We start from the raw sequence: 57671 nt of genomic DNA, 5'->3' as shown, positions 1-57671 counted from the left end.
CAATATCAATAGCAGATACCGGACAAGCATCTCTTGCTTCTACTGCATCATCTTCTAATTCTTTAGGAATATCTCCTGATATAGCAACTGACTTTCCATCATCATCCATACTATATACATCTGGACAGACTGATACACAAACTCCACATCCTATACAAGTTTCCTTATCTACAACTGATTTCATAAATATCACTTTCCTTTCTATAAAAACATACTTTTACCTTTATAGATTACCCAAATATAAAAAATTTAATCAAAAAATTAGTTATATAATTGAACTGCCTTAAAACTATATCTTAATTATATTTCTTTTCTAATTCTTCTAAAAGTAATATATATTTATTTCTTATTTCTTCATTATTAACTTCATAATTTTCACATTCTAAATTTACAAATTGCATTGTTTCTTCTTTTAAATTTCTTTCAGCAAATTTATAAATAACTCTATCTTCTTTATCTATATGTCTTGTTAATAAATGACTATATGATATTGCATTTGCTATTACATCTAATTTAGCTTCTTCTTCACCAGCTTTTAATTTATCTAGTGCTTCTACTAATTCTCTAATATGTAATCTTCCTAAATCATGTTCTACAAGCATTCCTTGCTTAACAGCTTTTTCTGCTGGTTCACCTAATTCTTCTACCATTTTAATAAAAAGAATTTTTTCTTCTTTCTTATGGTGATGGTTATCTGCATAATTTCTTACAAAATCTATTATTTTATCAAAATCTTCATATATAACTTCTTCACCGTTTAATATTTTAAAACAGCACTTTCTTATTACATGTAACATTCTAATAATATATTTATGTTCTTCATTCATTATTTCTATAGCTTTCATCAATTGTGTTCCCCTTATATATTTCTCAATATTGTTTTAATTTATGTTTTTATTATACATTAAACCTTAATTATTTTTCGTATCATATGTTACATATAACTTTATAAATTTTTATATAATACATTTAATATATGGAAATAAAAAAAAGTTAACTTCTGCTAAATGCAGAAATCAACTTTTTAATCATAGTTTATATAAATAACAATAAAAAATGCATATTAATGATTATTTTTCATTTAATTTTGCCATTACTTCTTCTAATTTTAATCCATGAACATAACAAGCTTGCTCTAATGTTTCCATTGTAGCTGATGGACACCCTAAACATCCCATTCCAAATCCACTTAATATTTCAGCTGCATTTGGGTTAAGTTCTAATATTTCTCCAATTGTATGATCTTTGTTTATCATAATTTTATCTCTCCTTTTATCTATTTGATATAAGTAATTATAAACTTAATTAATTTATTTAATCAATATATTTAAATTATATAATAAATAAAAATTTTTTATTGTAACAAGTGATACATTTAAAAATTTTTATACTTTTTCTTTTATAGTTTTATGTGAATATGCCTTTTTTAATATAATTGGTGTTGTTATTGCACATATAACTACCATTATAATAATTGCAGGTAAAAAATACATATTCATAACTCCCATTTTAAGTCCTTTATTTGCTATTATAAGAGCTACTTCACCTCTTGCCATCATACCTGTTCCAATTTGAATAACTTCATTTTTATTATACCCACAGATTTTAGCTCCTAATCCACACCCAATAACTTTGCTTAGCATTGCTACTAAAACTAAGACTATTGTCATTAATATAATTTCACTATTTATGCTAGGTATTTTCATTTCAATTCCTATACTTGCAAAAAATATTGGTGATAATAACATATATGAAATAATATCAAATCTTCTAGATATATATGATGTTTCTTTATTTTGAGATAAAACTAATCCTGCTACAAAGGCTCCTGTAATATCTGCAACTCCAAAAAATTGCTCTGCTGAAAATGACATTAATAAACAAATTACAAAAGCTCCTATAACAAATCTTCTTTTATCAACATTATGCATTGATATCCATTTTCCAAAAATTAAATAAATCAAATATCCAACTATTGCTGCAAATATTAAGAATCCTACAATTTTTAATAACACTAATCCAACTTTCACACTACTATCTGCCATACTTGTTATTACTGTTAAAACTAAAATTCCTAAAATATCATCTATTATTGCTGCTCCTAATATTACATTAGCTGATCTTTCACTCATCTTTCCTAGCTCTCTTAATGTTTCTACAGTAATGCTAACTGATGTTGCAGTTAATACAGCTCCTACAAATACATTTTGTAAAAATGCACTTACATTTGGTAAACTTCCATCATTAAATATATAAGCAACTACAGTTCCACCAATTAGTGGTATAATAACTCCCATTGTTGCAACTACAAATGCAGATTTTCCTACACTTTTAAGTTCTTTAATATCACTTTCAAGACCTGCAGTAAACATTAAAACAATAACTCCTAGTTCTGCAAGCATACTCAAAAAATCAGTTTCTTTTAAAATATTTAATACCGATGGTCCTAAAATTACCCCTGCAAGCAATGCTCCAACAACTTGTGGTAAATTAAATCTTCTTGTTAATAATCCTAAAAGCTTTGTACTTAATAATATTAATGCAATATCTAATAAATATTTATATGACATAATCACTACTCCTTCGGTATGGGAATTTATTAAATCTATTATGTATATAGCATATTTATATATATTTATTCAGTTTAAAATTTATACTTCTTTTATTAATAGAAAAAAAGAGTTATTTGTCAGATTGAATTTATTAAATTCATCTGTATATAACTCTTTTAATTTACAAAATATCCCTGCACCTCAGAGGTCCTTACTTTATTTTACAAATACTATTTTTACTTTAAATAAATCTCCATCTACGCTGATGTTAAAGGTCCCACCTTGAAGTTCAACAAAGCTCTTGGCAATTGCAAGTCCTAATCCTGAACCCTCAGTATTTCTTGATTCATCTCCCCTTACAAATCTTTCTGCTATTGTATCTACATTAAATGTTATTTCTTCTGCTGCCATGTTTTTCATTATTATCGCAACATCATCTTCATTTTCAATAATATCAATAAATACTCTTGTATTAGGCATTGCATATTTAGTTATATTAATTATTAAGTTTTCAAATACTCTAAATGTACGTTGACTATCTAAAGGTAATATCACCCTTTCCTTTGGCATATTCTTTCTAACTAATAAACTTGCTTCTTCAAGTTTATCTTCTAATTCAAACAAAGTTTGTTTCATTAAAGATACAACATCAATATTTTCTATATTTAATGTTATATTTCCACTTGTAGCCTTGCTTACTTCAAATAAATTTTCTATTAAAACTTGAAGCCTTTGAGCCTTCCTATCTAAGGTTTCAATATATTGTTTGCGTTTTTCATCTGATAGATTTTCATCTTTTAAAAGATCTGCATAAGTAATTATTGCTGTTAAAGGAGTTTTTAAATCATGTGACACATTTGATATTAAATCAGTTTTCATTCTTTGACTCTTAACCTCTTCATCAACAGCCTTTTTAAATCCACATTGAATCTTTTCTAAATCACCCTTAAATGGTTCAAATAACCCTAAATCTTCTTCTATTTTTACATCTAAATTACCTTCTGCAATCTTACTTGTTACTTCTCTAAGTTTACTATACTTTTCGCTTATTTTATCCACATACTTTCTTATTATAAAAAATAAAATAACTGAATAAAGTATAACTACAGGAATTCCAAAGAACCAAATAGAAGTTATTATTAATAATATTACTGCATTTATTGCTAATAGCTTTATTATTAATTTATTATTCTTTTCTCTTAAATCTACTTTTGTTATTTCATCTAATGTTCTTTTTATAATCCTAACACAGAGCATTATTACCATTCCAAAAATAGTTCTTTCCTTTATATAGTCTATAACTCCAACATTAAATACATATTTAATAACTAATACAAAGAAAAATACTGCTGAATAACTTAATAGCCATATTATAAAGTTAAATATCCATATTATTCTTTCTGGAATAATTAAACTTGGTATTATTTCTACAAATATTACTTGTAAATCTCCATTTAATGTAGCTTTAATAAGCTGACCTGCTAATGGTCCTAATGCTGCAATTGCAAGTCCAATAATAATTATCCAAACTTCAAATGGAATCTTACTTATCTTTCTAAATAATATTGTAGATTTAGCTTTCTTAATAGGAAATATCAATGCTATTAATGCTACGATTCCCGCTATTATAAATGCACCACCTGCTCCCATAGATTCATAAATACTAATATCAGCATTTTCTATCCCCCATCTTATATTATCATAAGAAGTTATAGTTTTAGGTACTGCATAAACAAATGTCATATTCTTAATTGGTTTAATATCTATATTATAATATCCTTCTTCATAATCACTATTAGAAATATCATATTCATTTCTAATATCAATTAAAGAACATTCTATATTTGATTTTAAAACTTCCTTGTCTCCCCCATTAATTTCAGAAACGTCCACATTGCCATTATTATCAAAATTAACTACAGCATAAAATTGATATTTATCTTTATTTACTTCTGATAAATCAATATTATTATTTTCAAATTTTACATTTTCATTTAAAGTTGTATTAGTTTTATTATTTATAGTATTATAATAGTAATATTTTAAGTTTGCATCATTATTCCATCCTAAAGTTTCTCTATTAAATTGATCTATATTGTTATTTAAAGCTTCTTGTATATAACTAGAATATTCATCTGCTTCTTCTGTTATATTCTTTTTTATATCTAATAAAAAATCACTTGCACTTTGATTTTCATTTTCCTTCATAGAATCATAATATAATGCATAGCTTGACTCAGCTATAAGATTGGCAAATCCATATTCATTAAAATAGTTTACTTTTTTACTTTTAGCTGATTTATCTATTATCTTATACGAACTACACATTCCTAAAGCAGAAGTAACTATTATAGCTATCATTACTAATATAGCTATAATACCTTTACTTTTATATATTTCTTTATTGCTTTTCAATTTTATATCCAACTCCCCACACCACCTTCAAATATTTCGGATTTTTAGGATTAATCTCAATCTTTTCTCTTATTTTTCTTATATGAACCATTATAGTATCAGTATTTATCGCTTGTTCATTCCATACTCTTTCGTATATTTCATCAGCAGCAAATACCCTTCCTGGATTTTTTATAAGCAATGCTAATATTTTAAACTCAATGGGTGTTAGTTTAACTGGTTTTTCATCAACTGTAACTTCTTTAGTATCAAAGTTTAACTCTAATCCACCAACACTATAGATATTTTCTTTAACCTCAGGTTTTTTTACCATATTTAAAAATTTTGAATATCTTCTAAGTTGTGAATTAACCCTTGCTAATAATTCAAGTGGTCTAAATGGCTTAGTTACATAATCATCTGCCCCTATATTAAGTCCCATTATCTTATCAACTTCTTCTGATTTTGCAGATAACATTATTACAGGGAAATCATAATTTTCTCTAAGCTTCATAACAAAAGTTATACCATCCATTTTAGGCATCATTACATCAACTATTGCTAGATGAATAGCTTCTTTTTTTAATACTTCTAAACCTTCAATTCCATTATTCGCTATAAAAACATTGTACCCTTGATTTGTTAGATATGCTTCTATAGCAATTGCTATATCATTTTCATCTTCAACAACTAAAACATTATATGAGCTCATTTTATCCATCTTTATTTCCCCCTCTTTTTTTTATTTTACAAACATGTTTGCTTAATATATTATCAATAATAATTCTAAAAACTAAACAATAACTATATATAATTCTAAAGATTTTCTAAAAAAATTCCTCAGAAGAAAAAAACAAATTTTCTTTCCACTGAGGATACATATCTCTAACTAAGCTATATATTTTAAAATACCTTCACCTAAAATATATCCTGCTGAAATAAATACACCATTCCATATTAATATTCCAAAGGCTGAATATACTGTATATTTAAAAAAATTCATTTTAAGTACTCCTGCAGGTATTGCAATTATAGTTCTTGCAACTGGAATAAGCCTACTTACAAATACACCAATATGCCCCTTGCTTCTTAAATACTCTAACTTTTCATGTATATACTTCTTTTGCTTTGGAAACTTCTTAGTATACTTATCTAATAAAAAGTTTCCTCCATAATACCCCAGAAAATATAAAACCCCACTTCCAATTACTCCAGCAATAACTGATAATATTAATACAAAAGGAAAGTTCATTTCTCCTCTTGATACCCATAGTCCTGCTAATGGCATTATTATCCCCGCTGGAAGACCTGGTAAATTTAAATACTCTAAAAATACAATTATAAATATAAACAACACACCATACTGTGACAAATAATTTAAAATACTATTAGCATTCATATTCCTTCCTCCAAATTTATCCTTTTTATTACTCACTATAATTTTATAATATCTCTAATAAATAAAGAAGATATTATATTAAATATAAAGAAATTCTTAAGATTTAATATGATATAAGACTATTACAATTCAATTTGTAATAGTCTTCCTAATAATACCATTTATTAAATTACCTTTTAGCTAAAACTTATACTATTATTAATGGTAGCTCCACAATAAATGATGTTTCATTATTTATTATACTTTCAGCATATATTTTACCCTTATGATCATCAACTATAGTCTTTGCTATAGAAAGTCCAAGTCCATATCCACCTGTTCCTCTATCCCTTGAATCATCAACTCTATAAAATCTCTCAAATATTTTCTCTAAATGTTCCTTTCTTATGTCTTCACCTGTATTTTTAACTACTAAGTAAAAAATGATGCTACAGCTTTTTATACCTTTGATGAATATAAGGATGCTGTTAGTAACTTATTAACATTTGGATATGATAGATCAACTAGTATTGCAGCTCAACTTGATGGTACTCAACCTTCAACAAGTACTGGAACTATTGAAACTACTGTTAATTTAACTGCTATGGGCCAACAAGGCGGTGGAAATGGCAAAGGTGGTATGAATAACATGGTAAATAGACCAGATAATAATACTACAATTGATAATAGTACTGCTGCTAATACACAATACTTGGAGTATCATTATTTAAGAAGAGAAAATACATTAGCTAAAAAACTCAAGCATCACATGGAAGCGAAAAATGAAATATTCATTTTCCGGTAATGGTGAAATTTTCACCTAGAATTTAATTATTTTTGGAGGAAAAGAGGCGTTAAAAAGCTGAGGGAATAAAGTGACTTTCCAAGCTTTAGCCCCTTTTCCGGAAAAAATAATATAAATTCTTAACGCAAATTACACCATTCCTGGATATAATATCATTAATTTTCGTCATTACGACATTCAAGCTTTAACGAACAATTTAGCTATTTTACGCTTTTCACTTCGAATTCTTGGAACCTGTATTTTTGACCAGTTGGATTAGTCTTTCCCTCTGGTACTTCTTCAACAAACATATCATAAGGTCTTACAAAAAGCCCACAATCTCCATATAAGGCTCTATAAAGAACCATGGTTTCTTGAGTTTCTGAATGCTTAACAAAGTCTTCAACTAAGTATAAATCTCCCTTGAAATGTCTAAAAATCTTTCCTTTTAAATTAGATATATCTCTCATAATTTTGCTCCTTTAATAATTATATAATTAAAATAAAAGAAACAGTTTGCTATTAACAAACTGCTTCATCTATTATATCATTCTTTTCTATTTCAGTATTTACTTTTTCTTCATAAATTAAATACTTTCCATGAATCTTTATAAAATAATCTCCACAAAGATATAAAGGATATATTAACCATATAATGGTTATATTTACATCAAAATTATAATTATTCCAAATCATTAATATAGCAACAAATGAACAAAGTATTGAAATTCCATTATTAATTATTAATGTTTTAATATCATTTATTTTTATAATTCTTAAGTTAATCACAAATAATATTACTGTAAGTATTGAGTATAATGCTGACTTTAATAAATTTTCTATATTATAAATATCAACTCCGTACTTTTTCATGTAAAGTACATATTCAAATTTTTCTTTATATTCCTTTGCCATCTTACTCCAAAAATCAAAATCAGACCACTTATTTGGAATCATATCTAATGGAATAGAAATTTTAATATTTGTAATCTTAAAAAATATAAATAAAGAAGCAATAGCCATTAAAATATATATACTTACTAAAACTGGTTTATTTTTTGATTTAAATAAACTAGCTATTATTTTAATTAAAATTAAAACTAAAGTTATAACTGGGAATATTAGTGATATAAACTTTGATATTATATAATAGACATTTCCGTTAATAGCCATTTCGTTAATACCAAATTTCATTTTAAAATCTTCAATTTTATTTAGTGTTAAACCCGTACCATCTATTATTAAACCATTCAAAACCTGGGATGAACCTTCAATAGCTTGAATCATAATATTTGCTTTAGAACCTTTTAAAATTCCTCTTACAATTAAATGTCTATCATTATAAATAATCTCTTTTCCCACACAATTACTACTTCCAAATAACTTATAAGATGTATCACTATCTATTAAACACCCATCTAAATCATCAACAAATAGGTTTGATCCCTTAACTAATAAATTAGATGAACCCTTTATAGTTAAAATATCTAAGTCACTTGCTATTTTTCCCAAATCAGGATTCTCAGCAGTTTGTAGTGTTTCTTCAATCCAACCTACTACAGATAATTCTGGCTGAGATTTTTTTATATCCTTAATTAAATCTACATTATAATTTTCATTTTCAAAATAGAAATTTAAAGTCTTATTTTTACTTCCTATATTATTTGCATACCCTAAGGATATTCCCCAGCACATAATTAAAGCAAATACAATAATTATTCTAACTATGTGCTTTAAATACCTTATCATTCAGTCTCCAGGCGAACTCTATCGCCATCTTCTATTGTTTTATTGCTATCAATTATTATTTTATCATTTCTTCCTAATGCACCTTCAGTTACACCTGCATATTCACCATCTCTTTTTTCAATTTTTACATCAACTTTTTTAGCTATTAATTCTTTACCTAATACAGTTTCCTTTTCAGTAACAACTAATACATAATAACTATTACCATCACCTTGTCTTAATGCTGCTAACGGAACACATGTACCATATTTTCTTGATTTACTTGAAACCACAATTTCTCCACTATCATCAATTTCTCCTATTCCTACAGGTAAAACAACTGTTACATTTAAAGTTTCATTATTATCTTGATTTTTAGAAATAGAAGCTATAGTTAAGTTTTCAATAATACCATAAGTACCTAAATTTAAGGCAACTACTTGTCCTTGTTTTATTGAAGTTCTATTTTCTTTATCAATTTCTCCAATAAACTTATACCCTTCATTCTTATCTGCAATTGACGCTATAGTATCAGTTGTAACTCCACCATTTTCTGCAAAGACACTAGTAATTATTCCCTCCTTTTCTGAAGTGATTTTTCCACCAGCCTCTAGCAGAGGTTGAAGTTTTGCAAGTTCTTTATTATATTCATCAATTTTAAGAGAATCCTTTGTGTCCTGAAGCGCTCTATCTAAATCAACAGTATCATTTGATTCAGAAACAGCTGCATCATACATAGATTTCTTTGATTTATAATCAGAATATAAACTTTCTTCTATTCCTGGATCCTTCTCTTCATCACTTAATTTTGAATAATTATCTAATGCTTGCTTTGCTGTATTCATTTCATTTAAGGCACCTTGTACTGCTTGTTTTTTAGCATTTATAGCCTTATTATAATCCTCTGTAGCACGTGTTAAAGTCTTTTGCTCTTGTGCTATACTTTCCTTAATTTCATTAACCTTTTTTTCTAAATCTTCAGTATCAAGCTCAACTAATGTATCACCAACTTTAATATTTGAACCTTCACTTATATTTACATAATTAATTTTAAGACCTTCTACTACAGAAATTTTTTCTTCTCTATTTTTAACAACTACCCCTTTAGCCGTAACCTCATCTACTATTGTTTTAGTCTTTGGCTTATCAACTTTAACTCTTGGTATAGTCATAGAATCTGCAGCCCTGGATAACATGGTGCATCCTATCATTAATATTAAAAAGGCAAATAGGGCTTTTACTGCTTTTTTCTGCAATGTATCTTTACCCTTTTTTTCATATTTAAAATTTATAACTTTTTTTATTTTTTCTTTTTTATTCATAAATTATCATTCCTTTACTGCTGATGCTGCAATACCTTGCTCTAAATAGCTTTGACCTGCAAAAAATACTATTATAGCAGCTATTAATGTTACAGCAGATGCTGTAAATGCTATATCTGCATTTTCTAATGTAATATTAGGTAAATAAATCGATAATGGCCATAAAGCTTTATCCTTTAAAAATGTTAGTGGCTGCTCTATTAAATTCCAATATTCTAAAAACTGCAATACAACAGCTGACATTATACCTGGCATTCCTAAAGGTATTCCTATCTTAACAAAAATAATAAATTCACTAGCTCCATCTATTCTTGCTGATTCAATAATTGACTCTGGTATATTACAAAAGAATCTATACATTATAAACACTGAAAATGTTGAAAATATAGCAGGTAATATTATGCTTCCATGAGTATTAAGAAGGTGTAATTTATCTAACACTAAATAACTGGATAACATAGTAACTTGGAAAGGCATTAACATTACTACTATATAAATAGTAAATAACACTTTCTTAAAAGGAAACTTATATCTTGCAAATCCCCAAGCTGCTGGAATACCGACTATAAGTTGTCCACCAACTGATAAAAATACTATTTTTACAGAGTTCCAAAACATTACAAAAAATTCTGGAGTATCAAATAATAATTCTACATATGCACGCAAGGTAGGATAACTAGGTAATAATCCCCAACTTACATATCCTTTACTTTTTTCAGCTAATACTGGAGCAAGATAAGTGTTTAATTCATCTGCACCCATGAATGATCCTGCTAATAGAAATATAACTGGAAAACACATAAATATAGAAATAGCAACTAATATAATAAATAATATCTTTTTCTTCATTTTATAAATCACCTCATTCTAATCTTGCTTTTCCCATGCTCTTTGTAGCAACATAATTAAAATAAATATTACAATTGCCATTAAAATAGATGCTGCTGCCATTTTATCAAATGATAATTCTCTAAACCAGTTATTAAACAAATGCTGTAATAAATACATACTCTTATCTGGATAATTACCTGCAACTAAATATGCTTCTCTAAATACTTTAAATGAATTTAAAAGCGATAAAACTGAAATTGTATATAATGTAGGTTTTAAACAAGGCAAAGTAATTTTTGTGAAACATTGCATATTAGTAGCTCCATCAACCTTAGCTGATTCGTATATTTCCTTTGATATAGAATTTAATCCTGCTAACCATAAAATTATATTATAGCCAAGATTTTTCCATATATAACTAAATACTAAAATCCAAAAAGCCCATCCTGTACTCATCCAATCTTGGCCTGTAATATTAAATTTATCTAAAAATCCACTTAAAAATCCATGTTCATTAAAAACAATATTCCATATTAATACTACTGATGCAATTGGTACTGCCATTGGTATTAAAAAAGCAGTTCTAAGCACCTTTGATGCTTCTGTAAATTTATTTAATATAACTGCTAATATAAGTGATAAAGTTAATAATAATGGTATACATATAAATACAAACTTTATTGTATTTGTTGCAGCTAATTTAAATGCTGCATTGTTAAATACTTCAACATAATTTTGAAATCCTATAAATTCTCTAGAAATTGCACTTTGAAAAGATCTAATAAATACATCTAAGAAGGGAAGCAATGTGAAGATTGCTACCCCTATTAAACTTGGTAATACAAAGTATAACCCTGTATATCTTTTCCTTTTCTTAATATCTTCTTGTTCAGCCTTATTTATCTTTTCTTTTTCTGCTCTTTTAAGTTGTTTTATTTTATTACTTTTCTTTAACTCTTCCATATTACTCCGATAAGTATAAATCTAAGTTATCTACAACTTTATTTATAGAATCCTCCAAAGATATATCTCCATTTACATATGATTCAAATTGCTTTGCAACTTCTATTAATAATACTGAATTTACTGTTGTTCCAACATTTAAATTTTCTATTTCAAATTTTAATTTATTTACATCCTCATCATTAGGCAATAGCATAGTTACTTCTTTTGAATTTCCAAATTCATCTGAATATCCCCATGTTCCTTGAATATAATGATTTTTTGATTCATCATATTCTAACTCATATCCATCTTCTTTCATTTTTTCAACAGAAAATGCATCATTAAGCTTATTTAAATTTATACTAAATCCATTATTTGAGTAATTATCTCTAGAATAACCTTTTAATAATGACGTTACTAATTCTTTTGCTTGTTCTTTATTTTTCCCCTTTGCATTAATTCCAACTATATTAGATGGTATAAAGATATTTTCTTCACCTCTAGTTAAAATCTTATATCCTATATCAGAATTATTATTTAATAATGTAATTAAATTAATATAATCATTAATTCCAGACATTCCACCCATAGATAATGATGATGATTGATCAAATAAGAATGAATCCGCACTAACTGATGGATTTAAATAATATTGTAAATCATACACTTCATAATCAACTTCACTATCTTCTTCATCACCAACACCATAATCTTCATCTATTTCACTGTTATCTACACTAAACCCATTATCAAAACCTTCTAATTGTGAATACTTATCTTCCATAAACTTATTATAAGCCTCTTGATTTGTTTTGATATATCCATACATTTCATTAAGCTTTATAAAGAAATCAGTTAGTGCATCTTCATTTATAGTATTATCATGTTTTAACCAATCATTTCCGTATAAATTATATAATGAATAAACTAAAGTTCTTGCACTAAAGTAGTTATTAAATATCATCTTATCTGTTTGTGTTGATAATTTTTTAGTTAATTCAACTAATGAGCTTAAATCTGAAACTGAATTTATATCTTCTTTATTTCCTAATAATATTGGATATTTAAAATATGTTGGTATTTGATATATCTTTCCATCCTTTGTATATGCCTGAGCAATATTTTTAAATATTGTTTCATTTTCTATTAAAGGATTTATTATATCACTCATATCTTCTAATAATCCTTTGCTAATATATGATTCAGCAGTTAAACCATCTAAAATAATAACATCTGGTCCATTTCCACCCATTATTTCTGTATTTAAAGTTTTAAGTGCATCTGATTGAGTAACTCCATCATTATAATTTAATCCAATTTCATATTTTACATAAACATCAGGATTTTCTTTTGAATATGCAGAAATAGCTTGTCTTATCATATAATTTTCTAATAATGAATAAATAACTATTTGATTATCTGGTGTTGAAGGAATATCTGGATTATAAGTATAATTAATAACTGATACTCCATCACTTGACCAATCATTAAATGCTGCTAAGAAATTCTTTTCTCCCTTTTCAATAAATCCAATCAAATTACTTTCTTCATCTCCAAAAGTAGAAATTGCAGAATCTATAATCATATTTGTTTTTCCACTTTTCATATCATAAGCATATACACCTAAAGTTGTATAATAATAAAGTGTATTTTTACTCCCTGAATTAATAAATGTTGGATAATAGTTAACCTTCTCCCCTATTGCCTCCTTTTCTAATTCTTTTAAATTTCCCTTTTCTTTTCCATTTGTAATATCATATTCAACTATTTCATCGTATGAAGTAGTAATTAATGAATCTCCTACAAACACAAAATTATCTATATAATCATTTCCTTCATAAATATTCTTTTCTTCAAATGTTTTTCCATCAAATTGTACAATTAACTCTTGATTACTTCCTACTGAAAAAAATACATCCCCATTAGGTGCACATTTGAAATTATTATATCCACTTGAATCACTATCAGTATTATATGATGTAAGATCTAAATCAATATCACTAATGCTTCCATCAGTTTCAATAATTGAATATTTATATTCTGGCTCTTCATATACATAGTTTTCTTCACTTTGTGTTTCTCCCTCTGTTGGTTCCACATAAGGTTCCTCAAAATAATAAGAAACTAATATTCTTCCATCACTTAAATAACCAATATTATTTGTATATGTTTCTTTTCCATCTTGTTTAGGTAGTTCTAAATCTTGTGTTGTCCAATTTTGTCCACCATCATCAGATATAAAAGAAATTGGAGTATTTGTTTCATTAGAAAAACCTAACATTGCTATTCTTCCATCTTCTAATATACTCAATTCATTTACATAACTATTTGTTGGTGCCTCGTATCTTTCTTCAACATATCTTCCCATTGAAGATTTCTCATTTCCCTTAGAACATCCTGTAATTGCAGCAATCATAGTTAATGCAGTTGTAATTGCTACTATTTTCTTTGAATTTTTCCCCATATTTTCCTCCAATTATTTTATACTTTATTATATAATATCATTTTTAATGAAATTTTAACATATTTACCCAATAAATATTTTCTAAAATAACCTTTTTATAATTAAACATACATAATTGTAAAAATATTCTATTTAATATTGCATTATATTAATTAATATTAAATTAATTAATAATTAATTTTTTCTTACATTTAAACACTAAAATAATTTAATATATTTATAATAAAAAAATAAGCAGTATAAAAGTCAGCTTTCACCAACTCTTATACTGCCCATTTCTTATTACCAGTAAATGAAACATTTAACCACTTATTGTAATCAATATGCTTTATTGCATCATTTATTTCTTCTCTCACATTATCCATTTGGTCTAATGTCTTAAGTTTACTATCCTTATTATAAACAAAATCTATTTCTATTCTAAGTTCACGTCCAACTTTAGAAACCCTTGTTATTGATTCCTCAAAATTATATTCTTCTTCAATTCCTTTAACTAAAACATATATATCATCATTTATTTCATCATTAGCTTTTACACATATTACTTCCTTAAAACTTTCTATAAAAGTTTTTATAGGAATTCTAATACAAACTAAAGATACTACTATTGTCATAAATGGATCTATATATGGATTTAAAGACTTTAATTTAGTTCTTGCTAATACCATTGCAATTATAAATCCAACTAATACCGCTGTACTTAATGCTGTATCCATAAACCATTGAGTACATTCTGCTTTAATTAATTCTGAATTAATCTTCTTTTCTTGTTCTTTCATATAAAATGAAATTATTCCACACCCTAAAACTGATACAATTGAATATATAAGTGCTAATCCAAATTCTAAGCTATTTCCTCCATTCATTAATGTTTTTATTGCTTCAATTAATGAATATGAACACATTATTGCAATTATTAATGATTTTATTGAAATAACTATTGGTTCTAAAATATGTTTACCAAAAGGGAATTTTTCAAAATCTCTTTTAGCCATATAATTATTAATGTATAAAGATAACATTGATAAAACTACGCTGATAAATGAATATAATCCATCGAATATAATCATATCAGATTTTATCGCTCATCCCCATGCAATACCAAATAGTGCAAAGAATAACGCACCTATTACCGATAGTTTTAATATTTTATTTTCTAGTTTCATTATTCTCACCTCTATTCAAACTTTAAATTTTTTTAATAAACTAGATACTATTATAATATATAAATTAACTTTATTTTGTAATGACTAAAATGCTCAAAAATTACAACTAATATATTCATTTTTATAACAAAAAAAAATTATAAATAACTTAAATGTACCTATTTTTAATTAAAAAGTACTTATTTTAATTTATTTTTAGCACTTTACTTAGAATTTTAATCTATTTTAAATTTTATTATTTTATAATTTGGTATTTTATTAATTTTTAATATAAATAAATTTTAAAAATTATATTATACATTATAATTAATATTAAGTTGTTTCATTATATAAATTAAGTATATAATATCAATTGGAACTTATATTTAATGTAATTTATTATTAAAGTTTTAAAAAATAACCAAAATTAATAAAGGAGATTGTACTTTAATGAAAGAACTATTTGATTTATTTTGGACTTTCTGTAAAATCGGAGCTTTAACATTTGGTGGAGGATATGCAATGCTTCCATTAATCCAAAGAGAAATTGTTGAAAACAAAAAATGGTCTACCGAAAAAGAAATTCTTGATTATTACGCTGTTGGGCAATGTACACCAGGTGTAATTGCAGTTAATACTGCTACATTTATAGGCTATAAGTTAAAAGGAATTATTGGTGGTATTGTTGCAACCCTTGGAGTTATTTTCCCATCAATAGTAATAATACTTATAATAGCAACTTTTCTTCAAAACTTTGCTGATTTAGCTATAGTTCAAAGTGCATTTGCTGGTATAAGAGTTGCTGTTGTTGCTTTAATTATAACTACAGTAGTAAAGCTTATTAAATCCTCAATTAAAGATTACTTAGGAGTAATAATAGCTATTATTGCTTTTGTTATATCTGCATTTATTGGATTATCACCTGTTTATGTAGTTATCGCAGCTGCACTAACTGGATTTATTTCTAAAGGCTTAAGAGGTGATAAAAAATGATACTTATAATTTTATTTTTAGAATTTTTTAAAGTTGGTTTATTTTCAGTTGGAGGTGGACTTGCAACTATTCCATTCTTGTATGAACTTGCTGCTAAATATAACTGGTTTGATGAAAAAATGTTAATGGATATGATTGCTGTATCTCAATCAACTCCTGGTGCAATAGGTGTTAATATGGCTACCTTTGCAGGATTTAGAGCTTCTGGAATATTAGGTGGAATAATAGCAACTCTAGGACTTGTTACTCCATCAATAATAGTAATTATTATAGTTGCTCATTTCTTAAATAAATTTAAAGAAAGTAGAACTGTTGAATCTATATTTTATGGCTTAAGACCTGCTGTTGCTTCATTAATTGCAGCTGCTGGATACCAAGTATTTAAAGTATCTATCTTAGCTTTAGATAAATTTAATTTAACTCATAAATTAGTAGATATAATAAACATTAAATCTACAATTTTATTATTTGTTCTTTTATTTGCCATTACAAAATTTAAGAAGCATCCTATAGTATATATAGGTAGTGCAGCTCTTATTGGAATAATATTTAAATTTTAATAAATCAATTTTGTCCCTAATAAAACATATACTATATTAAATTTATATAATATGGTGGTGGAATTTATGAAAGCCGATATCGTATGTGAAGGTGGAGGTGTAAAAGGAATTGCTTTATTAGGGGCAATTTATTATTTAGAAGAAAAAGGCTACACTTTCCAAAACTTTGCTGGTACATCTGCTGGTGCTATAGTTTCTTCCTTATTAGCTGTTGGTTATACTGGAAAAGAATTAAAAGAACTGCTTTTAAATATAAAATTTACTGATTTTTATGAAAAAAACAAATTATCATTGCTTCCTTTCATTGGCCCTACCATAAGTCTATTTAAAAACAAAGGTTTATTTTCCGGAAATAATATTGAAGAATATTTAAATAAACTTTATAAAGCAAAAGGAAAACATAAATTTAAAGATATTGCTGTAAATGGGCAAAGTCCACTTAAGGTAATTGCTTCAGATGTTACAAATAAAAAACTCTTAGTATTACCAGATGATTTAAAAAACTATAATATTGATCCATTAGAATTTGAAATTGCAAAAGCTGTTAGAATGAGTATTAGTATTCCATTTTACTTTAATCCAGTAATATTGAAATATGGTAAAGAATCAAGCTACATTGTTGATGGTGGGATATTTAGCAACTTTCCTATTTGGCTTTTTGATGTTGATGGAATTCCTAAATGGCCTACCTTTGGATTAAAGCTACTTAGTGATAATGACTTAAAAAAAACATCCCCTAATAAAAGTAATTTAATAACATATTCTTGTGATATTGTAGATACCTTATTTGCTAATAGTGATGAAGGATTTCTAAAAAATAAGGATTCTGTAAGAACAATAAAAATAAGAACCTATAATATTGGTACTGTGGATTTTGCAATATCTAAAGAACAATACCTAACACTTTTTAATTCGGGCTATGTAAGTGCAAAAAAATTCCTTTCAACATGGAATTTTAACTCTTATATTTCTAGATATAGAAAACTTGGTTAGTGGCAAGTGGTAAGTTGCAAGTTAGTAGTTAAGGTATAAATTCAGCTAATGCTAAATTTCTTTAAATATATTCTCAGAAACTCCCTAATGAGTTTCATCCTTAACTTATCACTTGTAACTTGTCATTTTTAACTAAATACCTCTCGTTTGCAACTTCCTTTATTTTTATCATATTATATAATGAAAAAACCTTAATTGGAGATTATCATGACTTCACTTATATTATATTGTTTATCAATTTTATTATTAATAATTTCATTTATTAAAGATAAAAACAAAACAAAAAGTGCAATAATTTCTGCAGTTAAATCCTTTGAAAATATCTTACCTCAATTTCTCTTTATAATTGTTACTATTGGAATAATACTTGCTTTTATTAATCCAAATACAATTTCTAAAATTATAGGTTCAAATTCTGGATTTATAGGAGTAATTCTTTCTGCAATTTTAGGTTCAATAACAATGATGCCTACCTTTGTTGCCTTTTCCCTTGGAAATACACTTTTATTAAATGGAGCTGGTTATTCACAAGTAGGTGCCTTAGTGTCAACATTAGTTCTAGTTGGAATAATGACTTATACACTTGAATCTCAATATATTGGCAAACGTGCAGCCTTTCTTAGAAATTTTATAGGTTTCCTATTTTCTATATTAGCTGGAATATTATTAGGTAGGATTATGGTGATTTTATGAATTTATTAATTAAAATATTAAAAAGATATAAATATTTCTTATTTTCTGTAAGCATTCTTATAATAATAGGATTATTTAGTTTAAATTTATTTTTAAATGTACTTAATAGTGTAAAATCTAATATTCTTCAAATGCTATCAGTTTTACCACCTATAATGATACTACTTGGATTAATAGATATATGGATTCCAAGAGAAACATTAATGAAATATATGGGTAAAAAATCAGGCATAATTGGAATTATCTTAGCAATGCTAATTGGATCAATTGCAGCTGGACCCATGTATGCTGCTTTTCCTTTTACTGCAGTTTTAATAAAAAAAGGTGCTAAATTTTCTAATATAATAATTTTTATGAATTCATGGTGTTTAACTAAAATTTCTACACTTTTATTTGAAATTTCAGCATTAGGATTAAAATTTACCTTAGTAAGATTAGTGATAGATATTCCTGGAGTCTTAATTATGAGTTACTTTGTAAGTGCTTTAATGCCAGAAAATGAATTTAAAAAAATATATAATAAAAATAAGGGGGTGTCGCACTAAAAATTTTATACACAATATATTGTTTTAAAAAATAAAAATCAACACAATATATTGTAGTCTTTATTCTTAATGCGACATCCACTTTATTCATTTAATTATATATATCTGAAAATTCTATATTACATTTTTCAACCCTTGATTTAGTTAAATTTGTATTTTTAATATGTTCATTATTAATTCTTTTTTTAGGAAGTGTAATAGTAAACTTACTTCCTTCATTTTCCTTGCTTTCTACAGTAATTTTTCCTTTATGCATTTCTACAAGAGATTTAACTAAAGATAATCCTATACCACTTCCATTAAAACTTTTAGTTAGCTTATTATCTATTTGTTCATATCTATTGAAAATTTTATTAAGTTTTTGCTTTGGCATACCTATTCCAGTATCCTTAACTGATATATATACATTTTCTTTATCAGAGTTAATATTTACAATTATCTTCCCATCTGGCCTTGTATATTTTATAGCATTAGAAAGCAAATTTAATATTATTCTCTCTATTTTATCTGGATCACAAGCTATTATTTCCTCTTCTGTATCAGTATCAAAAATAAGTTCAATCCCCTTATTTTTTATATATTCTAAAACAGACATAGTTATATCTTCTACAACACTTACTATATTATAATTTCCAAGCTCAATATCATAATATCCATAATCAATTTTATTCATATCTATAATATTATTTACTAACCTTAAAAGCCTATAACAATTTTGCTTAATTGAAGTCATATACTTTTTTAAATCAATTTCTTCATTTGAAATTATATTTTTATTTTCTATATTTTTATTTATTAATTGCATTGTTGCTAAAATAATATTTAAAGGAGTTTTAAATTCATGTGATATATTTGAAAAAAATTCATTTTTTATTCCTTCTAATTCAATTGCTCGCTCATAAGCTAACTTTTCATCAAGAATTTTTTGCTTTTCACTTATATCCTTAGCTATTACTATATACACTTTATCTTCTTCTACATATTTGAAATTACCCTTAAGTAATTTATAATTTTCGTCCTTGCATTTAACTTTAAATTCTAATCCTTTAATTTCATCTTTTATATTTGAAGTTTTTTTATACCCTAATATCCTAAGTAAATCATCTTGATGAATAAAATTGCTCCACTCAACAGAAATTACTTCTTTTTCATTCCATCCTAATATTTCATTACAAGATTTACTCACTCTCTTAATCTTGCTGTCAGTACCTATGATTACTATAATATCAATTGTTATTTCAAATAAATATTCAAGATTATTATTCTTATCTAATCTTAAAAGATTTTGCATACCCTTTTGATACCCCCATACCGCTTCTACTTCTATTGACCTTACATCATTTTACCATCTTAAATATATTATACATATATCTACCTTTTCCCTCAACCTTTTTTTACCATTTTATTTTTTATTTTCCGTAACTTCCAATATATCAACCAATTTTTTATTCTATTATTAAATTATACCTTTGGGCAATATTTTTATAATTAGTTAAATCATTCTCACTTTTATAAAATATAGGAAATTTATTATTATAATTTCCCCATATAGTACATGGTATCTTTGTAAAATATATTGTAGAAAATAATATTTCCTTACAATTCATTTTATTTATAAACTCAATACTATCTATTGGTAATTTGTAATAAACTCCTTTTGTACTATTTTTAGCTTTAAAATCCATTAAAAACTTTTTCCCATTTTCACTTAGCATATTTTCTAATTTATTTTTATCTTCTTGCTTTAAAAAATTATAATAAAAATCAACAAATGAATTATCAATATTGTTTAACAATGCTGCTTCTTTTAAAAAACCTAACATTTTATTTTCAAAATCTTTATTATCAATTGCTTTAATAGTTTTATTTTTATAATTATTAAATCCTTGTATAATATTATCAAATTTAATTTTAACCTTTTCTTTAAAATAAATTTCATCTATTGGAATTAACACTTAAATCTCTACTCCTTCTTCTATTATGTTAATATAATTTTTTAATTTTCATAAGTTCTTAATATTCCCTCTGCTATAGTTTTTCTAGTTGTTCTCATATCCATAGCTTGTTTTTCAATATATCTATGTGCCTCTGATTCTGTCATATTTAAATATTGTATTAAAATACACTTAGCCCTATCTATCATTTTAATATCTTCAATTTTTTGTAAAAGTTTGTTATTTTCTTTTTTTAACTTATATATTTTATTATATGTAGCATTGGCTATTTTTAAAACGCTCCAAAATATTGTCCTATTCATTGGCTTAGCAATTGTAATTATCCCATATTCTTCAACCTTTTCGCTAATTTCATCATAAATATCATTTCTAACTACAATAATAACTTGTCCTATACTACTTGAAACTATATCTTTTGCAAATTCATCTCCAAATTCATCTATTAAAGGTGAATTAATAATACATAAATCAAAAATTCTTTCAACTAATAACCTTCTTGCTTCTCCACCATTTGTTACGGTGACGACTTCCCCATAAGAGTTTTGTGAAAGCACTTCAATAAAAAATTCCCTTGCTTTGTTACTGCTGGATACTATTAGTACACTATCCAAAGAACCGCCCCCTTGTATACTTAAATAAAGCATTTATTTTCTTACTTTTAAATATATTCAAAGTACATTCTTTTAATCTTTTCTTTTTCTATTGCTTTATTATATCTGTCTACTTCAATTTGCTTTAATTCTACATATTTATTTAAAACTTCACTACCTATTACACTTTTAATAAATTCACTTTCTTTTGCAATATCCAATGCTTCTTGAAGACTTTCTGGTAACACTTCTATATCTTTTAACTTTTCTTCACCTAAAATATATAAATTCTCATTTATTTCCTTTGGCAAAGTTAATGAATTTTCAATTCCATAAATACCTGCTGCAAGAATTAATGAAAATGCCAAATATGGATTTATAGCTGAATCTGGAGATCTTAATTCCATTCTTGTTTTTTCTCCAGTTGCAGCAGGAATTCTAATTAACTGTGAACGATTTTGATGCGACCAAGAAATATATTTTGGTGCTTCAAATTTTCCAAACCTCTCATATGAATTAACAATAGGATTTAAAAAAGCTGTAATTTCTCTAGTCTTACTTAAAACTCCAGCTATAAAACTTTCAGCCTCTGAATCCTTCTCCCCCTCATTTTTAAATATATTAGAACCATTTTTATTTAATGATATATTTATATGCAATCCATTTCCACTTTTATTACTTAAAGGCTTTGGCATAAATGATGCATACAATCCTGCTCTTCCTGCAATTGCCTTAACCATTGACTTAAATGTTAAAAAGTTATCTGCCGCATTAAGAGAATCACTATATTTAAAATCTATTTCATTTTGCCCTGGTCCTTGTTCATGGTGGGAGGTTTCAGGTTTGATATACATTTCTTCTAAGCAAAGACAAATTTCTCTTCTTATATTTTCACCTTTATCAATTGGTGCTATATCAAAATATCCACCTTTGTCATGTGTAATATAAGTTGCCTCACCATTTTCATCAGTTTTAAATAAATAAAACTCACATTCTGTTCCTATGTATGGAACATACCCCTTATGATTACATCTTTTTATAATATTTTTTAAAATATTTCTACTATCATATATAAACTCTTTTTTTTCAGGAGTTTTTATATCACAAAAAAATCTAATAACTCTTCCTTGTTGAGGTCTCCATGGTAATATATTTAAAGTACTTGGATCTGGAAATAACAATAAATCAGAATTTACAACATCACCAAATCCCTTTATTGCTGATGCATCAAAAGAAACACCTTCTTTAAATGCCCTTTCTAACTCATCTGGCATTATTGAAATATTTTTTTGTGTTCCAAAAATATCACAAAAAGCTAATCTAATGAATTTAACATCATTTTGTTTAACAAATTCTAAAACTTCTCTAATAGCATATGACATATCTCTTCCCCCAGTTAATATACCTTTTTATTATATTATTTTCTATAAAAAAAGCATTCATCAAATATTTTTATGACCTACAACTTAACAATAAATAATAATTAATCTTTAGTATGATTTAAATTAAATTTAACTAAATCTTATGTTTTATACTGTACATCTAAAAATATTTAATGAATACCTCACTTTTTCTAATATTATACAATATTGTATTTTTATTAGCAATATATCTATTATTAAAATTTAATTTCACTTTTTTTAAATCAACTGTTTACTTTTAGGTAATTTAGGGATATAATACATATATAAACAGCAACGGCGCTGTGGACACTTATTTGTCCACAGTGCCTTTTTTATTTAAAGGGGGCTATAATTATGAAAGATATACCAAATTTATTTGGTAGTTTAGTTTTTAACGATAATGTTATGAAAGCAAGATTACCAAAGGAAAATTATAAAGCATTAAAAAATTGTATTAAAGCAGGAAAATCACTTGATTTAGATGTTGCTAATGTAGTTGCTAATGCAATGAAGGATTGGGCTATAGAAAAAGGAGCAACACATTTCACTCATTGGTTTCAACCAATGACTGGTGTTACAGCTGAAAAGCATGATAGTTTCATTTATCCTGATAAAGATGGAAATATTATAATGGAGTTTTCAGGTAAAGAACTTATTAAAGGGGAACCTGATGCATCTAGTTTTCCATCAGGAGGACTTAGAGCTACATTTGAAGCTAGAGGATATACTGCATGGGATCCAACATCATATGCATTTATAAAAGATGGTACTTTATGCATACCTACAGCTTTTTGTTCTTATAGTGGTGAAGCCTTAGATAAAAAAACTCCTGTATTAAGATCAATGCAAGCCTTAAACAAACAAGCTTTACGTATATTAAAACTTTTTGGAAAAACTAATATAAAAAAGGTTATTACAACTGTAGGTCCTGAGCAAGAATATTTCTTAGTTGATAAGGAAATGTATGAAAAGAGACCTGATTTAGTTTTTTGTGGTAGAACATTATTTGGTGCAAGACCTCCTAAGGGCCAAGAGTTAGAAGATCATTATTTTGGTACTATTACACCAAGAGTATCTGCTTACATGAAAGAACTTGATGAAGAACTTTGGAAATTAGGTGTATTAGCTAAAACTAAACACAATGAAGTTGCACCTGCTCAACATGAATTAGCTCCTATATTTGCTACAACAAATATAGCAACTGATCATAACCAACTAACTATGGAACTTATGAAATCTATAGCAAATAAACATGGACTAGCATGTTTACTTCATGAAAAACCTTTTGCTGGTGTAAATGGCAGTGGTAAGCATAATAACTGGTCAATTTCTACTGATACCGGAGTTAACTTATTAGAACCTGGTGATACTCCATCAGAAAATGCACAATTTTTATTATTTCTTACATCTATAATTAAAGCTGTTGATGATTATCAAGATTTATTACGTGTTTCTGTTGCAAGTGCTGGAAATGATCATAGATTAGGTGCAAACGAAGCTCCTCCAGCTATTGTATCAATATTCCTTGGAGATGAATTAACTGAAATATTAAAATCTATTGAAAATGACACCTCTTATATTTGTAAGGAAAAAAGCCCAATGGAAATTGGAGTTCGTGTATTACCTAAATTTTTTAAAGATACTACAGATAGAAATAGAACTTCTCCATTTGCATTTACCGGTAATAAATTTGAATTTAGGATGCTTGGATCAGCTTTTTCAATTGCAGGCGCTAACATTGTATTAAATACAATTGTGGCAGAAGAACTAAGTCAATTTGCAGATATTCTTGAAAATAGTTCTAACTTTGATGAAGATTTAAATACACTTATTAAAAACACAATAAAATCTCATAACAAAATTATTTTTAATGGAAATAACTACTCTAATGATTGGGTTAAGGAAGCTGAAAAAAGAGGTCTTTTAAATTTAAAAACTACACCTGATGCTCTTCCTAGCTTTGTAAATAGTAAAAATGTTGAATTATTTACTAAACATCATGTTTTATCAGAAACTGAATTATATTCAAGATATGAAATCTTATTGGACAATTATAGTAAAACCATTCATATAGAAGCATTAACTATGATTGATTTAGCTAAAAAAGAAATAATTCCAGCTATTCTTGGATATCAAGGAGAAATTGCAGAAATTGCAAATAATAAAAAGAAATTATCTTCTTCTATCCAATGTTGTTTAGAAGAAAATATTCTTAATAAGATTTCTGCTTTAGGAAATTCATTATATAGCAAACTTGAAGATTTAGAAAAGTCAGTATTAGATGCTAAACTTCATACAGAAGCTCTTGATTTAGCTAAATATTATAGAGAACCAGTATTTATGAATATGCAACAATTACGAGCTGTAGTTGATGAACTTGAAACTCTTGTAAGTAAAAAATATTGGACACTTCCTAGTTACGGTGAATTATTATTTAGCGTTAATTAAATATCTTAGTTACACAAAGGCGTGTATTTTAAACTAGATTATTATAAATTCTAGATAAAATACATGCCTAATTTATTTTATAAAAAAAAATTAAAATAGTTAGTGTTTAAACTTAATGATGTTTAAAAAATTGTTATTATTTATATACTTTAAAAGCTTATAAAAAAAATATCATCCAAGCAATTTAAACTGTTAACTTTAAGTATAAGGAGGAATTTTATATGTATTCAGCATTAGACACGATTTGGACTTTATTAGGAGCAGCTTTAGTATTTTTCATGCAAGCAGGTTTTGCCATGGTAGAAACCGGTTTTACAAGAGCTAAAAATGCCGGTAATATTATCATGAAAAACTTAATTGATTTTGCTATAGGTACTGTTGTATTTTGGTTTATTGGCTTTGGTCTTATGTTTGGAGGGGATAGTCCATTAGTTGGTGGACTTGATTTATTTATAAGAGGTGATTATAGTTCATCTATTCCTACATTTGCCTTTGTTATCTTCCAAACAGTTTTCTGTGCAACTGCAGCTACTATAGTTTCAGGTGCCATGGCAGAAAGAACTAAATTTTCATCTTATTGCTTATATAGCTTAATAATAAGTGCAGTTATTTATCCTATTTCTGGACACTGGATTTGGGGCGGAGGCTTCTTATCTAAATTAGGATTCCATGATTTTGCTGGTTCTACAGCTGTTCATATGGTTGGTGGTATTGCAGCATTGATTGGTGCTTCAATACTTGGTCCTCGTATTGGAAAATATTCTAAAGATGGTAAGGCACATGCAATTCCTGGACACAGCCTAACACTAGGTGCCTTAGGTGTATTTATTCTTTGGTTTGCTTGGTTTGGATTTAATGGTTGTTCTACAGTTTCAATGACTGGAGATGAATCAATATTAGCTGCAAGTAAAATATTTGTTACAACTAATATTGCTGCTGCTACTGCTACATGCGCTGTTTTAATAATAACTTGGATAAGATATAAGAAACCTGATGTTTCTATGACATTAAATGGTTCATTAGCTGGACTTGTTGCAATAACTGCTGGATGTGATTTAGTTACTCCTGCTGGTGCATTTTTTATAGGACTTTTTGCAGGATTTACTGTTGTATTTGCTGTTGAATTTATAGAAAAGAAATTAAAAGTTGATGATCCTGTTGGTGCTATTTCTGTTCATGGTGTTTGTGGAGCCCTTGGTACTATTTTAACTGGATTTTTTGCAGTCGATGGCGGGTTATTTTATGGTGATGGTTTCAAATTCTTAGGAATTCAACTTTTAGGTGTTATTTGCGTCATGGCTTGGGTTACTATAACTATGATTATTGTATTTAATGTAATTAAGAAAACTGTTGGTCTTCGTGTTTCTGCTGAAGAAGAAATTGAAGGACTTGATAAAAAGGAACATGGACTTGAAAGTAGTTACGCTGATTTTATGCCTATGAATCCTTCACTTGCTGGAATTTCATATTCTCAAAGTTCTGCTACTATCACACCACCATCTTCACATATTGATGATAGCACAGATACAATTCCAGTTATTTATAATACCTCTAAAACAGATGCCAAATTTACTAAAGTCGTTATATTAACTAAACAAGATAGATTTGAAAGATTAAAATCATCACTAGACAAGTTAGGAATTACGGGTATGACTGTTACAAATGTTTTAGGTTATGGAATGCAAAAGGGAGCTACTGAATATTATAGAGGTGTTGCCTTAGATGAAGTTACCTTATTACCTCAATTAAAAGTAGAAATTGTAGTATGTAAAATCCCTGTTGATACATTAATTAAAGTTGTTAAGAAATCTTTATATACAGGTAAAATTGGTGATGGCAAGATATTTATAGAAGATATTGAAAATGTTATTAAAATTAGAACTAACGAAGAAGGTTATGATGCATTACAAGATGAAGATGATAAAAAATAAATCAATTAAAGGGGCTGTCACACTAAAACTTTTATACACAATATCTTGTAATATTTATTCTTAATGCGACATCCCCATTTTTACATCAATTTTATTTAATGGAACTTATTGATTTTTAATCAAATATTCACACAATATTTATTCTTATCCACAGATTTTACTAAATTAATTATCACTTATACACAATAATTAATTTAAATAAAAAAGAAACTCAATAGAGTTTCTTTTGGTGGCTTACCGGGGAATCGAACCCCGGACACCTTGATTAAAAGTCAAGTGCTCTACCGACTGAGCTAGTAAACCAAAATTGGTGCGTGTTAAGAGATTCGAACTCCTGACCCACGCCTTAGAAGGGCGTTGCTCTATCCAGCTGAGCTAAACACGCATTTGATGGAGCGGGTAGTGGGAATCGAACCCACCTTTCCAGCTTGGAAGGCTGGAGTATTACCGATATACGATACCCGCATATGGTGACCCCTAGGGGAATCGAACCCCTGTTACCACCGTGAAAGGGTGGTGTCTTGACCGCTTGACCAAGGGGCCATATCAGCATATCCTACTGACTACTTTTTGTATATTACATTGTTTTCAGACAAAAGTCAACACTATTTTAAAAACTTTTTAAAAAAATTTTTAATGTATTCGATTTCCCTTCTTCTTTTTTCATATTATCCCAGATTATAAATATCTATTAGTTCAATTTCATTGTTAATATTTGTGATTTTAAAATCATCTAAATGTTTTTTATTATTTTTTTATCAAAAATATCACCTTTTAATTATAATAATTCATTAATATACTTTTTAGAAAATATAATTGTATTACCACTTTTATTTTTATTTTCTACACTAACTATCCCTTTATTACCTAAGGCTATACGCTAAACTATTCACTATTAAATAAAATCAATCATAAAGTATATTGTAACTAATTATATAAATTATCTTTATGGAGGTTTATTATGCGACAATTATCATTGTCATATGCAAATCCTAACTCAGGAAAAAATTCTGCTATTATAGCTTGGATTAATTTTGGTAATATTTCATTATCTCCTGGTGAAACTTTAACAGGCTTATATGTTAAATTTAATGATGGCTCAACCCTTTCATTTGATTTAACAAATACTTCTTCTAGTAATATTTTATTAAACTCTACATCTGTTCCTGTTACTTCAACAAGTTCATTTGGATACTCAAATTATACAAATATTTCTGGAACTCCTGCATTGATAGCAGACGTTTCTAATGAAAGTCATTCTGCTTTATTTGAAATTTCTAATATCTCTTACTTAAATTCTTCTGGATTTCATATAAATGACTATACTTTATATATTGCAGATTTATACGCTTCAAATTCATCTGAAAATCTTAGTGGTAATTTACAACAATATATAACTAATGGTTCACCTTGGCTTGTTGAAGAATTAATAGGAATTGGATCTACTCCAAGTATTGAAATTACTGATGAAAGTTCTACTCCTATAACTACCTTTGATCTTAATGATATTACAAATGAAGCTATTACTAATTCAATAAGTGTAGCTGATATAACTTATTATAATTCTAATACTAAAACACCTATTTTATCTACAAAATCACCTACTATTATTCAAGCATATTATAATAATAATGAATATACTATAATAGAAGGCTTTGCAATTGGAATAGCTTTTCCAAACCCTAATATATTCCGTTCAAGAGGTATAAATTTATTTAGATAAAGTAAAAAAATTTGGGCTGTCGCACTAAAACTTTTATACACAATATATTGTTTTAAAAAATAAAAATTAATACAATATATTGTAGTATTTATTCTTAATGCGACATCCCAATTTTTTACTTTAATATAATATTTAAATATTTTTAATTTGCATTGTTAATATAATATTTAAATATTTGTTCTGCCCTACTTTTATTATAATAATTATTTTTCATAGATTTTTCATCATGAATAGATGCACAATATGGAGTTCTCTTACCTTCCTTTATTTCGTTATAATATAATTTAACTAAATTCTTAGAATTAGCTTCAAATATTAAATTTTGATATTTACTATCTCTAATCTTAAAACAAGTTGTATTATTAATTTTAGCTTTACAAATATTATTAATAATGCATTCACTACAATCTATTTTTTGCTTTTGATCTATTACAATACTACTTACTAATGCCATTTTATAATTCGTAAATTCTTTTATTCTAATTGAATAATCAGAATCACACCTACCTGTTTCTTCATTAAAATATCCTAATTGTTCAATAACTTCCGGTCTAAGACATAAACAATTCCCAACTAAAGTATCAATTAAATTTATTTTTATTCCATTTCTCTCTATATCCTTGCCATATAAAGAATAGTATCCAAGTATACTTGGTTTAATAGTAGATGCTGCACCTACTTCTGGATATTCACTCATAACTTCCATAAATTTAGTTATCCAATCAGGAGTTATCATATAAGTATCACTATCTAAATGAAAAAAAAATTGCTCTTTCTTTCTTTTTGACATAATATAATTTATTGCATATGCGCATCCCCTATTCAAATCAAATTTTTTTATTTCTTTTATTCTTTTATCATTTAATGTTTTTATAAACTCCCATGTGTCATCACTTGAATTACTATCTATAATATATAATTCAAAATCATCTGTGCTTTTTAATAGTGCATTTAAATTTCTGGCATTTAACCCAGCTCTATTCCAACAAATAAAGCTTACTAATGCTTTTTCCATATAATTCACTCCTAATATTAACTATATGCTATTTTATTCTTTAGCTTTTATTTTAGTTAATATAAAAAGCAGCTAAATACATATTATTCAACTGCTTACTAAATCATATTTTATTTTTATTTAATTCCATTAAAAATACTTGTTTATTATTTATAGTTTTCTCTTTAACTACTTTAAATCCTATCTTTTTATATAAATTAAATGCATTTATATTTTTCTTATAAACTTCAAGTATAATTTTATTTAAATTTAATTTACTAAATCCATATTCACACAAAAGTTTAGTTGCTCTAAATGCAATATTTTTCCCTCTAAAAATTGTATTACCTATTAATAGTCTACCAAATTCAGCTATATTATTTTCAAAATCAATATTATATAAAGCTATAGTTCCAACTGGAATTTCATCATAATAAATCATAAACATCTTATCATTTATATTATTTTTATATTTTTCATACCAATTTTCTTGTTCTTCCTTTGTTATATATTTATTATTAAAAAATACCCCTTTATCATTTTCATTATTTCTCCATTTTCTCATAAGTTCTATATCTTCTATTCTTATTGGTTGAATATTAACATTGTTAAAATTCATATTCATATTTACAGTTACAAACCTTTACTTATATATTTTTATAATAAATCCCAAATGACTTTTAATTAAAAAATATTATTGATTAACTATATCATTAATAACATCAATAACCTGTCTTGCTCCATTATCAATACTATATTCACTTTTAACCTCTTTATAAGCATTTTGTGTGATTTTATATAATTCATCTTTATGATAATATAAATATTGTATACAATTTATCCACTCATCTATTTTATCATCCAAAAGAAATCCATTTATTCCATTCTTTATAACCTTATAAAAACTTTCTGTTTTAGATGATAATATACATGCTTTACAAATACCAGCAATAGTATATTTCACTTCAGATTTGCTATTTAAAAAATCATTTAATGGTTCTTTACACCTATACTTAATAGCTTCTATATTTTTTTCACTTAATGTTAATGGATTTAATAATATATCTGCACTTTTAATTAATTTTATCATTTCATCTTCTTTTAGTATTGGATAAGATTTTATCCATTTTTCATTTCTAAATTGACCATACATACCACCTATAACTATAAGATCAAAATCAAATTTAAAAGCCTCTTTACTTTCCACTATACCTTCTATTATATTACTTCCTAATGCTCCTGTACTTGCCCATACTAAAGTAAATTTTTCGCTTTTATTTTCTGGAATATTGTCAAATGATTCTACATCTATAAAAGTATGAAATACATGAACATTATCATTATATTTTCTTATATATTTAGCTAATGTTTTGCTAGTACATAACACATCAGTACAATGACTAATAAACTTTATAGGCAAACCATTTTGTGATTCTAAAACTAAATCATCCATAATATAAATAAACTTTTTTATATTTTTGTTTTTTTCTATTATATCAATAATATTATTCACTTCATCTTTATCAATAATAGTAATAGTTCCTAGTCTTTGCAAAATAATCACATCAAATTCTTTTACTATATCACTTGTTAATTCAGTATAATATATAACTTTTGTATTTACATACTTTTTCATACCTCTAGCTAATTCAAATGTATATTTTTTAGTACATCCACAGGTTTTATTTGAATATACAAATAATATCTTCATAAATTTATTCACCCCCCTTATATCATCCTTTATGGCTTCTAAACCTTAAATGTCAAAATGTCTTCTTATTGCATTTATAAAAATGTCTACTGTATTTTCATAGCTAAACTTTTGTTCTAATTTTCTTCTTGCATTAATTGCTATTTCTTCTCTTAGATCGTTTTTATTTATTAATAATTCTAATTTTTCATACCAATCTTCATCTCCACTTGCTAAAAAACCATTTATACCATTTTCAATAATTTCTCTATTATTAGGTAAGTCTGAAACTATCATTGGTATTCCCATCATCATCATTTTTTTTAAACTACATCCACTTTTACCACACCTATTAATACTATCTATATAAGGTATTATTCCTATATCACTCATTGATATTTCTGGAACTATATTTTTTAAATACAATTTTATTGGTTGAAATGAAATAAATTTTGCAAAAGGTAAAAACTCTTTTACTACTCCCCTTTTATCTTGAACTCCATAATGCTTACCTTCATGCCACCCATATAATCTTAAATCTATATTATATTTTTTATATATTTCATTTAATGGTTTAGATATACTTCTTAAATCTTCAACATATACATCCGCTAAATTTTGTTGCCATGAAATCACTATATTTTTATTATTTTTTTGATTTATACTAATAAACTTATAATTTTCAAAATCAGAAATTGCTACTATAACCTCTACTGGAGTGTTAATATAATTTGATAAATTTTTAGCATGAGCTTTATTTCCTACTAAAATTAAATCACTTATTTCTAAAGTCTTTTTATAAACTTCTTCATTCATTCCTTCAAAGTCATCATCTATATGACATAAAAACACCTTTCCTTTAAGCTTATAAATATCTTGATATTTATGACCAGGAAGTATTTTTTTTTGAAAAATAATTATATCAGCATCTTCTTTTTCAATAATTTCTTTTTTCCTTTTATAACTTATTACCTTTTCAACATTGTACCCTCTATTAATTAATGAATCAGCAAATAAATTATCAGAAATTGTTGTTGGTGCCATTTCATTGTCCGATAAAAAAAATTTTATTTTCAATTTCTCACCTCAACACTTTAACTTACTTTTCCAATTAGAAATATCATTTTTAATTATTTTATCTTGTATACTTTTGTTACTTATAATATTTACATTATCAACTTCATATTCTTCTATATTATAAAGACTTAATTCCCTTTCTATATTTCTTTTTTGCATTTCTTCTACTACATAATTATTTCTATCAGTATTCATACTTATAGAATCCTTATGCGAATATTCAACAACACTCACTATTTCATCAATAAAAGTTAAATCAATATGCTTGCTCCATCTCCTCCATAAATCCCAATCACATAACCTCCTCATAGCTACATGTGGATTATATCCTCCATATAAATAAGGTAATTCCCTTGAATGCACAACAGAATTGTTTAATATTTGATTTCCTTTTTTTATCATAATTTGTTCATCATATTTTTCTCCATGAACTCTTTCTTCTTTTGTAATAGAATTAATAAATCTTCCCTTACCATACACAAATGCTAAACTGTCCATTTTTTTTAATTTATCTAACATAATTTCTAACATATTGTCAACCCATTGATCATCATCAAACTGATATGCAATATATCTTCCTCTAGATTTAATTATTCCTTGATTTACACGTATAGCTGGTAAACCAGAGTTAACATCATTTCTTATATAGATAATTCTATTATCATTTTTCATAAAATTTCTAACTATATTACTTGTAGAATCCATAGAACCATCATCTACAATTATTAACTCCCACACCTTAAAAGTTTGATTTAAGACAGTATTTATTGACCTTTCCAACAATCCACTATCTCCTCTACAATAAGTTGGCATAATAATACTAACTACTGGTTTTTTTATTAAATTATTAGAGGTATTTAGTTTCTCATCTTTTATAAACTCTTTTACTTTCATCTTATTACCTCCACTTATATTTTTATAATATAATTACCTTTTATAATATTAACTCTCTAATTTTTTAATAAGTTTTCACATTCTTTAATATAGTTTTCACACATTATTTTATTTGAAAATAATTTGCTTCTCTCTGCTATTTCACTTTTATAATAATCATAATTTTCAAATGTTTTTCTTATTTTTTCTGCTAAGTCTTCACAATTAACAATTGGTAATTTTTTAAAATCGCCTATGCACTCTCCTCTTAATCCAGCATCTCCCAATAATTCTGCAGTGCTCCCTGATTCTAATCCAACAATTGGAACATTAACACTCATTGCTTCTAAAATTAAATTTGAGCAAGCGTCATGTGGTCTAGAATGTAACACCAAATCTGCACTTCTTAAATATTGTGGCATATTTTCCCTAGGAACTGCCTTGCTTAAATTAACTTTTGTAATATTACCAAGTTTTGCCTCTTTAATCATTTGTTCATTTTTAGGATATGCTAATCCTAAAATCCAAAATTCATATTCTGGAAGTAACTTAGCCACATTTATAATAGTATTAATACTAAAATCAGCCATTAACGGTACTCCCCAATATGCTATAGATAAAATCATTTTTTTACTACCTTCTCTAGGAATTTTCATTCCACTTGGTGAAAATAATTCTTTATTAGCACCATTATATATAATAGTTCTTGGAATTTTATTATCTTGTCCTAATAAATAAGTTACTAATTCATCTGTAAATTTACTTTGGCATACAATTAAATCAGCTAAATTCATATTTTTTGCTAATAACTCATTAAAATGATCACTTGATTCATGACTAAAAAGATGATAATCAAAAAATAATCCATCAATTCTATGAATTATTTTTGCCCCATTTCTTTTTAATCTAATTAACTCTTCATATCTAGATGAATTAGCAATAGTTATAAAAACATCTACATCTTCATCATGATTAAAAGATACTTGGTGTCCCTTATTTAAACAATATTCACTAAAAACCTTAACCCAACTTCTTATTCCCCCAAGACCTTCAACTCCAAATGGCAAACCTATCTTCAATTAACTTCCTCCTAAATTTACTTAAATCTTCACTTTCTAATATAATATGTTTATTAATACTCAATGTTACTTTATATATATGATAAGATAAACTTACAAAAAAATATTCCTAAAAATAAAAACCTATAAATAGTATTTTTATTTTTAGGAATACATCTATATATTTATTTTAAACTTAATTTATTAGGAAAAAACATAATTTATCTTTTTTAAATTATAAATTATGTTCTTCTATTAGCTAAAATTTAATATTTATATCATAGTTACTCCATCTTCAAATGTAATTTCACTTTTCCAATTAGGAAGAATTTCATATCTATCCCATGGTTTCATTATTTCTCTTTCTCTATAGTGTCTTGCTCCCCATTCAACATTCAATTTATATCCTGTCTTTTCTTCAAAAATCTCTATAACTTCTTTTAATGTTAATACTCTTCCTGTGCAAATAGCATATTTTCTATGCTCTCCATATTCAATATCATTTAAAAACTCAATTGCCTTTATAAATCCATATACTATATCATTTACATGAGTTAAATCTATTTTAGATTCTCCTTCTGTCATCTTTAAGATTTTATTATTTATAGAAAAATCCTTCAACACACTTATTAATTTTCCTCTTGTATCATTGTCACCATAAGAATCAAATAATTCTAATGATATACACTTAAATTTTACACCCTTAGCATAATAATCAATTATCTTCTCAAAGGATTCTTTAGTAGCTGCATAAAGACATACTGGATTATAATCTTCATTATTATAATGTTGCCAAGCAGTACTTGTATTTATAAAGTTTTTAATTCCACATTGCTTCATAGCTTCTAAAATCTTTGTAGGATATTTTATATTTATATCAATAAAATTATCTATATCTTCTTTTTCATGCTCTGATTTAAATATGGCTGCAAGGTGAACTATACAATTAGGTTTAAATTCATTTAAAGCCATTATAATTTTATTAATATTATCATCAACCTTATAAACCTTTATCTTATTAATAATATTTTTAAACTTATCTAATTTACTTTCTTTCCTACATAATATAGCAACATTGTATTCATTATTTATAAGTTCATAAATAAGATGACTTCCTATAAATCCAGTGCCTCCAGTTATCATAATATTATTCATATATTTAATCTCCCAAATATCTTTCAATCATATTACAAATATAATCAATATCTCTTTTAGTTAATCTTAAATGCATTGGTAAAGAAATTATTCTTTCACTCATATATTTTGAATATGGACAACATCCCTTTTTATAATTATATACATTATATTCAGTATTATCCCTATAATGTACCCCTGGAAAAATTCCATTTTCATTTAATTTAGTTATTAATTTATCCCTATTATCAACTGCAATAATATAAAGATGCCTACTACATTCACACCCCTTAGTTATAGGAATTCTTTCAATATGCTTTTTTGAATTATCAAAATATTCATCATACCATTTAGCTATTTGCCTACGATAATTATTATCTTCATCTAAATACTTTAATTGAACAAGTGCTATAGCCGCCATTATAGAATTTCCATTATATTTATAACCTAAATAATCAACTTCATATTTCCACTTATAATTTCCATTATCTCTTGCATAAGTATCCTTATCAATACCCATCCAACTAAGCTTTCTTACAAGTTGATCATCTTCATTTTTTTTGAAACAAATCATTCCCGAATCAGCTGTAGGTAAATTCTTTACTGCTTGAAATGAATAACATACTGCATCAGCTTCTTTTCCTACTATTTCTCCATTTAACCTTGTTCCAGCCATATGTGCAGCATCTAATATAAGCTTTAAATTATATTTTTTGCAGATATTAACTATTTCCTTATATCTTCCTACATTTCCTCCTAGCCCAACAAACATAATCGCTCTAGTCTTATCAGTAATCTTTTTTTCAACCTCCTTTGGATTTAAACATAAATATTCATCTACATCAGAAAAAACTACTTTTAAATTTTCATACATAATAGCATGATTGCTTGATACAAATGTTATTGGAGTAGAAATTATTTCATCTCCATCATTCCACTTGTTTTGTATTTTAAAAACCTTAATTGCTAAATGAAGTGCAGCTGTATCCGAGTTTAAAAAATGTGCATTATTTAACCCTGTATATTCTTTCCATTTTTCTTCAAATTCAATAGTTTTATATCCTATCCCAGGCCATCCTTTTTCAAGGCATTCCCTAATCTCTGCTAAACATTCATCTATTCTAAAGGTAGGAACAAATAATTGTATTGCCATTTGTTTATCACTCCAAATTTTCTTAATTATAAAATTTATAGTTTATTTAATCTATTTATAATATGTAATTATTATTTATATAGTTACTTATTTTCTTTTTAATATAGTAGTTAGTATTAATATTTTATAGTTTCAAAAAATATTAACTTTGAATATTCTAATATTAGGAATGATAGTATATAAAAATAAAAGGAGGTCTTAATATGGATTTATATGAATTATTAAAATCAAAAAAAGAAAAACTTTCCATAATTGGACTTGGATATGTTGGAATTGTTCTTGCAATTGAATTTGCAAAAAAATTAGATACAATTGGATTTGATATAAATAAAAATAAAATTGAAAAATATTTAAATGGAATTGATCCTACAAATGAAGTTGGAACTGATGAACTAAAAAATTCAAAATTAAAATTTACTAATGATCCTACTTTAATTAAAGATGCAAAATTTCATATAATAGCTGTTCCCACTCCAATAAATACTGACTGCACCCCAAATCTCACTCCTATAATAAGTGCTTCAGAAATTGTTGGTAAATATTTAACTCCTAATTCTATTGTTGTTTATGAATCTACAGTTTATCCGGGATTAACAGAAGAAATATGCATTCCAATTTTAGAAAAGATGTCAGGATTAACTTGTGGTAAAGACTTCAAGGTTGGATATTCCCCTGAACGTATTAACCCTGGTGATAAAGTTCATACCTTACAAAAAACAGTAAAAATTGTTTCTGGAATGGATAGTGAAACATTAGATATAATTGCTAAAGTCTATGAATTGATAATAGAAGCTGGTGTTTATAAGGCTGAATCTATAAAAGTTGCTGAAGCAGCAAAGGTTATTGAAAATTCACAAAGAGATATTAATATTGCATTTATAAATGAATTATCATTAATATTTGATAAATTAGGTATAGATACATCTTTTGTATTAAAAGCTGCTTCTACCAAATGGAACTTTATAACATTTTATCCTGGATTAGTTGGTGGTCATTGTATTGGAGTTGATCCTTATTATTTAACTTATAAAGCTAAATTAGCTGGTTATAATTCACAAGTAATTTTATCTGGAAGAAATATAAATGATAGTATGGGCAAATATATTGCTGAAAAAACTATAAAATTATTAATTCAAGCTGGAACTCAAATTAAAAATGCTAATGTTGCCATATTAGGAATAACCTTTAAGGAAAATTGTCCTGATATTCGTAATTCTAAAATTATAGATATTATAAAAGAACTTAAAGAATTTGGTGTTAATGTATTAATATCAGATCCATTAGCTAATAGTGAAGAAGTATTACAGCAATATAATTTAACACTAACTGATATAAATGAAATTAGTAATTTAGATGCATTAATAATTGCAGTTTCACATGACTTTTATAAATTATTTTCCCTTGATTCATTAAATAAGTTCTTTAATCCTAGTATTACTCCTGTGTTAATTGATGTAAAAGGATTATTTGAAAAAGATAAAGCTAAAAATTTAAATTACTTATATTGGAGGTTATAAATGTGGGATATAGTGATATAACCTTTCCATCAAATACTAAATTTTTAGTAACAGGTGGTGCTGGTTTTATTGGTTCTAATTTAGTTGAAGCCCTATTAAATAAAAATTATTTTGTCCGAGTTTTAGATAATTTTTCAACTGGTAAACGTGAAAATATAGAAACTTTCTTATCAAATTCAAAATTTCAACTTATAGAAGGTGATATAAGAAATATTGAAACTTGTAATATAGCAACAACTAATATTGATTACGTGTTTCATGAAGCTGCATTCGGTTCTGTTCCCAAGTCTATAAAATATCCCTTACTTTATGAAGATATCAATATAAAAGGAACACTTAACATCTTAGTATCATCTCTTGATAATAATGTAAAAAAAATAATATATGCATCTTCATCTTCAGTTTATGGTGATAATAAATATATTCCTAAAATAGAGTATAAAGTAGGAAATCCACTTTCTCCTTATGCTCTAACTAAAAAAGTTAATGAATTATATGCCTCTCTATTTTCTTCCTTATATGGATTAAATATTATTGGCTTAAGATATTTTAATGTTTTTGGTAAGAGGCAAGATCCAAACTCTGAATACTCTGCAGTAATACCTAAATTTATAAATTCATTACTAAATGGAATTACTCCAACTATAAATGGTGATGGCTCATATTCCCGTGATTTTACCTACGTAGAAAATGTTATAGAAGCAAACTTAAAAGCTTGCAAGAATAACACTATATCAGGAGAAGTTTTTAATATTGGATGTGGTGATACAATTACCTTAAATGAGCTTTATTATACCTTAGCTAATATATTAAATTTTAAATTACCACCTATTTATGGTCCTAAAAGACTTGGGGACATCCCTCATAGCAATGCAGATATAACTAAAGCAAAAAAACTTTTAAATTATAATCCTAGCTATTCATTTTATGATGGTATTAAACTAACATTAGATTGGTATAAAAAAACCTCTAAAATTTAGAGGTTTTTTATATAATTTTAAATTTTATTTATCTAAAACATATCCATAAGCTCTTACTTTACCATCTTCTTTTTCAAGATAAACCCCTTGAATTTCTGGTGCAAATCCTGGAAAATTATTAATTCCTTCTTCTAAAATTGAGAAATACTTTTGAGCTACATTATTCCACCTTTCACCTGGAACTACACAAAATACCCCTGGTGGATAAGGAAGTGCTCCTTCTAATGCAATTTCTCCAACTATATGACTTAAAGGAACTAATTTAGCATTATTTCTTTTTAATTCAACATTTGCTTCATTAGGATTCATAACATACTCTGGTAATGAATTTTTTCTAAATAATAATTTTTGATAAGTCTTTGCATCATTTTTCTTATAGAAATCATGCATTTCTTGACATAATCTTCTTATTGTATACCCTTTATAACGTTCCTCATACTTAGCATATAACTTAGGTAATACTTCACTTAATGGTGCATCTTCCTTTATAAGATTTTCAAATCTAACAAGGTGGTCAACAAGCCCTTTCATTTTTGAAGTGCTTTCTGCTGGTGTTAATAAAAATAATATTGAGTTTAAATCATTCTTTTCTGGTACAACTCTATGATCTCTTAAATAATTTGCTAAAATAGTTGCTGGTATACCAAATTCTTCGTATTCACCAGTTTCTACATTTATACCTGGTGTTGTTAGCATAAATTTATTAGGGTCTACAAAATATTGATTTTCTCCATATCCCTCAAATGAATGCCATTTTTCATCTGGATAAAATTTAAAAAATTCTATGTTATTTGCTATTTCCTCAGTAGGATAATCCTGCCATAGCTTACCATCAACTACTGGTGGTATAAAAGGTTTTAATAATTCACATCTTTCTAAAATATCTTTTCTTGCTTCAATACCAACCTTTATGCAATCTGCCCAAAGCTTTCTTCCTGCTTCTCCATCTTGCATTCTTGCATTAACATCTAATGCTGCAAATAATGGATAAAATGGACTTGTTGATGCATATAACATATAAGCATTATTAAATCTCTTATGATCTACATACCTTTTTTGCCCCTTTAAATGACTATCTTTTTTATGAATTTGAGATGTTTGTGAAAAACCAGCCTGTTGCTTATGTATAGATTGAGTAACTAATATTCCTGGGTCTTCTGGCTTTAAATCTAATAATAATGGAGAACATTCTCTCATCATTGGTATAAATTGCTCATATCCAACCCAAGCTGAATCAAATAATATATAATCACAAAGATGACCTATCTTATTCACTACTTGTCTAGCATTATATATAGTTCCATCATAAGTTCCAAGCTGAATAACAGCTAATCTAAATGGTCTTTTTTCTTTTGCCTTTTCACTATCAATCTTAGCTGCTTCACTTCTTAAATATTCTTCGTTAAAGCAATGAGCATCTATTCCCCCTATAAATCCAAATGGATTACGAGCTGTTTCTAAATATATAGGTTTTCCTGCACTTGAAACTAAAGCTGAATTATATATAGACTTATGATTATTCCTATCAAATAAAACTAAATCACCAGGAGAAACTATTGCATTTATAACTACAGAATTTGAAGTACTTGTTCCATTCATAACAAAATATGTTTTATCTGCATTATACACTTTTGCTGCATATGTTTGAGCTGACATTGCTGGACCTTCATGTATTAATAAATCACCTAAATCAACATCTGCATTACATATGTCTGATTTAAATATATTTTCTCCAAAGTACTCATACATTGCTCTTCCTGCAGGATGTTTCATAAAATATTGACCACCTTGATGACCTGGACATGAAAATTGTAAATTTCCTCTTCTTGAATATTTGCTTAAAACATCAAAAAATGGAGGTAGCATTTCCTCTTCATATTTATCCGCTGCTTCATTTAATTCCTTACTAAATTCTTCTTCATTTATTTCATTAATATTTATTATCTTATTTACCTTATCTTTAATTTCATCACTAATATTCTCAGTTTCTTTTAATACAAATATTGATACTCCAAATTTAGTATTATATATGTCATTTATTCCTTCTATATCACTTTCATTAACTACAGCAACTGCTACATCAGTGTAATCCGTTGTACCAACTTCTATAGTTTCTCTATCTGTGAAAAAATAACTTCTAGTTCTTTCGGTACAAGCAATCTTTAATGATTTCATGCCTATTCCTCCTTATGTCTTTTTAGTTTATCTATTTATAATTTATTTAATATAAAAATTATATTATATGTATATTTTATTAATTAACATCATAATTATATATTTAGCAAATTTTAATGTAAATGCTATACTGAAAAACTATAATAAATAATTATAGCTAGCTTAAACCATTTCCTTAATTATAAAATAAATTTAATCAATTAAAATTAATACTAAAATTAAAGACTGCATAAAATACATATTTCTTAAATTCATTTTATGCAATCTTAATTATTTATATTATTTATTTTAAACCATATATGGTAAAATAAAAGTAAATTCTGTTCCTTCATTTAATTTACTTTTTACCTTAATTTCTCCACCATGAAGTTTTATTACCGATTGAGTTAATGATAATCCTAATCCAATTCCATTTTTTGAATGACTATTAATTCCTTCACATCTATAAAAGGGTTTAAAAATTTCATCATAATCCTCTTCCTTTATACCACTTCCAGTATCTATTACTTTTACTTCAATAGTATTGAGATCTTGATAACATAATATATCTATACTTCCATTAATTTTATTATATTTAATAGAATTTTCAATTACATTATAAAATGCCCTATATAACATAATTTCATTTCCCTTTATTTTATTTTTTATATTATATGAATTTAATTTTAATTTTATATTTTTTTTATTGGCAATAATAGATAAATCATCAACTATATCTTCTAATATCTCATCTATGCTAACAATTTCATTTAAAGGTGCATTTTCCTGTCTTATTATATCTAATAATGTTTCTATTATTAAATTCATCTTTAATATAGACTTTTCTACAACCGCCAAAGTTTTATCATACTCCTCTAAACTTTTGCAATTACTGCTTTTTAAAACATCTATATTTGTTTTAATTACTGCTAATGGAGTTTTTAACTCATGTGCCACACTAGAATTAAACCTTTTTTGTGATGCAAATGCATTTTCTAATTTTGCTATCATTTTATTAAAAGAAATTGTAAGTTCTTTAATTTCATCATTTGCTCCCTTAATACTTAAATTGGAATTTAAATTATCCTCATTTATTTTTTTTATATTTTTATTTAATTCTACAATTGGAATTAAAGCATTATTTACTACAAAATAAGTGCACATTCCACCAATAGTTACTACTAAAATAAATGCAATTATTGAAAGCCAATAAATTCTTGATGTTGTCTCTTCTATAGCTGATTCTATTGATATCTTATCAATTTCATCTTTAAAATCACCATTTAAATCTATTTTAATATCTTCTGTATTTGAATTAATTATTCCTTTTAGCTGTGGAACTGTATGCCTTACATCATAATTAATACTAAAAACAAGAATTCCACTAGTTATTGTCATTATTAATACAGTAAATAATGTAAGTTTCCATTTTAACTTTATTTTTATATTATTCACTAGTTATACCTCCAAATAAATATCCAACTCCTTTAATTGTTTTAATCATATTTTCATTACCACTAACAGCTGTTAATTTTTTTCTAAGAGAATATACATGAACTCTTATTACTGTTGTAAATGGGTCTGTATTTTCATCCCAAACATGATTTATCAATTCTTCGGAACTTATAACTTTATCTTTATTTTGAACTAGATATTTTAAAAGTGAATATTCTTTCAATGTTAAATTAAGAACTATATCATCATATGTAACTTTGTGTTTAGATACGTCTATAGATAATTTTCCCTCTTTTAAAATTGAAGGTTTACTTGCAAACTCTCTTCTCAAAAGAGCTCTTATCCTTGCCGTTAACTCTAAAAAATCAAATGGTTTTACTAAATAATCATTAGCTCCTAAGTCTAATCCTTTTATTCTATCCTCAATTTCTCTATTTGCAGATACAATTATTACTCTTGTGTTTATATCTTTTTCTCTAAGCTTTTTTAATATATAAAATCCATCTACCTTTGGCAAATTTATATCTAAAACCAATAAATCATATGTATTTAAACTTAAAAAATCTAAAGCCTCTTCTCCATCCATTGCTACATCAACGGCATAACCTTCATTTTTTAATCCTCTTTGTAGAGCATGTACTATATCAGCTTCATCTTCTACAATTAATAATCTCATCACATATTCCTCCTATTTTATAAATAAAATGGAGCTATCGCACCCTGAAAAATTATACACCATATATTGTACTATTTATTCTTAATGCGATAGCCCTATTTGTTAATAATTATAATATACAAATTTTAATTATACTACAAGGAGTTTTTTATTATTATTAATAATTTTATTATTTTTTATTTTATTTATTCAAAACCTGCTGCCTTTACTTCTTCTCTGAATTTTTCATCAAAACCAGTTACTTCTACATTTTTTCCATCAACTGTTAAGCTTACCCCATTTTTAAGGTTTGCTAAATCCTGTTCACTTAATTCAAAAGAAATATCATCATTACTTCCTTGATAATTATTTGAATTACTAGTTGAATTATTATAAGAATTATTATATTTATTACTATTTACTACTTTATCAACACCATTATTGGTATTTTTGTTACTATTATATGAACTTTCAGTTTTATTATTGCTTGATTTGCTTGCTACACTATTACTTGCTCTTCCTCCAGCAAAACTTAATAAACCTACTATTGTTAGCGCTAATACTCCAAATATTAATGATTTTTTCATATCTTATCATCCTTCCTTACATAAAACTTTTCTGATAACTTAATTTATTAATTATTTTATTTCTTAGGTTATCTCTTCTATGTTTTTATGATAACAAATCAAATGTAAAATCATCGTTAATTTTTAAAAATATTTATATATTATTTGTGAACTACTCTCCAATTATAGAAGTAGGGGCTTCTTGGTGAATATACCTAGCGGTAATAAATAAATATCTTTCCATCCAACTCACATTTACGGTGGAAAATGAGTGGAAAGATATATTTTTTAATACATATAAACCTTTATAAATGTCTATATTACTTAACTAACCTTACTACCGTCTCCGCATGTGCAGAGTTCAGTGTGTGAACAAAATTATTAACAAGATGTAGTGTGATTATAAACATCTTACTCTTTAAGTTTATCTTTTAAATTAAATCCAGGTTATTTCATCCATAGTATCCTTAAAACATTCACTTTCTAAAAAGTTCTTTCCTTTTGCTTTACTATTTCTATTTGCAGAATGTACATATGCTTCTGTACCTATAGCTCCATTATAGCTATCATAAGATTTATTGAAATGAATTGAAATAAATAAATCTGCCCCCATATTAGAAGCTTGACTAACTCCATATACTAAATCAGGGCTAGTACCCATTGGTCCAGGAGAAACATCTCTAGCGCTATGTCCCATTTGGTTAAGATATTTTACTACAGCAGAACACACTTTTCTATCTTCTACATATTCGTTTAATAAACCAACTGCTCCAATAGCTTTACTATTATGACCACCTCTTACAGCAATTTTCATATTATCACCTTTCCTTTTTATTATTAAAAGCTTAAATGCTTTCATTAATTTTATTACTATAAATAACTTTATTATACATCTTGTCAAAAAATGGAAACCTATATAGAGAAGAGAAAAATGTAAAAAATTTTTGGGGGTAATAGATTAATATGTATGTTTCTTGAAATGATATTTTTTAGCCCAGGGTGGTTTGAGTTCAAGAGGCAGCATAAATATATTTATTCGAGGAGGAATAGTAAAGACATGTTTTTTAAAATTGTCAAAGAAAAAACGAAGAACAAAAAGGAGGATATGTAATGACAAAGAAGCATTTTTTAACAATGTCTACAATACACAAAAATGACTGTGTGTATGATGTTAAATTCGCACATACATCAAAAGATATGTGTAATGGTAAGTATGTGTTAATGATAGGTAAAATTACACCTAAAAAATCTAAAACAAATAATATGAAAGATATTACAGGAAATAATACAGAAAAAGATGTACAAACTAATACATCAATGGATAGTGTTGTTGATCCTGTTGTTAAGCATGAAGAGGAAAAGGTAGAAATACCACTATTCATGGAATTTGACAGAATTAATAGGATGTATGCAAGAAGCATAGAGGAAATTAGTAACATGTATGCAAGAAGCATAGAGAAAATCAATAGAGAATCAGAATCTCTAAATAAAAAAGTAGCGTATAAAAAGAAAACTACGCAAAAAAAATCTTTTTATACACTACTAAACAAAATATTCAAATAAAACTAATATGGTGTCATTTTATGTAGCACCATTGTTTTAATTAATTATACAAGGAGGAAACAAATATGTCAATAAGAGATAATTACAGAATAGAAGATCATGGAGATAGATTCTTTGTATATGATTTCTGTAATAGATTTATATGTTCAGCTGATACAAGAAGAGAAGCTGAAGAGGAAATTGACCAATTATTAATGTCAGAGGAGTTAATGAAAGTAAGAACTCATAAAAATCATCATCAAGCATTACACCTATTTACTAATATTATCTATTGTGCTGATTGCGGTAAAGGAATGCATTTTAAGAAAAATAGAAAAGGGTATGTGTGTGGCACCTTTAATAAGCATGGAAGTAAAGCCTGCTCATCTCATATAGTCAGGGAAGCTAATTTATCTGCTATTGTTTTATCAGAGATAAAAAATTTATCATTAATGTTAAAAATACTGATTTATATGATAAGTTTAAATTAGAGATTGATAATGAAATATTAAAACATAAAAATGCATTAAAAAGTTATGAGGAGGATTTAACTATTCTAAAGAAAAGAAAATCTAAATCTATATCTATGCTTATTGATGAGATAATTACTAAATCAGATTATGAATTATTTATAAACGATATAGATGAACAAGTTAAATATTTAGAACATAAAATTGTTATAACTAACCAAGTTCTTGAAAAAATTTCTGATAGCTCATTATTAAATGAACTTAATAGAATAAAAAATGAAGAATTATCTTTAGATTAATTAATACCTGAGTTACTTCATCGTTTTGTTAAAAAAATTAATATTGAAGAGAATGGTACTCCAATAATATCCTATAGGCTTACAATGCCTCTTTCCACATTAATAAATAATTAGGAACCACAAGATTACCTTGTAGTTCCTATTAGTTTATTTTTGTTTAACGAGCTTCACACACACCTCAGCATGAGGAGTATTTGGGAACATGTCCTTAACTGTACTCCTATCCACCTTATAACCATTAGCTAATAATACATCTAAATTTTCAACCATTGTTTTTGGATTACAAGAAACATAAATTATTTCAGGTGAATTAAATCTAATTACATAATCTAAAGCCTTTGGAGAAACACCACTTCTTGGTGGATCTAAGATGATTATATCTGGTTTATCCTTAACTTTTTTAATAGTTTCAGCAACATCACCAGCTATAAACTCACAGTTATTTAATCCATTAAGCTTAGCATTTTCTTTTGCAGCTTCAACAGCTTCTTCAATAAGTTCAAGTCCAACAACCTTCTTTGCATTAGGTGCTGCTATTTGACCAATTGTGCCTGTTCCACAATAAAGGTCAAATACAACCTTATTTTCAGAATCTCCCATAAAATCTCTAACTACACTATAAAGAGATTCTGCTCCCTTAGAGTTAGTTTGGAAGAATGAAAATGGAGATATTTTAAATTTAAGTCCTAATAAATTTTCAACTATGTAATCTCTACCCAATAATACATTTACCTTTTCTGGTATAACAGCATCAGATAAAGAATTATTTTCAGTATGTAATACAGATACTAATTGACCCTTATAGTTTTGAGATTTAATTAATTCAGTATATTCAGTTAAGTCAAAATCAACTTGAGTTGTAGTTACTAAGTTAACCATAAGTTCACCAGTATTAGTAGCTTTTCTAATAACTAAGTGTCTTAAATAACCTTCTCTTTTCATTACTCTATAATAAGGTAATCCAGTTTTTCTAAAATACTCTACAGTTGTTTTAAGAACAGTTCTAAAATCTTCATCAACTATCATACAATTATCAACTGTTAATACACCAAATGACTTACCTTTCATATGCATTCCTAAAGTAAGCTCTCCACCTTTTTCTAAGTCACCAAATGTAAATTCCATCTTATTTCTATATTCCCAACAATTTTCACTTTCCTTAACTCCAAGATACATTCCCATAGGTAAATCTTTAGAATCAAAAAGCTCACATATTTCATCACTTAAAAATTCTAATTGTTTTTCATATGTTAAGTTTTGAGAACTACATCCTCCACATAATCCAAAGTGAGGACATGGTGCTGGTATTTCATATTCAGCTCTTTCAAGAACTTCTACAAGCTTTGCTTCTGCATATGTATCTCTTTTTTTCTTAACAGTTGCCTTTACCCTTTGTCCTGGGAAAGCTCCTTTTACATAAATCTTCTTTCCTTCACATTCTGATATTCCTGTTGATGGAAATTCTAAACTATTTATCTTTAATGTTAACTGACTTCCTCTTTTCATCTTGTACTCCAATCCTTATATTTAATTTATATACTTAGTTTTAATTAATAATCTTATAATAAAATTTTCAAGCATATAATTGTTTTAACTTCTAACTTTTAATATTATACATTAAAACAAAAAGAAAAACACCTCTATAATTTTTATAGAGGTGAACCCTTTTATCTAAAGATGAATTTTTTAGCTAAAGTTTTTCCATGTAATACTTCTTGCATTATTGGATAGTAAAGTACATTACTTATTATATACATAATTAAAAATAATTCTTCTCTTCCATCATTAGCAATTTGATATCCAAATACTCTTATTACTAATCCAAATACTCCAAATACAAGCATTGCTAATAATATTACAAATATTTGATCTAAAACTCCACTTAATATAACCTTAGTATAATATACTAGCTTTCCATCAGCTTTAATTTCTTCATCTCTTATAAATTCCTTTGCTTCTGCAACTTCTGCTTCTGCTAAATAAACTTCTGCTTCTTCTAATGATACTTCATTATTTTTATTTAACTTTTCTTCATTATTATTCACCATTTCTACCTCCATAGAATTTATATATTTATATAATTAAATCTTATTATTTACTTAAAGTTATATACTCTACTTTCTAACTTATATAACATAAAATTATCTGTTATTGTTATTGTTTCTTTTAAACCATCGATGTTATTTTCAATAGTTTTAATTTCATCACTTGTTCCATTTTTTATTATGTCATATATTTGTTTATTCAGCTCTGTATAATCTCTTTCATAATCTCCTGTAAAGGCTTGTGAGAATCCTGCTAACGATAAATTTTCAAACTCAAATTTTTGACCTTCTAATATAGTCTTTTTATCTAAATTATATCCCATTTTCATTTCTAATTTTCCACTTGCTAAGTCAGAACCATATTGTTTAAATCCAAAATACATACTTTCTAACCTTTCTGCATCTGGAATATCTAAATAAATATATGTATCATTAACCGATTCTCCATTTTCTTCTTTTATTTCATTTTCAGCTACTTCATATTCTAATGAATAGCCATTTGCTGTTGATTTTACACTTGCTAAAGCCTTATTATAAGCTTCTTTTACTTCATCCCTAGTATAATCTTCTGACCACTTACCTGGTAATATTTCATTATCTTTAACTTCTATTTGTGAATTATTATTTGCTAGTTTTTTATTATTTTCATTATTGCTTGAGCAGCCTACAACACTAATAGCTAAAATTGCAGACAATGCTAAAGCTATTACATTTTTCCTCATGTTGTTTCCCCCTATATATTTATTAGCATATGATATTATGCTTTCCTAAATCTTATTAATTATAACATTAATAGCCTGTTATTTAAATGTATTTGCTAGCATATTTATTTAAAATTCACATTAACATCTATATTTTTATGTTATTTTTTATTTTTTCAAATGTTTTTTCACCTATTCCATCAACATTTTTTAAATCTTCAATTGATTTAAAATTACCATTACTTTCTCTATACATAATTATAGAATTTGCTTTTACATCACCTATACCTGGTATTTCTTTAAGCTTATTTATATCAGCTGTATTAATATTTATTTTGCCATCATCAGCTTCTATGCTTTGAATTTCATTTTCAACTTTTTCTTGTGAAACTTCATCATTTATATTTTTAATTATTATAAGCTCATGATTGCTTAATTCTTTTGCTCTATTAATATTAGAAATATCTGCTTCCGGTGTTAATCCTCCAGCAGCTTCAATTAAATCCCTTATAATACTACCTTCATTTAATGTATAAACATCAGGTTTTATAACCTCACCCTTAATTTCTGCTACTATTTTATTTTTATTTAAATTTATAGTATTACTTTTGACACCTTCTACAGATTCTAATACTTCTTCTTGTTCCCCATCTTTACTTTTACTTTCATCATTTGTATCAATTTCAGATACATTTTCCTCAATAAATATATTATTCATATATTTATCCTTAAAAACATTATTTTTATTTTTTCCATATGTAAATAGTGAAATTATTAAAATTAAACTTAATATTATTGTTAATCCAACTACTTTATTTTCCTTAAATATACTTAATAATTTTTGTTTAAATTTATACATTTATTTACCCCTCTATTTTACTTTATTATAAATTATTAACATTTTTATCATATATAAACTAAATTAATCTATTTATCTATAGTTTTTTAACACTTTTTTTGGTAAACTAAATAAGTAAAATTATAAAATAATATGGAGAAAAAAATGAAAAAGTTATTTTTTAAAATATCTACTTTAGTAATATTTTTTATACTATCTATTGCAAATATTACCATAATAGACTCCTTTGCATTTCCTAATATATATTCTGAAGGAGTATATCTTATGGATGCAAAAACTGGTCAAGTACTTTATGAAAAAAATTCTAATAATCAATATATGCCTGCTTCTACAACTAAAATAATGACTGCAATACTTGCATTAGAAAAATGTAATCTTACTGACGAAGTAACAATTAGTGAAAATCCACCCAAAGCCGATGGTTCTTCTATTGGTATCGAACAAGGTGAGGTTTATACTATAGAAGAATTACTTATTGGATTACTTTTAGAGTCTGGAAATGACTGTGCAGAAGCAATTGCTGAACATATAGCAGGTTCAAATGAAGAATTTGCTAAATTAATGAATGAAAAAGCTAAAGAATTAGGAGCAACAAATACTAATTTTAAAAATCCTAGTGGCTTAACACAAGAAGGGCACTTAACTACTGCTCATGATTTAGCCTTAATAATGAGATATGCTTCACAAAATGCTGATTTTGTTAGAATTGCACAAATGCCTAATTATTATTTTGAAAATCATCCTTATTCTGATGGAAGTCAAAAATGGGCTATAAACCATAACCCCTTATTAAAAGAAGGATCACCATATAAATATCAATATGCTGATTGTGGTAAAACTGGTTATACTATTGCTGCAAATCATTCATATGCTGCAACAGCAATAAAGGATAATCAAGAAATAGTTGGTGCATTTTTAAATGCTACTGATAAGAATGGATTTTATACAAGCATAGGACAATTGTTTGATTGGGGATTTGAAAATTTTAAAACTGAAAAGATTATTTCAAAGGGAGATAAGTTAGAAGATTATTCAATAAACAATTCAACTACAATTCCTTTAATTTCTAATAATGACGTGTATTATACACTTAATATTGGAAATGGAGAAAATCTATCTAATATAAATTTATCACTTAATTATGATAATAAAAATTTAAACAAAATTTCAATAAAACAAGGGGATAAGCTATTCACAGCTTCTGTTTTAGTTAATAATCAAAAAATATCTAATATAGATTTATTAAGTGGTGAAGATGTAAAGTATACTCCAAGCACTATTATCAAAAACATTTTACACTCAAATAATTATTTTATTATTGGAATAATTTTATTTGTTATATTAATAATTATTATATTTATAATAATTTCATTACTACGCCATAGAAAAAGAAGAAAAAACTTTTTATCTAAACGTTCATATATAAGAAATAAGCATAATTTTTAATAAATATAATAATAAAAGGGTTGCCAAGTATATGCAAACCCTTTTATTATAAATAATTTTATTTATTTCTTAAGTTTTCTAAAAGTAATTTTATATCATCTGGTAATTGTGCTCTTAATTCAAGACTTTCTTTAGTTCTAGGTGACTTAAAATTAAGTCCATATGCATGAAGTGCTTGCCTTGAAATTAAATTTGCATCTTCTTCAAATCCATATAAAGTATCCCCATAAATAGTATGTCCTAATGAACTTAAATGTACTCTAATTTGATGTGTTCTTCCTGTTTCTAAAAGGCATTCAACTAAATCTGCATCATTTAATCTTTCTACAACCTTATAATGAGTTATACTTCTTTTTCCTCTTTCATCAACTACTCTTTTCATATTTCCTTCAATTTCTGGTCTATAAATTGGCTTATCTATAGTTCCTTCCATTTTATCCATATGTCCATGAACTAATGCTAAATATCTTTTTTCTATTTGATTTTGCTGTATATCCTTTGATAGTTCCATATGAGCATATTGATTTTTAGCTATTATTATTAACCCAGATGTATCCATATCTAATCTACTTACAAGCCTTACAATACAATCTTGATTTGTTTCCTTAAAATAATATAATAATGCATTAGCTAATGTTCCAGATTGATATCTCTTAGTTGGATGTACAACCATATTAGGTCTTTTATTTACCACTATAATATCGCTATCTTCATACACTATATCAATATCAATTTTTTCTGGTTCTATATTTTGACTTTCTTTCTTTTTAAGATTAATTAATATATTATCGTTAGCTTTTAAAACATAATTCATTCTAACAGGCTCATTATTTACTATTATTCTTTTATCTAAAGCTGCACCTCTTATAAGTCTTGAAGACAAGCCCATTTCTTCCTTAAGATATTCTCTTATCTTTCTTCCTTCAAAATCTTTATCTACACATTTTTCTAAAGTACTGATATTTTTCCCCTCCTTTATATAATAAAAGTTAAGACTTAAAAATTAAGCAATTATTTATTTAACATATTAATTTAGTATTACTTAATTTTCAAATGAGCAATTACTAATTTTATATTATAACTTCTTAATTCTAATTCTTAACCTTTTAAATAAATATATATTTTAATCATTAAATGTTAAATAATCTTCACCTATAATAATTACAGCATCATATGATTTATATTCATCTTTCTTATTTTTAGAATATTTATTGATTCCTGTATCTTCACTTAAAATTTTTCTAACATCTTTTTTATTAGTTAATATTTCCGATTCTTTAGATCTATCATAATTACCAACACTAATATTGCTATACCCTATATTTTCTAACTCAATTTTTAAATTTCCTGCTAACCCATTTACTCTTGTAGCATTTAAAATCATTATAGAATACTTACTTCTATAAATACTATTATTTATATCACTTGTTATTTGAAGAGATTTTAATAAATTTTTATTATAAGATGGATTCATAACTAAAAAATCTTGTCCATAAATTTTTTCATTATCACCTTGCAAAGTAGCCATAGATACACCAGAATTATTTATCATCTTCATTCCATAGTAAATCATACTACTTCCAGGCATATTAGTTACAACATTTTCTTTAATAGCCTTAAGTATGCTTGGTATTTTTGTTATAATTGCTGTACTAGTGCACTTTTTAATTACCTCTGATATAAATGCTTGTTGATTCTTAATTCTTCCTATATCACCTTCTGCAAGACCAGTTCCATCATTATTTTTTCTCCATCTAAAGAATTCCTCAGCTTTTTTCCCATCTAATAATACTGTTTCACCTGCATTAAAATGTATATGTAAATCTTGTGCATCATCATCATAATACATATTTCTATCAATATACATTTCAACACCACCAATAGCATCAATTAAATTTCTAAAAGCAGCATAATCTATTTCAACTAAGTAATTTACCTTTATACTTAATAAACTTTCAACTTGCTTAATTACTTCTTTTTCTCCCCCTAAAACATATGCTGCATTCATTTTCCAATAAGGAATTAAATTACCATTACCATCATGTGCATTTTCAACTTCAATTAAAGTATCTCTAGGAATTGAAACTAAATTAATTGCATCTGTACGTGGGTTATAATTAATTAACATCATTGTGTCTGTTCTTCTAGCTGATGAATTTGCTGTATTTTCTGCATCTCCTATATCCATTCCTAATAATAATATATTTACAGTTTCATTAACACCTGGTTTGCTTGCCGATATAATATCATTATTATTAAGTGATGATATGAATGAAAATAAATATACCCCAACTAATAAGACAAGTATTAGCATTGTTAAAAATGCAGCAGTAATAGCTCTTTTTATCATTACTGATTTTTGCTCTTTTTTTCTAAGTTTCTTTTTTAATTCAAGTTGTTCCCTAGGACTTAATTTCCTAACTCTCCGTCTAGCATTGCTATTTCTTTTATTACCATTAGCTCCTGCCATCTTCTCATCCCTCACCTTACAAAACTTAATAATAAATTTAAATACTAACTATTATATATTAAATAATTTCTAGCTTTAATAGAATTTAAGTCAACAGCACAATCTTTAGTTAACAAATACATAATCGTATGAGTTAATGCCTTTAACACTGCATCATTTAGGTTTTTACGTGAAATATCTCTAATTGCTTCTATCCCTTGAAAATTACGTGAAGGTTCAATTAAATCTGCAAGATATATTATCTTTTCTAAATTACTCATATTTTCCCTTCCAGTTGTATGCCATCTCATTGCATTTAATACATCTTCATCTTCTATTTCAAAGATTCTTTTTGCCATAATAGGTGCAATTATTGAATGCCATAATTCTTTACTATTTTTTTCATCATTAGATAGTTTGAGATTTTCTTCTTCTATTACCTTTAACATATCTTCATAGCTCATATTTTTTGCTATATCATGACAAAGTGCTGCTATCTCAGCTTTTTGTTTATCTTCATTATAAATTCCCGCAAGTTCAATAGCAGTTTTTACAACTCCTAAGGTGTGACCATATCTAGATGGTTTTAAATTATCCTTCAAATAACTTTTTATTTCATCTACTCCCCACATTTTATTCTCTCCTATATAACTTATTTTCACTTATATACTTCTTTACTTCTTCTGGCAAGAAAAAATCTACTCTTTTCCCATTAGCTATTCGCTCCCTAATCATTGATGAAGATATATCAATATCAGTAACATTTAATATTACTATTTTAGCATCATATTTTTTCTCTAATTTATATTTTTGCTCTTCAAGAATACTTTTATTATATTCCCCTCTATTAAATGCAACAAAAGTACAATTATTTAATACTAAATCGGTATTTCTCCATTTTTCTATAGCCATTAATGAATCTGCTCCTGCAATGAAAAATACTTCAACATTATCATCTTGCTTTTTTAAATATTGTAAAGTTTCATAAGTATAACTATATCCATTTTTTTTAATTTCATAATCACTAATTTCAAAGCCTTCGTATCCTTCGATTGCCTTTTGAACCATATTATATCTATATTTAGAGTCTATTATTTTACTCTCCTTTTTATGTGGTGGATTTCCAGCTACCATAAATATAATTTTATCTAAATTTAATTCTTCCTTAGCTTCATATGCTATATATAAATGTGCTAAATGTATGGGATTGAATGTTCCCCCCATCATACCATACCGTTTCATAATTATTTATTTTTTCCTTGTGGTAATTCTATCTTAGGCTTCTTTTCAGATTTTTTATATAATACTATTTTACTTCCAATTGCTTGAACACCATCACAACCAATTGCTTTACAAATTTCATCTGAAACTTCTCTAGCAGCTAATCCACTATTTTCTAAAACCTTTATTTTAATAAGTTCTCTAGCTTCTAATGCATCTCCTAATTGCTTTAAGAAAGCTTCTTCAACACCATTTTTACCAATTTGGAATATTGGACTCATAGTATTTGCAAGTCCTCTTAAATAAGCTCTTTGTTTTCCTGTTATCATAAAATATTTCCTCCTATAAAATGTACTCGAATTCGAAGTCATTTAATCTAACCATGTCTCCGTCTTGTACTCCCATATCTCTAATTTGTTGTAATACTCCTTTATTATTAAGTACCTTATGGAAGTATCTTAATGAATCTGCATCATGAATATTTACAGATGCAAGTAATCTATCAACAAATGATCCAGTAACAACATAAGTGTTGTATTCTTCTCCTTCTTCAACGTTGATTTCATATGTGAATCTTTTTTCTTGTTCAACATATCTTTCTTCCTCTGGAATTTCTAAATCCATTACTGGGATTTCTGTTAACATTCTACCAGCTTCCTTAATAACTTCTTCAACTCCAGATTTAGTTGCAGCAGACATTTTAAATACTTTATCAAAACCTAATTCATTTACTTTCTTTTTAAAGTCTTCAAATACTAATTCATCATAAAGCATATCAGCTTTATTAGCTACTATTATTTGTGGTCTATCCCAAAGCTTTACAGAATACTTTTTAAGCTCTTCATTAATAGTAACGAAATCTTCAAAAGCATCTCTACCCTCAACTCCTGATATATCAACTACATGAATTAATAATCTTGTTCTTTCGATGTGTCTTAAGAAGTCTAATCCTAAACCAACCCCTTCAGCAGCACCTTCAATTATTCCTGGAATATCTGCCATAACAAATGAATTTATTCCTTCTGCCTTAACAACACCTAAATTTGGCTTTAAAGTTGTAAAATGATAGTTAGCTATCTTTGGCTTAGCAGCTGTAACTGTTGAAAGTAATGTTGATTTTCCTACATTAGGGAAACCAACTAAACCAACATCAGCAAGTAATTTTAATTCAAGCGTTAAAACTCTTTCTTCTGCTGGCATACCTGGTTCTGCAAAATGTGGTGCCTGTCTAGTTGGAGTACAGAACTTACAGTTTCCTTTACCCCCTTTTCCACCTCTTGCAATGACAAAGGTATCATCTTTATGTGAAAGGTCAGCAATAACTTTATTACTTTCAAAATCTCTAACAATAGTTCCCATTGGAACTCTTATGTATAAGTCTTCTCCATCTTTACCATAGCACTTTGAACCTTGACCATTTCCACCTGATTCAGCTATGAACTTTTTCTTATATTTAAAGTCTAAAAGTGTTGTTAAGCCTGTATCAACAGTAAATATAACACTTCCACCTTTTCCACCATCTCCACCATCTGGTCCTCCAAGTGGAACATACTTTTCTCTTCTAAATGTGACTGCACCGTTTCCACCAGCACCTGATCTAACTAATATCTTGGCTCTATCTATAAACATAGTTACTTTCCTCCTTGTAACTTTCTAATGTTAAACATAATAATCTATTTTTATTATTCCATAACATACATATTTTATAATAGTATATATAAAATATGTATTTATTACAAGAATAAAAGCACCCTTACGGGTGCTTTTACCTATATTAAATATAATTATTCAGCTATTTCTTCAACGTTAACTGGGTAAACAGAAACTTTCTTCTTGTCTCTTCCCATTCTTTCAAATCTTACGATTCCGTCTTCTTTAGCAAATAAAGTGTCATCTCCACCCTTACCTACGTTTAGACCTGGGTGAATCTTAGTTCCTCTTTGTCTGTAAAGGATG

General features: G+C 26.5%; 58 protein-coding genes and 4 tRNA genes (2 of these 62 cut by a window edge). 15 read left to right on the top strand and 47 right to left on the bottom strand.

What is annotated here, in order from left to right; translation table 11 throughout:
- The 8 genes from ACUN06_RS02960 to ACUN06_RS02925 form a co-directional block, all read right to left on the bottom strand.
- Positions 1–184: the 5' portion of a ferredoxin gene (locus ACUN06_RS02960; protein WP_291732638.1), read on the bottom strand. It extends 5 nt beyond the left edge of the window; only the first 184 of its 189 coding nucleotides appear in the window; its start codon is at positions 182–184; its stop codon lies off the left edge, out of view.
- 112 nt (positions 185–296) lie between these two features.
- Positions 297–845 (bottom strand): hemerythrin domain-containing protein, encoded by a 549-nt coding sequence (locus tag ACUN06_RS02955; protein WP_449390074.1) that lies wholly within the window; start codon positions 843–845, stop codon positions 297–299.
- A gap of 225 nt (positions 846–1070) precedes the next feature.
- Positions 1071–1256 (bottom strand): DUF1858 domain-containing protein, encoded by a 186-nt coding sequence (locus ACUN06_RS02950; protein WP_291732640.1) that lies wholly within the window; start codon positions 1254–1256, stop codon positions 1071–1073.
- A gap of 129 nt (positions 1257–1385) precedes the next feature.
- A complete protein-coding gene (locus tag ACUN06_RS02945) occupies positions 1386–2573 on the bottom strand; it encodes a cation:proton antiporter (protein ID WP_302538632.1) in 1188 nt (395 codons plus the stop codon).
- A gap of 195 nt (positions 2574–2768) precedes the next feature.
- Positions 2769–4979: a sensor histidine kinase gene (locus tag ACUN06_RS02940; protein ID WP_449390073.1), complete on the bottom strand. Its 2211-nt coding sequence runs from the start codon at positions 4977–4979 to the stop codon at positions 2769–2771.
- A complete protein-coding gene (locus ACUN06_RS02935) occupies positions 4954–5658 on the bottom strand; it encodes a response regulator transcription factor (protein ID WP_294389909.1) in 705 nt (234 codons plus the stop codon). Before ACUN06_RS02935 ends, ACUN06_RS02940 begins: the two co-directional genes overlap by 26 nt.
- Positions 5659–5835: 177 nt before the next feature.
- Positions 5836–6345: a DedA family protein gene (locus ACUN06_RS02930; RefSeq protein WP_291732644.1), complete on the bottom strand. Its 510-nt coding sequence runs from the start codon at positions 6343–6345 to the stop codon at positions 5836–5838.
- A 187-nt stretch (positions 6346–6532) separates the two neighbouring features.
- Positions 6533–6709 carry an ATP-binding protein gene (locus tag ACUN06_RS02925; RefSeq protein ID WP_291732663.1) on the bottom strand — a complete coding sequence of 59 codons (177 nt, stop codon included), beginning with the start codon at positions 6707–6709 and terminating at the stop codon, positions 6533–6535.
- Between the two features lie 264 nt (positions 6710–6973).
- Between ACUN06_RS02925 and ACUN06_RS02920 the strand changes: the two genes are divergently transcribed.
- Positions 6974–7129 (top strand): hypothetical protein, encoded by a 156-nt coding sequence (locus ACUN06_RS02920; protein ID WP_294126378.1) that lies wholly within the window; start codon positions 6974–6976, stop codon positions 7127–7129.
- A 200-nt stretch (positions 7130–7329) separates the two neighbouring features.
- On the opposite strand, the gene ACUN06_RS02915 is transcribed toward ACUN06_RS02920, so the two are convergent.
- The 7 genes from ACUN06_RS02915 to ACUN06_RS02885 all read right to left on the bottom strand — a co-directional run bounded on the left by ACUN06_RS02915 (position 7330) and on the right by ACUN06_RS02885 (position 15468).
- Positions 7330–7578: a DUF1653 domain-containing protein gene (locus tag ACUN06_RS02915; RefSeq protein ID WP_291732648.1), complete on the bottom strand. Its 249-nt coding sequence runs from the start codon at positions 7576–7578 to the stop codon at positions 7330–7332.
- 52 nt (positions 7579–7630) lie between these two features.
- Positions 7631–8857 carry an ABC transporter permease gene (locus ACUN06_RS02910; RefSeq protein ID WP_294126379.1) on the bottom strand — a complete coding sequence of 409 codons (1227 nt, stop codon included), beginning with the start codon at positions 8855–8857 and terminating at the stop codon, positions 7631–7633.
- Positions 8854–10158, bottom strand: a complete 1305-nt coding sequence (locus tag ACUN06_RS02905) for an efflux RND transporter periplasmic adaptor subunit (protein ID WP_449390072.1) — start codon at positions 10156–10158, stop codon at positions 8854–8856. Before ACUN06_RS02905 ends, ACUN06_RS02910 begins: the two co-directional genes overlap by 4 nt.
- A gap of 6 nt (positions 10159–10164) precedes the next feature.
- A complete protein-coding gene (locus tag ACUN06_RS02900) occupies positions 10165–11007 on the bottom strand; it encodes a carbohydrate ABC transporter permease (protein WP_301953506.1) in 843 nt (280 codons plus the stop codon).
- Positions 11008–11025: 18 nt separating this feature from the next.
- Positions 11026–11952: a carbohydrate ABC transporter permease gene (locus ACUN06_RS02895; RefSeq protein WP_302542024.1), complete on the bottom strand. Its 927-nt coding sequence runs from the start codon at positions 11950–11952 to the stop codon at positions 11026–11028.
- A gap of 1 nt (position 11953) precedes the next feature.
- On the bottom strand, positions 11954–14398 hold the full coding sequence (locus ACUN06_RS02890) for an ABC transporter substrate-binding protein (protein WP_291735741.1): 2445 nt from the start codon (positions 14396–14398) through the stop codon (positions 11954–11956).
- Between the two features lie 263 nt (positions 14399–14661).
- A complete protein-coding gene (locus ACUN06_RS02885; protein ID WP_291735740.1) occupies positions 14662–15468 on the bottom strand; it encodes a cation diffusion facilitator family transporter in 807 nt (268 codons plus the stop codon).
- Between the two features lie 525 nt (positions 15469–15993).
- Here ACUN06_RS02885 and ACUN06_RS02880 point away from each other — a divergent pair.
- From ACUN06_RS02880 to ACUN06_RS02860, 5 genes are all read left to right on the top strand, one after another.
- Positions 15994–16536 (top strand): chromate transporter, encoded by a 543-nt coding sequence (locus tag ACUN06_RS02880; protein ID WP_291730986.1) that lies wholly within the window; start codon positions 15994–15996, stop codon positions 16534–16536.
- Positions 16533–17096 carry a chromate transporter gene (locus tag ACUN06_RS02875; protein WP_294126386.1) on the top strand — a complete coding sequence of 188 codons (564 nt, stop codon included), beginning with the start codon at positions 16533–16535 and terminating at the stop codon, positions 17094–17096. Before ACUN06_RS02880 ends, ACUN06_RS02875 begins: the two co-directional genes overlap by 4 nt.
- A gap of 66 nt (positions 17097–17162) precedes the next feature.
- The gene (locus ACUN06_RS02870) at positions 17163–18089 is read left to right on the top strand and encodes a patatin-like phospholipase family protein (RefSeq protein WP_449390071.1); all 927 of its coding nucleotides are present in this window, start codon (positions 17163–17165) and stop codon (positions 18087–18089) included.
- Between the two features lie 207 nt (positions 18090–18296).
- Positions 18297–18782 (top strand): permease, encoded by a 486-nt coding sequence (locus ACUN06_RS02865; protein ID WP_449390070.1) that lies wholly within the window; start codon positions 18297–18299, stop codon positions 18780–18782.
- Positions 18779–19327, top strand: coding sequence for a permease (locus ACUN06_RS02860; RefSeq protein ID WP_294398267.1), 549 nt, complete (start codon positions 18779–18781; stop codon positions 19325–19327). Before ACUN06_RS02865 ends, ACUN06_RS02860 begins: the two co-directional genes overlap by 4 nt.
- 91 nt (positions 19328–19418) lie before the next feature.
- Here ACUN06_RS02860 and ACUN06_RS02855 read toward each other — a convergent pair whose 3' ends face one another.
- The 4 genes from ACUN06_RS02855 to glnA form a co-directional block, all read right to left on the bottom strand.
- Positions 19419–20618: a PAS domain-containing sensor histidine kinase gene (locus tag ACUN06_RS02855; protein ID WP_291730976.1), complete on the bottom strand. Its 1200-nt coding sequence runs from the start codon at positions 20616–20618 to the stop codon at positions 19419–19421.
- 154 nt (positions 20619–20772) lie between these two features.
- Positions 20773–21282, bottom strand: a complete 510-nt coding sequence (locus tag ACUN06_RS02850; RefSeq protein WP_449390069.1) for a hypothetical protein — start codon at positions 21280–21282, stop codon at positions 20773–20775.
- A 41-nt stretch (positions 21283–21323) separates the two neighbouring features.
- A complete protein-coding gene (locus tag ACUN06_RS02845) occupies positions 21324–21893 on the bottom strand; it encodes an ANTAR domain-containing response regulator (RefSeq protein WP_291730973.1) in 570 nt (189 codons plus the stop codon).
- A gap of 47 nt (positions 21894–21940) precedes the next feature.
- Entirely contained in the window at positions 21941–23254 is a 1314-nt protein-coding gene (glnA, locus tag ACUN06_RS02840) for a type I glutamate--ammonia ligase (protein ID WP_294368420.1), read from the bottom strand.
- Between the two features lie 375 nt (positions 23255–23629).
- Between glnA and ACUN06_RS02835 the strand changes: the two genes are divergently transcribed.
- Both ACUN06_RS02835 and ACUN06_RS02830 read left to right on the top strand, forming a co-directional pair.
- Positions 23630–25723, top strand: coding sequence for a glutamine synthetase III family protein (locus tag ACUN06_RS02835; protein WP_449390068.1), 2094 nt, complete (start codon positions 23630–23632; stop codon positions 25721–25723).
- Positions 25724–25944: 221 nt separating this feature from the next.
- Positions 25945–27654, top strand: coding sequence for an ammonium transporter (locus ACUN06_RS02830; RefSeq protein ID WP_294368416.1), 1710 nt, complete (start codon positions 25945–25947; stop codon positions 27652–27654).
- Between the two features lie 227 nt (positions 27655–27881).
- Here ACUN06_RS02830 and ACUN06_RS02825 read toward each other — a convergent pair.
- From ACUN06_RS02825 to ACUN06_RS02810, 4 genes are all read right to left on the bottom strand, one after another.
- Positions 27882–27957: transfer RNA gene (locus ACUN06_RS02825), tRNA-Lys, on the bottom strand.
- Between the two features lie 5 nt (positions 27958–27962).
- Positions 27963–28039 (bottom strand) — tRNA-Arg (locus ACUN06_RS02820).
- Between the two features lie 6 nt (positions 28040–28045).
- Positions 28046–28119: transfer RNA gene (locus ACUN06_RS02815), tRNA-Gly, on the bottom strand.
- Positions 28120–28122: 3 nt separating this feature from the next.
- A tRNA-Glu gene (locus ACUN06_RS02810) sits at positions 28123–28197 on the bottom strand.
- A gap of 418 nt (positions 28198–28615) precedes the next feature.
- Here ACUN06_RS02810 and ACUN06_RS02805 point away from each other — a divergent pair.
- Positions 28616–29377 (top strand): hypothetical protein, encoded by a 762-nt coding sequence (locus tag ACUN06_RS02805; protein WP_291730964.1) that lies wholly within the window; start codon positions 28616–28618, stop codon positions 29375–29377.
- A 142-nt stretch (positions 29378–29519) separates the two neighbouring features.
- Here the strand turns inward: ACUN06_RS02805 and ACUN06_RS02800 are convergent, their stop codons facing one another.
- From ACUN06_RS02800 to ACUN06_RS02765, 8 genes are all read right to left on the bottom strand, one after another.
- On the bottom strand, positions 29520–30392 hold the full coding sequence (locus ACUN06_RS02800; RefSeq protein ID WP_291730963.1) for a glycosyltransferase: 873 nt from the start codon (positions 30390–30392) through the stop codon (positions 29520–29522).
- A 103-nt stretch (positions 30393–30495) separates the two neighbouring features.
- Positions 30496–30996 carry a GNAT family N-acetyltransferase gene (locus ACUN06_RS02795; protein WP_291730961.1) on the bottom strand — a complete coding sequence of 167 codons (501 nt, stop codon included), beginning with the start codon at positions 30994–30996 and terminating at the stop codon, positions 30496–30498.
- A 69-nt stretch (positions 30997–31065) separates the two neighbouring features.
- The gene (locus ACUN06_RS02790; RefSeq protein WP_294127961.1) at positions 31066–32082 is read right to left on the bottom strand and encodes a glycosyltransferase family protein; all 1017 of its coding nucleotides are present in this window, start codon (positions 32080–32082) and stop codon (positions 31066–31068) included.
- Between the two features lie 45 nt (positions 32083–32127).
- Positions 32128–33138 carry a glycosyltransferase gene (locus tag ACUN06_RS02785; protein WP_449390067.1) on the bottom strand — a complete coding sequence of 337 codons (1011 nt, stop codon included), beginning with the start codon at positions 33136–33138 and terminating at the stop codon, positions 32128–32130.
- A gap of 9 nt (positions 33139–33147) precedes the next feature.
- Positions 33148–34032, bottom strand: coding sequence for a glycosyltransferase family 2 protein (locus ACUN06_RS02780; RefSeq protein WP_449390066.1), 885 nt, complete (start codon positions 34030–34032; stop codon positions 33148–33150).
- A 56-nt stretch (positions 34033–34088) separates the two neighbouring features.
- Positions 34089–35090 (bottom strand): glycosyltransferase family 4 protein, encoded by a 1002-nt coding sequence (locus ACUN06_RS02775; protein ID WP_449390065.1) that lies wholly within the window; start codon positions 35088–35090, stop codon positions 34089–34091.
- A gap of 252 nt (positions 35091–35342) precedes the next feature.
- Positions 35343–36224, bottom strand: a complete 882-nt coding sequence (locus ACUN06_RS02770) for an NAD-dependent epimerase/dehydratase family protein (RefSeq protein WP_291730950.1) — start codon at positions 36222–36224, stop codon at positions 35343–35345.
- A 4-nt stretch (positions 36225–36228) separates the two neighbouring features.
- Entirely contained in the window at positions 36229–37356 is a 1128-nt protein-coding gene (locus tag ACUN06_RS02765; protein WP_291730949.1) for a DegT/DnrJ/EryC1/StrS family aminotransferase, read from the bottom strand.
- Between the two features lie 203 nt (positions 37357–37559).
- Here ACUN06_RS02765 and ACUN06_RS02760 point away from each other — a divergent pair, with 203 nt between their 5' ends.
- Together ACUN06_RS02760 and ACUN06_RS02755 are read left to right on the top strand one after the other, a co-directional pair.
- The gene (locus ACUN06_RS02760; RefSeq protein WP_302538083.1) at positions 37560–38873 is read left to right on the top strand and encodes a nucleotide sugar dehydrogenase; all 1314 of its coding nucleotides are present in this window, start codon (positions 37560–37562) and stop codon (positions 38871–38873) included.
- A 2-nt stretch (positions 38874–38875) separates the two neighbouring features.
- On the top strand, positions 38876–39853 hold the full coding sequence (locus tag ACUN06_RS02755; RefSeq protein ID WP_291730945.1) for an SDR family oxidoreductase: 978 nt from the start codon (positions 38876–38878) through the stop codon (positions 39851–39853).
- A gap of 24 nt (positions 39854–39877) precedes the next feature.
- Here the strand turns inward: ACUN06_RS02755 and speC are convergent, their stop codons facing one another.
- The 5 genes from speC to ACUN06_RS02730 form a co-directional block, all read right to left on the bottom strand.
- Positions 39878–42028 carry an ornithine decarboxylase gene (gene speC, locus ACUN06_RS02750; RefSeq protein WP_449390064.1) on the bottom strand — a complete coding sequence of 717 codons (2151 nt, stop codon included), beginning with the start codon at positions 42026–42028 and terminating at the stop codon, positions 39878–39880.
- 288 nt (positions 42029–42316) lie between these two features.
- On the bottom strand, positions 42317–43462 hold the full coding sequence (locus ACUN06_RS02745; RefSeq protein WP_294368398.1) for a sensor histidine kinase: 1146 nt from the start codon (positions 43460–43462) through the stop codon (positions 42317–42319).
- A complete protein-coding gene (locus ACUN06_RS02740; RefSeq protein WP_412344868.1) occupies positions 43455–44138 on the bottom strand; it encodes a response regulator transcription factor in 684 nt (227 codons plus the stop codon). Before ACUN06_RS02740 ends, ACUN06_RS02745 begins: the two co-directional genes overlap by 8 nt.
- A gap of 185 nt (positions 44139–44323) precedes the next feature.
- Entirely contained in the window at positions 44324–44704 is a 381-nt protein-coding gene (locus tag ACUN06_RS02735) for a hypothetical protein (protein ID WP_294368395.1), read from the bottom strand.
- Positions 44705–45119: 415 nt separating this feature from the next.
- Positions 45120–45497, bottom strand: coding sequence for an N-acetylmuramoyl-L-alanine amidase (locus ACUN06_RS02730; protein ID WP_449390063.1), 378 nt, complete (start codon positions 45495–45497; stop codon positions 45120–45122).
- A 296-nt stretch (positions 45498–45793) separates the two neighbouring features.
- Between ACUN06_RS02730 and ACUN06_RS02725 the strand changes: the two genes are divergently transcribed.
- The 3 genes from ACUN06_RS02725 (at position 45794) to ACUN06_RS02715 (ending at position 46994) form a co-directional block, all read left to right on the top strand.
- A complete protein-coding gene (locus tag ACUN06_RS02725) occupies positions 45794–46246 on the top strand; it encodes a hypothetical protein (protein WP_449390062.1) in 453 nt (150 codons plus the stop codon).
- A gap of 65 nt (positions 46247–46311) precedes the next feature.
- A complete protein-coding gene (locus ACUN06_RS02720; protein WP_449390061.1) occupies positions 46312–46716 on the top strand; it encodes a zinc ribbon domain-containing protein in 405 nt (134 codons plus the stop codon).
- Between the two features lie 95 nt (positions 46717–46811).
- Entirely contained in the window at positions 46812–46994 is a 183-nt protein-coding gene (locus ACUN06_RS02715; protein WP_291730928.1) for a hypothetical protein, read from the top strand.
- 147 nt (positions 46995–47141) lie between these two features.
- Here ACUN06_RS02715 and rlmD read toward each other — a convergent pair whose 3' ends face one another.
- The 4 genes from rlmD to ACUN06_RS02695 form a co-directional block, all read right to left on the bottom strand.
- Positions 47142–48500: a 23S rRNA (uracil(1939)-C(5))-methyltransferase RlmD gene (gene rlmD, locus ACUN06_RS02710; RefSeq protein ID WP_449390060.1), complete on the bottom strand. Its 1359-nt coding sequence runs from the start codon at positions 48498–48500 to the stop codon at positions 47142–47144.
- A gap of 161 nt (positions 48501–48661) precedes the next feature.
- On the bottom strand, positions 48662–49042 hold the full coding sequence (locus ACUN06_RS02705; RefSeq protein WP_291730924.1) for a hypothetical protein: 381 nt from the start codon (positions 49040–49042) through the stop codon (positions 48662–48664).
- A gap of 47 nt (positions 49043–49089) precedes the next feature.
- Positions 49090–49761 carry a hypothetical protein gene (locus tag ACUN06_RS02700; protein WP_294125909.1) on the bottom strand — a complete coding sequence of 224 codons (672 nt, stop codon included), beginning with the start codon at positions 49759–49761 and terminating at the stop codon, positions 49090–49092.
- Between the two features lie 127 nt (positions 49762–49888).
- Positions 49889–50599: a helix-hairpin-helix domain-containing protein gene (locus ACUN06_RS02695; RefSeq protein WP_449390059.1), complete on the bottom strand. Its 711-nt coding sequence runs from the start codon at positions 50597–50599 to the stop codon at positions 49889–49891.
- A 144-nt stretch (positions 50600–50743) separates the two neighbouring features.
- Here ACUN06_RS02695 and ACUN06_RS02690 point away from each other — a divergent pair, with 144 nt between their 5' ends.
- On the top strand, positions 50744–52045 hold the full coding sequence (locus ACUN06_RS02690; RefSeq protein ID WP_449390058.1) for a D-alanyl-D-alanine carboxypeptidase: 1302 nt from the start codon (positions 50744–50746) through the stop codon (positions 52043–52045).
- Between the two features lie 58 nt (positions 52046–52103).
- Here ACUN06_RS02690 and ACUN06_RS02685 read toward each other — a convergent pair whose 3' ends face one another.
- From ACUN06_RS02685 to rpmA, 7 genes are all read right to left on the bottom strand, one after another.
- Positions 52104–53006, bottom strand: coding sequence for an RluA family pseudouridine synthase (locus tag ACUN06_RS02685; protein ID WP_291730992.1), 903 nt, complete (start codon positions 53004–53006; stop codon positions 52104–52106).
- A 162-nt stretch (positions 53007–53168) separates the two neighbouring features.
- Positions 53169–54515 (bottom strand): LCP family protein, encoded by a 1347-nt coding sequence (locus tag ACUN06_RS02680; RefSeq protein WP_291730916.1) that lies wholly within the window; start codon positions 54513–54515, stop codon positions 53169–53171.
- A gap of 44 nt (positions 54516–54559) precedes the next feature.
- Positions 54560–55126, bottom strand: coding sequence for a bis(5'-nucleosyl)-tetraphosphatase (symmetrical) YqeK (yqeK, locus tag ACUN06_RS02675; protein ID WP_291730913.1), 567 nt, complete (start codon positions 55124–55126; stop codon positions 54560–54562).
- Between the two features lies 1 nt (position 55127).
- Positions 55128–55736, bottom strand: a complete 609-nt coding sequence (gene nadD / locus ACUN06_RS02670) for a nicotinate-nucleotide adenylyltransferase (protein WP_331890831.1) — start codon at positions 55734–55736, stop codon at positions 55128–55130.
- A 2-nt stretch (positions 55737–55738) separates the two neighbouring features.
- Positions 55739–56044 carry a ribosome assembly RNA-binding protein YhbY gene (gene yhbY, locus ACUN06_RS02665; RefSeq protein ID WP_449390057.1) on the bottom strand — a complete coding sequence of 102 codons (306 nt, stop codon included), beginning with the start codon at positions 56042–56044 and terminating at the stop codon, positions 55739–55741.
- A 13-nt stretch (positions 56045–56057) separates the two neighbouring features.
- Positions 56058–57344, bottom strand: coding sequence for a GTPase ObgE (obgE, locus tag ACUN06_RS02660; RefSeq protein ID WP_294125915.1), 1287 nt, complete (start codon positions 57342–57344; stop codon positions 56058–56060).
- 155 nt (positions 57345–57499) lie between these two features.
- A protein-coding gene (gene rpmA, locus ACUN06_RS02655) for a 50S ribosomal protein L27 (RefSeq protein WP_291730990.1) crosses the window boundary here: on the bottom strand, positions 57500–57671 show its 3' portion. The gene runs 128 nt beyond the window's last position; 172 of the gene's 300 nt are visible here — the last part of the coding sequence; its start codon lies off the right edge, out of view — the gene reads right to left on this strand; the stop codon is at positions 57500–57502.

This window comes from Clostridium sp. ETTB3 (assembly GCF_053571985.1).
This window is presented reverse-complemented; position numbering and strand designations above follow the sequence as displayed.

Bases quoted from the DNA above. Each gene is read 5' to 3' on its own strand.
- ACUN06_RS02935 (WP_294389909.1), bottom strand. From the start codon at position 5,658: ATGAGCTCATATAATGTTTTAGTTGTTGAAGATGAAAATGATATAGCA.
- ACUN06_RS02860 (WP_294398267.1), top strand. From the start codon at position 18,779: ATGAATTTATTAATTAAAATATTAAAAAGATATAAATATTTCTTATTT.
- ACUN06_RS02800 (WP_291730963.1), bottom strand. From the start codon at position 30,392: ATGGAAAAAGCATTAGTAAGCTTTATTTGTTGGAATAGAGCTGGGTTA.
- ACUN06_RS02870 (WP_449390071.1), top strand. From the start codon at position 17,163: ATGAAAGCCGATATCGTATGTGAAGGTGGAGGTGTAAAAGGAATTGCT.
- ACUN06_RS02930 (WP_291732644.1), bottom strand. From the start codon at position 6,345: ATGAATGCTAATAGTATTTTAAATTATTTGTCACAGTATGGTGTGTTG.
- rlmD (WP_449390060.1), bottom strand. From the start codon at position 48,500: ATGAAAAGAGGAAGTCAGTTAACATTAAAGATAAATAGTTTAGAATTT.
- ACUN06_RS02740 (WP_412344868.1), bottom strand. From the start codon at position 44,138: ATGAGATTATTAATTGTAGAAGATGAAGCTGATATAGTACATGCTCTA.
- ACUN06_RS02795 (WP_291730961.1), bottom strand. From the start codon at position 30,996: ATGAATATGAATTTTAACAATGTTAATATTCAACCAATAAGAATAGAA.
- ACUN06_RS02950 (WP_291732640.1), bottom strand. From the start codon at position 1,256: ATGATAAACAAAGATCATACAATTGGAGAAATATTAGAACTTAACCCA.
- ACUN06_RS02770 (WP_291730950.1), bottom strand. From the start codon at position 36,224: ATGAATAATATTATGATAACTGGAGGCACTGGATTTATAGGAAGTCAT.
- ACUN06_RS02905 (WP_449390072.1), bottom strand. From the start codon at position 10,158: ATGAATAAAAAAGAAAAAATAAAAAAAGTTATAAATTTTAAATATGAA.
- ACUN06_RS02880 (WP_291730986.1), top strand. From the start codon at position 15,994: ATGAAAGAACTATTTGATTTATTTTGGACTTTCTGTAAAATCGGAGCT.
- yqeK (WP_291730913.1), bottom strand. From the start codon at position 55,126: ATGTGGGGAGTAGATGAAATAAAAAGTTATTTGAAGGATAATTTAAAA.
- ACUN06_RS02900 (WP_301953506.1), bottom strand. From the start codon at position 11,007: ATGAAGAAAAAGATATTATTTATTATATTAGTTGCTATTTCTATATTT.
- ACUN06_RS02790 (WP_294127961.1), bottom strand. From the start codon at position 32,082: ATGAAGATATTATTTGTATATTCAAATAAAACCTGTGGATGTACTAAA.
- ACUN06_RS02680 (WP_291730916.1), bottom strand. From the start codon at position 54,515: ATGGCAGGAGCTAATGGTAATAAAAGAAATAGCAATGCTAGACGGAGA.
- ACUN06_RS02895 (WP_302542024.1), bottom strand. From the start codon at position 11,952: ATGGAAGAGTTAAAGAAAAGTAATAAAATAAAACAACTTAAAAGAGCA.
- ACUN06_RS02690 (WP_449390058.1), top strand. From the start codon at position 50,744: ATGAAAAAGTTATTTTTTAAAATATCTACTTTAGTAATATTTTTTATA.
- ACUN06_RS02760 (WP_302538083.1), top strand. From the start codon at position 37,560: ATGGATTTATATGAATTATTAAAATCAAAAAAAGAAAAACTTTCCATA.
- speC (WP_449390064.1), bottom strand. From the start codon at position 42,028: ATGAAATCATTAAAGATTGCTTGTACCGAAAGAACTAGAAGTTATTTT.
- ACUN06_RS02890 (WP_291735741.1), bottom strand. From the start codon at position 14,398: ATGGGGAAAAATTCAAAGAAAATAGTAGCAATTACAACTGCATTAACT.
- obgE (WP_294125915.1), bottom strand. From the start codon at position 57,344: ATGTTTATAGATAGAGCCAAGATATTAGTTAGATCAGGTGCTGGTGGA.
- nadD (WP_331890831.1), bottom strand. From the start codon at position 55,736: ATGAAACGGTATGGTATGATGGGGGGAACATTCAATCCCATACATTTA.
- ACUN06_RS02920 (WP_294126378.1), top strand. From the start codon at position 6,974: ATGGTAAATAGACCAGATAATAATACTACAATTGATAATAGTACTGCT.
- ACUN06_RS02830 (WP_294368416.1), top strand. From the start codon at position 25,945: ATGTATTCAGCATTAGACACGATTTGGACTTTATTAGGAGCAGCTTTA.
- ACUN06_RS02695 (WP_449390059.1), bottom strand. From the start codon at position 50,599: ATGTATAAATTTAAACAAAAATTATTAAGTATATTTAAGGAAAATAAA.
- ACUN06_RS02955 (WP_449390074.1), bottom strand. From the start codon at position 845: ATGAAAGCTATAGAAATAATGAATGAAGAACATAAATATATTATTAGA.
- ACUN06_RS02765 (WP_291730949.1), bottom strand. From the start codon at position 37,356: ATGGCAATACAATTATTTGTTCCTACCTTTAGAATAGATGAATGTTTA.
- ACUN06_RS02780 (WP_449390066.1), bottom strand. From the start codon at position 34,032: ATGAAAGTAAAAGAGTTTATAAAAGATGAGAAACTAAATACCTCTAAT.
- glnA (WP_294368420.1), bottom strand. From the start codon at position 23,254: ATGTCATATGCTATTAGAGAAGTTTTAGAATTTGTTAAACAAAATGAT.
- ACUN06_RS02735 (WP_294368395.1), bottom strand. From the start codon at position 44,704: ATGAAAAAATCATTAATATTTGGAGTATTAGCGCTAACAATAGTAGGT.
- ACUN06_RS02705 (WP_291730924.1), bottom strand. From the start codon at position 49,042: ATGGTGAATAATAATGAAGAAAAGTTAAATAAAAATAATGAAGTATCA.
- ACUN06_RS02865 (WP_449390070.1), top strand. From the start codon at position 18,297: ATGACTTCACTTATATTATATTGTTTATCAATTTTATTATTAATAATT.
- ACUN06_RS02725 (WP_449390062.1), top strand. From the start codon at position 45,794: ATGACAAAGAAGCATTTTTTAACAATGTCTACAATACACAAAAATGAC.
- ACUN06_RS02875 (WP_294126386.1), top strand. From the start codon at position 16,533: ATGATACTTATAATTTTATTTTTAGAATTTTTTAAAGTTGGTTTATTT.
- ACUN06_RS02910 (WP_294126379.1), bottom strand. From the start codon at position 8,857: ATGATAAGGTATTTAAAGCACATAGTTAGAATAATTATTGTATTTGCT.
- ACUN06_RS02700 (WP_294125909.1), bottom strand. From the start codon at position 49,761: ATGAGGAAAAATGTAATAGCTTTAGCATTGTCTGCAATTTTAGCTATT.
- ACUN06_RS02835 (WP_449390068.1), top strand. From the start codon at position 23,630: ATGAAAGATATACCAAATTTATTTGGTAGTTTAGTTTTTAACGATAAT.
- ACUN06_RS02885 (WP_291735740.1), bottom strand. From the start codon at position 15,468: ATGATTATATTCGATGGATTATATTCATTTATCAGCGTAGTTTTATCA.
- ACUN06_RS02715 (WP_291730928.1), top strand. From the start codon at position 46,812: ATGCTTATTGATGAGATAATTACTAAATCAGATTATGAATTATTTATA.
- yhbY (WP_449390057.1), bottom strand. From the start codon at position 56,044: ATGATAACAGGAAAACAAAGAGCTTATTTAAGAGGACTTGCAAATACT.
- ACUN06_RS02805 (WP_291730964.1), top strand. From the start codon at position 28,616: ATGCGACAATTATCATTGTCATATGCAAATCCTAACTCAGGAAAAAAT.
- ACUN06_RS02855 (WP_291730976.1), bottom strand. From the start codon at position 20,618: ATGCAAAATCTTTTAAGATTAGATAAGAATAATAATCTTGAATATTTA.
- ACUN06_RS02720 (WP_449390061.1), top strand. From the start codon at position 46,312: ATGTCAATAAGAGATAATTACAGAATAGAAGATCATGGAGATAGATTC.
- ACUN06_RS02730 (WP_449390063.1), bottom strand. From the start codon at position 45,497: ATGAAAATTGCTGTAAGAGGTGGTCATAATAGTAAAGCTATTGGAGCA.
- ACUN06_RS02915 (WP_291732648.1), bottom strand. From the start codon at position 7,578: ATGAGAGATATATCTAATTTAAAAGGAAAGATTTTTAGACATTTCAAG.